44 protein-coding genes and 1 pseudogene (1 of these 45 running past the window's edge) are annotated in these 57,671 nt (G+C 72.6%); 15 read left to right on the plus strand and 30 right to left on the minus strand.

The window, feature by feature from the left end; genetic code table 11:
• Positions 1–280: 280 nt before the first annotated feature.
• The 3 genes from ACFYM2_RS31415 to thyX form a co-directional block, all read right to left on the minus strand.
• A complete protein-coding gene (locus tag ACFYM2_RS31415; RefSeq protein WP_359000582.1) occupies positions 281–1,966 on the minus strand; it encodes a ribonuclease J in 1,686 nt (561 codons plus the stop codon).
• A gap of 125 nt (positions 1,967–2,091) precedes the next feature.
• Positions 2,092–2,991: a 4-hydroxy-tetrahydrodipicolinate synthase gene (dapA, locus tag ACFYM2_RS31420; RefSeq protein WP_359000585.1), complete on the minus strand. Its 900-nt coding sequence runs from the start codon at positions 2,989–2,991 to the stop codon at positions 2,092–2,094.
• Between the two features lie 210 nt (positions 2,992–3,201).
• Entirely contained in the window at positions 3,202–3,942 is a 741-nt protein-coding gene (gene thyX, locus ACFYM2_RS31425; RefSeq protein ID WP_359000587.1) for an FAD-dependent thymidylate synthase, read from the minus strand.
• A gap of 198 nt (positions 3,943–4,140) precedes the next feature.
• Here thyX and ACFYM2_RS31430 point away from each other — a divergent pair, with 198 nt between their 5' ends.
• Positions 4,141–4,380 (plus strand): hypothetical protein, encoded by a 240-nt coding sequence (locus ACFYM2_RS31430; RefSeq protein WP_350233010.1) that lies wholly within the window; start codon positions 4,141–4,143, stop codon positions 4,378–4,380.
• Positions 4,381–4,506: 126 nt separating this feature from the next.
• Positions 4,507–5,067, plus strand: coding sequence for a hypothetical protein (locus ACFYM2_RS31435; protein WP_350233009.1), 561 nt, complete (start codon positions 4,507–4,509; stop codon positions 5,065–5,067).
• 123 nt (positions 5,068–5,190) lie between these two features.
• On the opposite strand, the gene ACFYM2_RS31440 is transcribed toward ACFYM2_RS31435, so the two are convergent.
• The 6 genes from ACFYM2_RS31440 to eccD all read right to left on the minus strand — a co-directional run bounded on the left by ACFYM2_RS31440 (position 5,191) and on the right by eccD (position 12,330).
• Positions 5,191–5,643, minus strand: coding sequence for a hypothetical protein (locus tag ACFYM2_RS31440; protein WP_359000590.1), 453 nt, complete (start codon positions 5,641–5,643; stop codon positions 5,191–5,193).
• A 17-nt stretch (positions 5,644–5,660) separates the two neighbouring features.
• A complete protein-coding gene (gene dapB, locus ACFYM2_RS31445; protein WP_388840932.1) occupies positions 5,661–6,413 on the minus strand; it encodes a 4-hydroxy-tetrahydrodipicolinate reductase in 753 nt (250 codons plus the stop codon).
• Between the two features lie 19 nt (positions 6,414–6,432).
• Positions 6,433–7,812 (minus strand): M16 family metallopeptidase, encoded by a 1,380-nt coding sequence (locus ACFYM2_RS31450; protein ID WP_388840934.1) that lies wholly within the window; start codon positions 7,810–7,812, stop codon positions 6,433–6,435.
• Positions 7,809–10,028 (minus strand): polyribonucleotide nucleotidyltransferase, encoded by a 2,220-nt coding sequence (locus tag ACFYM2_RS31455; RefSeq protein ID WP_359000794.1) that lies wholly within the window; start codon positions 10,026–10,028, stop codon positions 7,809–7,811. Before ACFYM2_RS31455 ends, ACFYM2_RS31450 begins: the two co-directional genes overlap by 4 nt.
• Before the next feature lie 322 nt (positions 10,029–10,350).
• Positions 10,351–10,641, minus strand: coding sequence for a 30S ribosomal protein S15 (gene rpsO, locus ACFYM2_RS31460; RefSeq protein ID WP_267056737.1), 291 nt, complete (start codon positions 10,639–10,641; stop codon positions 10,351–10,353).
• A 192-nt stretch (positions 10,642–10,833) separates the two neighbouring features.
• On the minus strand, positions 10,834–12,330 hold the full coding sequence (gene eccD, locus ACFYM2_RS31465; protein ID WP_359000600.1) for a type VII secretion integral membrane protein EccD: 1,497 nt from the start codon (positions 12,328–12,330) through the stop codon (positions 10,834–10,836).
• A 249-nt stretch (positions 12,331–12,579) separates the two neighbouring features.
• Here eccD and eccCa point away from each other — a divergent pair, with 249 nt between their 5' ends.
• Together eccCa and ACFYM2_RS31475 are read left to right on the plus strand one after the other, a co-directional pair.
• Positions 12,580–16,554: a type VII secretion protein EccCa gene (gene eccCa / locus ACFYM2_RS31470; protein WP_388840937.1), complete on the plus strand. Its 3,975-nt coding sequence runs from the start codon at positions 12,580–12,582 to the stop codon at positions 16,552–16,554.
• Between the two features lie 171 nt (positions 16,555–16,725).
• On the plus strand, positions 16,726–17,028 hold the full coding sequence (locus ACFYM2_RS31475; protein WP_359000606.1) for a DUF397 domain-containing protein: 303 nt from the start codon (positions 16,726–16,728) through the stop codon (positions 17,026–17,028).
• Between the two features lie 159 nt (positions 17,029–17,187).
• Here the strand turns inward: ACFYM2_RS31475 and ACFYM2_RS31480 are convergent, their stop codons facing one another.
• The 4 genes from ACFYM2_RS31480 to eccB all read right to left on the minus strand — a co-directional run bounded on the left by ACFYM2_RS31480 (position 17,188) and on the right by eccB (position 21,038).
• Positions 17,188–17,490, minus strand: coding sequence for a WXG100 family type VII secretion target (locus tag ACFYM2_RS31480; RefSeq protein WP_359000609.1), 303 nt, complete (start codon positions 17,488–17,490; stop codon positions 17,188–17,190).
• 92 nt (positions 17,491–17,582) lie between these two features.
• Positions 17,583–17,948, minus strand: coding sequence for a WXG100 family type VII secretion target (locus ACFYM2_RS31485; protein WP_350233001.1), 366 nt, complete (start codon positions 17,946–17,948; stop codon positions 17,583–17,585).
• Positions 17,949–18,244: 296 nt separating this feature from the next.
• On the minus strand, positions 18,245–19,498 hold the full coding sequence (gene mycP / locus ACFYM2_RS31490) for a type VII secretion-associated serine protease mycosin (protein WP_388840940.1): 1,254 nt from the start codon (positions 19,496–19,498) through the stop codon (positions 18,245–18,247).
• Positions 19,499–19,511: 13 nt separating this feature from the next.
• Positions 19,512–21,038 carry a type VII secretion protein EccB gene (eccB, locus tag ACFYM2_RS31495; protein WP_359000615.1) on the minus strand — a complete coding sequence of 509 codons (1,527 nt, stop codon included), beginning with the start codon at positions 21,036–21,038 and terminating at the stop codon, positions 19,512–19,514.
• 183 nt (positions 21,039–21,221) lie between these two features.
• Here eccB and eccE point away from each other — a divergent pair, with 183 nt between their 5' ends.
• The 8 genes from eccE to ACFYM2_RS31535 all read left to right on the plus strand — a co-directional run bounded on the left by eccE (position 21,222) and on the right by ACFYM2_RS31535 (position 33,406).
• Positions 21,222–22,574, plus strand: coding sequence for a type VII secretion protein EccE (eccE, locus tag ACFYM2_RS31500; protein WP_388459482.1), 1,353 nt, complete (start codon positions 21,222–21,224; stop codon positions 22,572–22,574).
• Complete coding sequence (locus ACFYM2_RS31505) at positions 22,574–23,308, plus strand: hypothetical protein (RefSeq protein WP_388459481.1); 735 nt, start codon at positions 22,574–22,576, stop codon at positions 23,306–23,308. Before eccE ends, ACFYM2_RS31505 begins: the two co-directional genes overlap by 1 nt.
• A 366-nt stretch (positions 23,309–23,674) precedes the next feature.
• Positions 23,675–27,370, plus strand: a complete 3,696-nt coding sequence (locus ACFYM2_RS31510; protein WP_388840943.1) for an SCO5717 family growth-regulating ATPase — start codon at positions 23,675–23,677, stop codon at positions 27,368–27,370.
• A 363-nt stretch (positions 27,371–27,733) separates the two neighbouring features.
• Positions 27,734–29,494, plus strand: a complete 1,761-nt coding sequence (locus ACFYM2_RS31515) for an ABC transporter substrate-binding protein (protein WP_359000627.1) — start codon at positions 27,734–27,736, stop codon at positions 29,492–29,494.
• A 3-nt stretch (positions 29,495–29,497) separates the two neighbouring features.
• Positions 29,498–30,553, plus strand: a complete 1,056-nt coding sequence (locus ACFYM2_RS31520; RefSeq protein ID WP_388840947.1) for an ABC transporter permease — start codon at positions 29,498–29,500, stop codon at positions 30,551–30,553.
• Positions 30,550–31,452, plus strand: a complete 903-nt coding sequence (locus tag ACFYM2_RS31525; RefSeq protein ID WP_388840950.1) for an ABC transporter permease — start codon at positions 30,550–30,552, stop codon at positions 31,450–31,452. The genes ACFYM2_RS31520 and ACFYM2_RS31525 overlap by 4 nt, the downstream gene beginning before the upstream one ends.
• Positions 31,449–32,417, plus strand: coding sequence for an ABC transporter ATP-binding protein (locus ACFYM2_RS31530; protein ID WP_359000632.1), 969 nt, complete (start codon positions 31,449–31,451; stop codon positions 32,415–32,417). Before ACFYM2_RS31525 ends, ACFYM2_RS31530 begins: the two co-directional genes overlap by 4 nt.
• Positions 32,414–33,406: an ABC transporter ATP-binding protein gene (locus ACFYM2_RS31535; RefSeq protein ID WP_388840953.1), complete on the plus strand. Its 993-nt coding sequence runs from the start codon at positions 32,414–32,416 to the stop codon at positions 33,404–33,406. Before ACFYM2_RS31530 ends, ACFYM2_RS31535 begins: the two co-directional genes overlap by 4 nt.
• A gap of 19 nt (positions 33,407–33,425) precedes the next feature.
• Here the strand turns inward: ACFYM2_RS31535 and ACFYM2_RS31540 are convergent, their stop codons facing one another.
• The 9 genes and pseudogenes from ACFYM2_RS31540 to rimP all read right to left on the minus strand — a co-directional run bounded on the left by ACFYM2_RS31540 (position 33,426) and on the right by rimP (position 44,757).
• Positions 33,426–34,385 carry a bifunctional riboflavin kinase/FAD synthetase gene (locus tag ACFYM2_RS31540; protein WP_359000638.1) on the minus strand — a complete coding sequence of 320 codons (960 nt, stop codon included), beginning with the start codon at positions 34,383–34,385 and terminating at the stop codon, positions 33,426–33,428.
• Positions 34,386–34,599: 214 nt separating this feature from the next.
• Positions 34,600–37,398, minus strand: a pseudogene (locus ACFYM2_RS31545) (trypsin-like peptidase domain-containing protein); the annotation flags it as partial.
• A gap of 174 nt (positions 37,399–37,572) precedes the next feature.
• Positions 37,573–38,532, minus strand: a complete 960-nt coding sequence (gene truB / locus ACFYM2_RS31550) for a tRNA pseudouridine(55) synthase TruB (RefSeq protein ID WP_350232985.1) — start codon at positions 38,530–38,532, stop codon at positions 37,573–37,575.
• A complete protein-coding gene (rbfA, locus tag ACFYM2_RS31555) occupies positions 38,529–38,972 on the minus strand; it encodes a 30S ribosome-binding factor RbfA (protein WP_359000644.1) in 444 nt (147 codons plus the stop codon). The genes truB and rbfA overlap by 4 nt, the downstream gene beginning before the upstream one ends.
• A gap of 33 nt (positions 38,973–39,005) precedes the next feature.
• Entirely contained in the window at positions 39,006–39,299 is a 294-nt protein-coding gene (locus ACFYM2_RS31560; RefSeq protein ID WP_350232983.1) for a DUF503 domain-containing protein, read from the minus strand.
• 154 nt (positions 39,300–39,453) lie between these two features.
• On the minus strand, positions 39,454–42,618 hold the full coding sequence (infB, locus tag ACFYM2_RS31565; RefSeq protein WP_388840956.1) for a translation initiation factor IF-2: 3,165 nt from the start codon (positions 42,616–42,618) through the stop codon (positions 39,454–39,456).
• 148 nt (positions 42,619–42,766) lie between these two features.
• Positions 42,767–43,045 carry a YlxR family protein gene (locus tag ACFYM2_RS31570; RefSeq protein WP_359000650.1) on the minus strand — a complete coding sequence of 93 codons (279 nt, stop codon included), beginning with the start codon at positions 43,043–43,045 and terminating at the stop codon, positions 42,767–42,769.
• Between the two features lie 165 nt (positions 43,046–43,210).
• Positions 43,211–44,200 carry a transcription termination factor NusA gene (gene nusA / locus ACFYM2_RS31575; RefSeq protein ID WP_359000653.1) on the minus strand — a complete coding sequence of 330 codons (990 nt, stop codon included), beginning with the start codon at positions 44,198–44,200 and terminating at the stop codon, positions 43,211–43,213.
• A 2-nt stretch (positions 44,201–44,202) separates the two neighbouring features.
• Positions 44,203–44,757 carry a ribosome maturation factor RimP gene (gene rimP / locus ACFYM2_RS31580; protein ID WP_359000656.1) on the minus strand — a complete coding sequence of 185 codons (555 nt, stop codon included), beginning with the start codon at positions 44,755–44,757 and terminating at the stop codon, positions 44,203–44,205.
• 224 nt (positions 44,758–44,981) lie between these two features.
• On the opposite strand from rimP, the gene ACFYM2_RS31585 reads away from it, so the two are divergent.
• The 3 genes from ACFYM2_RS31585 to ACFYM2_RS31595 are packed head-to-tail and all read left to right on the plus strand — an operon-like array spanning position 44,982 to position 46,846.
• Positions 44,982–45,461: a hypothetical protein gene (locus ACFYM2_RS31585; protein WP_359000658.1), complete on the plus strand. Its 480-nt coding sequence runs from the start codon at positions 44,982–44,984 to the stop codon at positions 45,459–45,461.
• A complete protein-coding gene (locus ACFYM2_RS31590) occupies positions 45,461–45,907 on the plus strand; it encodes a ferritin-like domain-containing protein (protein ID WP_388840960.1) in 447 nt (148 codons plus the stop codon). The genes ACFYM2_RS31585 and ACFYM2_RS31590 overlap by 1 nt, the downstream gene beginning before the upstream one ends.
• 39 nt (positions 45,908–45,946) lie before the next feature.
• Positions 45,947–46,846, plus strand: coding sequence for an aminoglycoside phosphotransferase family protein (locus ACFYM2_RS31595; RefSeq protein ID WP_359000663.1), 900 nt, complete (start codon positions 45,947–45,949; stop codon positions 46,844–46,846).
• A gap of 280 nt (positions 46,847–47,126) precedes the next feature.
• Here the strand turns inward: ACFYM2_RS31595 and ACFYM2_RS31600 are convergent, their stop codons facing one another.
• The 8 genes from ACFYM2_RS31600 to ACFYM2_RS31635 form a co-directional block, all read right to left on the minus strand.
• Complete coding sequence (locus ACFYM2_RS31600) at positions 47,127–48,827, minus strand: proline--tRNA ligase (RefSeq protein ID WP_388840963.1); 1,701 nt, start codon at positions 48,825–48,827, stop codon at positions 47,127–47,129.
• Between the two features lie 73 nt (positions 48,828–48,900).
• Positions 48,901–49,458, minus strand: coding sequence for a GNAT family N-acetyltransferase (locus ACFYM2_RS31605; RefSeq protein WP_359000669.1), 558 nt, complete (start codon positions 49,456–49,458; stop codon positions 48,901–48,903).
• Between the two features lie 28 nt (positions 49,459–49,486).
• Entirely contained in the window at positions 49,487–50,332 is an 846-nt protein-coding gene (locus ACFYM2_RS31610; RefSeq protein ID WP_359000672.1) for a GNAT family N-acetyltransferase, read from the minus strand.
• 117 nt (positions 50,333–50,449) lie between these two features.
• Positions 50,450–51,607, minus strand: a complete 1,158-nt coding sequence (gene ispG / locus ACFYM2_RS31615; protein WP_359000675.1) for a flavodoxin-dependent (E)-4-hydroxy-3-methylbut-2-enyl-diphosphate synthase — start codon at positions 51,605–51,607, stop codon at positions 50,450–50,452.
• A 162-nt stretch (positions 51,608–51,769) separates the two neighbouring features.
• On the minus strand, positions 51,770–53,071 hold the full coding sequence (locus ACFYM2_RS31620) for a M50 family metallopeptidase (RefSeq protein ID WP_388459468.1): 1,302 nt from the start codon (positions 53,069–53,071) through the stop codon (positions 51,770–51,772).
• The gene (dxr, locus tag ACFYM2_RS31625; protein ID WP_388840966.1) at positions 53,068–54,318 is read right to left on the minus strand and encodes a 1-deoxy-D-xylulose-5-phosphate reductoisomerase; all 1,251 of its coding nucleotides are present in this window, start codon (positions 54,316–54,318) and stop codon (positions 53,068–53,070) included. The genes ACFYM2_RS31620 and dxr overlap by 4 nt, the downstream gene beginning before the upstream one ends.
• A 174-nt stretch (positions 54,319–54,492) precedes the next feature.
• A complete protein-coding gene (locus tag ACFYM2_RS31630) occupies positions 54,493–56,418 on the minus strand; it encodes an acyl-CoA dehydrogenase family protein (RefSeq protein WP_359000683.1) in 1,926 nt (641 codons plus the stop codon).
• A gap of 177 nt (positions 56,419–56,595) precedes the next feature.
• A protein-coding gene (locus ACFYM2_RS31635; RefSeq protein WP_388840969.1) for an aldehyde dehydrogenase family protein crosses the window boundary here: on the minus strand, positions 56,596–57,671 show its 3' portion. The gene runs 373 nt beyond the window's last position; the window shows 1,076 of its 1,449 coding nt (coding positions 374–1,449); the start codon falls outside the window, past its right edge; the stop codon is at positions 56,596–56,598.

The raw sequence follows: 57,671 nt of genomic DNA on the forward strand, positions 1-57,671 counted from the left end.
GGGCGCTTCCCTTCGGTATTTCGTGTTTCCGACTCTATCAGACTCTTTCGTGTCCGATTCCCCGTCGAATTGGGGTTCGCTTCGAGTTCTTCGCTTTCGCGTTTCCCTTTCGGCGGGCCCGACTTTATCAGAGATTCTGAGGCCGGATTTCCGTCCCGTCCGGGTGCCCTGTGCGGCGCGTAGCCGTACCGGGTTCCCCTCGAGCGGAGACATAAACCTACTGGAGCGGGGCTCCTCGATGCAAATCGAGGAGCCCCGCTCCGGAGTGCTGCCGCTGCCGTCAGACCTCGACCACGACGGGAAGGATCATCGGACGCCTGCGGTAGGTGTCCGAGACCCACTTGCCGACCGAGCGCCGGATCAGCTGCTGGAGCTGGTGGGGCTCGACGACGCCGTCCTGGGCGGACCGGTTCAGGGCTTCCTCGATCTTCGAGACCGCGGGTCCGAAGGCCGAGTCCTCGATGCCGGAGCCGCGGGCCTGGATGTGCGGACCGCTGGTGATCTTGCCGCTGGTGGAGTCCACCACCACGTACACCGAGATGATGCCCTCGTCACCGAGGATGCGGCGGTCCTTCAGGGAGGACTCCGTCACGTCGCCGACCGAGAGGCCGTCGACGTAGACGTATCCCGCCTGCACCTTGCCGACGATCCTGGCGCTGCCGTCGACGAGGTCGACGACGACGCCGTCCTCGGCGATGACGATGTGGTTCTTCGGGACGCCGGTGAGGGCTCCGAGCTCCGCGTTCGCCCGCAGGTGGCGCCATTCGCCGTGGACCGGCATCAGGTTCTTCGGCTTGCAGATGTTGTAGAAGTACAACAGCTCGCCCGCCGATGCGTGGCCCGAGACGTGCACCTTGGCGTTGCCCTTGTGGACGACGTTGGCGCCCCAGCGGGTCAGGCCGTTGATGACGCGGTAGACCGCGTTCTCGTTGCCCGGGATCAGCGACGACGCCAGGATCACGGTGTCGCCCTGGACGATGCGGATCTGGTGGTCGCGGTTGGCCATCCGGGACAGCGCGGCCATGGGCTCGCCCTGCGAGCCGGTGCAGACCAGCACGATCTCGTCGTCCGGCAGGTCGTCGAGCGTCTTCACGTCCACGACGAGGCCGGCCGGGACCTTCAGGTAGCCGAGGTCGCGCGCGATGCCCATGTTGCGGACCATCGAGCGGCCGACGAAGGCGACCCTGCGGCCGTACTCGTGCGCGGCGTCCAGGATCTGCTGGATGCGGTGCACGTGGCTGGCGAAGCTGGCCACGATGATGCGCTTGTCGGCGTTGGCGAAGACGTTGCGCAGGACGTTGGAGATGTCCCGCTCCGGCGGCACGAAGCCGGGGACCTCGGCGTTCGTCGAGTCCGACAGGAGGAGGTCGATGCCCTCCTCGCTGAGACGCGCGAAGGCGTGCAGGTCGGTGAGGCGGCCGTCGAGGGGCAACTGGTCCATCTTGAAGTCGCCGGTGGCGACGGCCAGGCCCGCGGGGGTGCGGATGGCCACCGCGAGGGCGTCCGGGATGGAGTGGTTGACCGCGATGAACTCGCAGTCGAAGGGGCCAAGGCGCTCGCGGTCGCCCTCGGCGACCTCCAGCGTGTAGGGGCGGATGCGGTGCTCCTGGAGCTTGGCCTCGATCAGCGCGAGGGTCAGCTTGGAGCCGATCAGCGGGATGTCCGGCTTCTCGCGGAGCAGGTAGGGGACGCCGCCGATGTGGTCTTCGTGGCCGTGCGTCAGGACGATGCCCTCGATGTCGTCGAGGCGGTCCCTGATCGAGCTGAAGTCCGGCAGGATCAGGTCGACGCCGGGCTGCTCCTCCTCGGGGAAGAGGACGCCGCAGTCGACGATGAGCAGGCGGCCGTTGAACTCGAAGACGGTCATGTTCCGGCCGATTTCGCCGAGACCGCCGAGCGGTGTGACGCGCAGGCCGTTCTTGGGAAGCTTCGGCGGGGTGCCGAGTTCGGGATGCGGATGACTCAAAAGACTCTCCTCACCACACGCGCCACGTACCTGTAGGGCACGTGGCGCGTATGTCATTCGTGCACTTGCTGTTGTGTAGGGGTTCGCGCGTTTGTCCGGCGCGTATTCAGTTGTGAAGTCTGTGGTTAGAGCTGTACCCCACCGGCTGCCAGATCGAGCGCCAGCTGGCTGGTTTCTTCCGGTGTGAGTTCGACCATGGGCAGCCGGAGCGGCCCGGCGGGCAGGCCCTTGAGGGCCAGGGCCGCCTTGGTGGTCATGACTCCCTGGGTACGGAACATGCCCGTGTAGACGGGGAGCAGTCGCTGGTGGATCTCGGTGGCCTTGGTGACCTCGCCGGCCAGGTATGCCTCGAGGAGCGCGCGCAGCTCGGGGGTGACCAGGTGGCCGACGACGGAGACGAAGCCGCAGGCGCCGACGGAGAGGAGCGGCAGGTTGAGCATGTCGTCGCCGGAGTACCAGGCGAGGCCGGAGCGGGCGATGGCCCAGCCGGCGCGGCCGAGGTCGCCCTTGGCGTCCTTGTTGGCGACGATCCTGGGGTGCTCGGCGAGCCGGACCAGGGTCTCGGTGTCGATGGGGACGCCGCTGCGGCCGGGGATGTCGTACAGCATCACCGGGAGCTCGGTGGCGTCGGCGATGGCCGAGAAGTGCCGGAGCAGGCCTTCTTGCGAGGGCTTGTTGTAGTACGGCGTCACCGCGAGCAGGCCGTGGGCGCCGGAGCGCTCGGCCGTTCGGGCGAGTTCGAGGGTGTGGCGGGTGTCGTTGGTGCCGATTCCGGCCACGACGTGGGCCCGGTCTCCGACGGCCTCCAGTACGGCCCGTACGAGCTGGTCTTTCTCCGCGTCGCTGGTGGTCGGGGACTCGCCGGTGGTGCCGTTGACGATGAGTCCGTCGTTGCCTGCGTCGACCAGGTGGGCCGCCAGTCGCTGGGCGCCGTCGAGGTCGAGTGCGCCGTCCGCCGTGAAGGGCGTGATCATGGCGGTGAGGACCCGCCCGAAGGGGGTCTGCGGAGTGGAGATCGGAGCCATGGGTAACACGCTACTCGCTGCTCAGCGCCGGGTCCCCCCTCGGGGGCGGGTGGCTAAGGGAGCCCGGCACTGCCTGCTCGGGGGTTCAAGCAGTGCCGGGTCCGTTTGATCAGCCTAGATGAACTTCACGAAACGCCGCAATACGGACACTTTGCGCGGCGTATCCGCACATCTGTGCCGGTATGGGTTCCCTCGTTGCCGCAAGGGCCGCTACGGGGCCACCCGTCCGTTGGTGTTGAAGGCCGCGTGGGTCAGCGGCATCAGCCGGGCCCACTCGCGCTCCATCTGCTCGCCGACCATCTCGATCTCCCGCTGCGGGAAGGACGGCACCTTCGCCAGCTCGTGCTGGGTGCGCAGGCCGAGGAAGTGCATCAGCGAACGGGCGTTGCACGTCGCGTACATGGACGAGAAGAGGCCGACCGGGAGCGTGGCGCGGGCGACTTCGCGGGCCACTCCCGCCGCCAGCATCTCCTGGTACGCCTCGTAGGAGCGGCGGTAGGAGTCCTCCATGACGCGGGCCGTCAGCTCCTGCTGCTCGGCCGAGCCCTCGACGAACTCGTACTTGCCGGGGCGGCCCCGCTGGACCAGCTTGCGGTCGTCGCCCGGGACGTAGAAGACGGGCTGGAGCTCCCTGTAGCGGCCCGATTCCTCGTTGTAGGACCAGCCCACGCGGTGCCGCATGAACTCGCGGAAGACGAAGATCGGGGCGCTGATGAAGAACGTCATCGAGTTGTGCTCGAAGGGGCTGCCGTGCCGGTCCCGCATCAGGAAGTTGATCAGGCCCTTGGAGCGCTCGGGGTCCTTCTGGAGCTCTTCGAGGGACTGCTCGCCGGCCGTCGAGACCCGGGCCGCCCACAGCACGTCCGAGTCGGACGCCGCGTGCTTCACCAGGTCCACGGTGACGTCACTGCGGAAGCTGGGCTTGAGGTCAGGGGCGGGGGTGTCGGTCACCGGCGGGTCCTTCCAATTGCGTCGCTCGGGCGGCGCCCACTCTACGGGGCCGCACCGACAACTCCGCCTCTGACGGATCGTCAGTACATTCTTCGGCCAATTCGGGGAATTCGGGCACCAATCGACGCTGTCGTGCGTCAGTACCAGTGAGCAGCAACACGTTCGACCGCCCCACGAGTCATCGAGGAGATGTGCCCCATGTTCCGCCGGCGTGAGCCCGTTCCATTCGCCTTCGTCGCCGAGGCCGACCGCTACCGCAGCAATGTCGAGCCCCCGCCGCGCCAGCGCGCCAGCGCAGGTCAGGTCATCGGCAGGACGCTGGTCGGGCTCACCGTCATAGCCGGGCTCACCGGCGCGCTGCTGTTCGGGCTGCCCGCGATGGAGAGCCCGCAGTCGCCCGCGCACAGTCAGCAGTCCGAGGCCTCCAACGGGCGCTGACCGCCGCTGACCGGCCCCGGACGCGCCGACGCGCGCCCGGACCCCCGGAGGTGGCCGCACGGTGGCCTCCTGGGTAGCCTCACCCCGCACAGCCCAATCGAGCGTGCTTGTGAGTGAGGATCAGTCGTGCCCCTGCCCTTCCTGACGGCCGACCGCGCAGTTGACGCACCCGGTGAGTACTACGACGAGGCGGCGCTGCCCTTCGACGACCACGATCGCTGGCGCCGGCCCTACCGGCCGGGCCCGTGGCGGGTCGCGGCCGGGGCCATGCTGCTGCTGCTCGCGTCGTTCGTGCTGCTCGCCGCCGTGATCATCGCGGCCGCCGGCGAGCCGACGGGTGCGCTGGCCGTCCTGGGCGTCGCCGTGCTCGTGATCGCCTCGGCGCTGCGGCTGCTGCGCGTCGGTGTCTGGGTCAGCCGGGCCGGGCTGCGCCGGGTGGCGTTCTTCTCCACCACCACGGTGGCCTGGCCCCGGATCCGTGGCGTGCACACCGTGCAGCAGCCCGTGCGCTGGCTCGGGCTGCCGCGGACCGTGCAGGGTCAGGCCCTGATCGCCGAGCGGACGCAGGGCGGGCCGCTCGCGCCCCTGCTCACCGACCGCAACGCGGACTTCCTGGGGCGCGGCGAGGCGTTCGACCGGGCGGCGGACCTGGTGGAGGCGTGGGGCGACGAGTACCGCCTCGGCTGACGGGCGCCGGCCTGGCCCGTCCCGCCCCTGGCCCGTCCCGCTCCTGTCCCGCCCTGGGCCGCTCTGCCCTGCCGCACCCCGCTCCGCCGTCCCGGCCGCCGTCCCGGTTTTCGCCGGGACGTGTCAGACCTGGACCGACTTGTTGTCGTGCAGCGCGATCGCCCGCTGCATGGCCTTGCGGGCCCGGGGGGTGTCGCGGGCGTCCTGGTAGGCGACGGCCAGACGGAACCAGCAGCGCCAGTCGTCGGGCGCGTCCTCGGTCTCGGCCTTGCGCCGGGCGAAGACGGCGTCGGCGGAGTCGCGGTCGACGCGGCCGCCCGGGCCGCGGACCAACTCGTCGACGGGCAGGCCGCCTTCGGCGTCCAGTTCGGCGGCCAGCTTGTTGGCCCTGGTCACGAAGCGGGTGTTGGCCCACAGGAACCAGATGCCGACAAGCGGCAGGATCAGTACGGCCACGCCGAGGGGGACGGTGATCCAGGTGCCCTCTTCGAGGAGCCACACGCCTCGGCTGCCGGCCAGGACGAAGTAGAAGACCAGGACGGCAGCCGTGATGAGATAAGTGATTTTCGCGCGCATGAGGCCGGTGGTGCCGCTCAGTTGAGGTCGAGGAAGTGTTCCAGGCCGAAGGTGAGGCCGGGAGTGGACACCACGCGGCGGGCGCCGAGCAGGATGCCCGGCATGAAGCTGCTGTGGTGCAGGGAGTCGTGGCGCACGGTCAGGGTCTCGCCCTCCGCGCCGAGCAGCACTTCCTGGTGGGCCAGGAGGCCGCGTAGCCGCACCGCGTGCACGGGGATGCCGTCCACGTCGGCGCCGCGCGCCCCGGCGAGCGCCGTGGCCGTGGCGTCCGGCGCGGGGCCGACTCCCGCTTCGGCGCGGGCCGCCGCGATCAGCTGGGCGGTGCGCGTGGCGGTGCCGGATGGGGCGTCCACCTTGTTCGGGTGGTGCAGTTCGACGACCTCGACCGATTCGAAGTACGGGGCCGCGAGCTGGGCGAACTTCATGGTCAAGACCGCGCCGATGGAGAAGTTCGGCGCGATGAGCACACCGGTCGCCGGGGCGGCGGCGAGCCAGGTGTTCAGCTGAGCGAGGCGGTCCGCGGTCCAGCCCGTGGTGCCGACCACCGCGTGGATCTCGTGGCGTACACAGAACTCGAGGTTTTCCATCACCGAGTCGGGCGTGGTCAGCTCGACGGCGACCTGGGCGCCGCTCTCGGCGAGCGTGTCCAGGCTGTCGCCCCGGCCAAGCGCCGCGACCAGTTCCATGTCGTCGGCGGCCTCGACGGCTCGTACGGCCTCGGAACCGATCCGGCCCTTGGCACCGAGGACCGCCACGCGCAGCTTGCTCATTCGCTTGCTTCCTTAAGGGTTACGCGACCGCTTCGTGGAGGCGGTCGGCCTGCTTGTCCTTCAGCGGGCCGATGACGGACAGCGAGGGACGCTGCCCCAGGACATCACGGGCCACCTCGCGGACCTCGTCCGGGGTGACTTCGGCTATCCGGGCCAGCATGTCGTCGACCGACATCTGCGAGCCCCAGCACAGCTCGCTCTTGCCGATGCGGTTCATCAGCGCGCCGGTGTCCTCGAGGCCGAGGACAGTGGAGCCGGAGAGCTGGCCGACCGCGCGGCCGATCTCGTCGTCCGAGAGCCCTTCGTGGGCGACCCGGTCCAGTTCATCGCGGCAGATCTTCAGGACGTCGTGGACCTGGCTCGGGCGGCAGCCCGCGTACACCCCGAACAGACCGCAGTCGGCGAAGCCCGAGGTGTAGGAGTACACGCTGTAGGCAAGGCCGCGCTTCTCGCGGACCTCCTGGAACAGGCGGGACGACATGCCGCCGCCCAGCGCGGTGTTCAGGACGCCGAGCGCCCAGCGGCGCTCGTCGGTGCGGGCGAGGCCCGGCATGCCGAGGACCACATGGGCCTGTTCGGTGCGGCGGTTCAGGAGCTCCACGCGGCCCGTGGCCTTCAGGGTGCGCGAGCCGCTGCGCGGAGCCAGGGGCACCGCGTCGGTACGGGACAGCGCCCCGGCCTTCTCGAAGGCCTTGCGGACCTGGCGTACGACGGTGGCGTGGTCGACGTTTCCGGCGGCCGCCACGACCAGGTGGCGCGGGTCGTAGTGCTTCTTGTAGAAGCGCGAGATCTGCGCCTGGGTGAGCGCGTTGATCGTGTCCACGGTGCCCAGGACCGGGCGGCCGAGGGGGGTGTCGCCGAGCATGGTGTGCGCGAACAGGTCGTGCACGCAGTCGCCCGGGTCGTCCTCGGTCATCGCGATCTCTTCGAGGATCACGCCGCGTTCGGCGTCGATGTCCTCGGCGAGGATCAGCGAGTCGGTGAGCATGTCGCACACCACGTCGATCGCCAGCGGCAGATCGGTGTCGAGCACCCGCGCGTAGTAGCAGGTGTACTCCTTCGCCGTGAAGGCGTTCATCTCGCCGCCGACCGCGTCCAGGGCGGAGGAGATGTCCAGCGCACTGCGCTTGCGGGTGCCCTTGAAGAGCAGGTGCTCCAGGTAGTGCGTGGCGCCGTTCAGCGTCGGTGTCTCGTCGCGCGAACCCACCTGGACCCAGATGCCGAAGGTCGCCGACCGTACGGAGGGAAGGGTTTCGGTGACGACCCGCAGGCCGCCGGGGAGGGTCGTGCGGCGGACGGTGCCGATGCCGTTCTGACCCTTCAGGAGCGTTTGGGTACGGGCGACGGCCCGCCCCTCCGAAGTGGTGCGGGCCGTCGCCCGGGAACTACGGGACGTCACTTGGCCGCATCGTCCTTCTCGGCATCGTCGGCCGTCTCGCCCTCGATCACGGGGACCAGGGAGAGCTTGCCGCGGGAGTCGATCTCGGCGATCTCGACCTGGACCTTGGCGCCCACGCCGAGCACGTCCTCGACGTTCTCGACGCGCTTGCCGCCGGCGAGCTTGCGGATCTGCGAGATGTGCAGCAGACCGTCCTTGCCGGGCATCAGGGACACGAACGCGCCGAAGGTGGTGGTCTTGACGACCGTACCCAGGTAGCGCTCGCCGACCTCGGGCATCGTCGGGTTGGCGATCGAGTTGATCGTGGCGCGGGCGGCCTCGGCCTGCGAGCCGATCTGGGCACCGATGTAGATGGTGCCGTCGTCCTCGATCGTGATCTCGGCGCCGGTGTCCTCCTGGATCTGGTTGATCATCTTGCCCTTGGGGCCGATGACCTCACCGATCTTGTCCACGGGGATCTTGACGGTGATGATCCGCGGGGCGTTGGGGGACATCTCGTCCGGCGTGTCGATCGCTTCCATCATCACGTCGAGGATGTGGAGGCGGGCGTCACGGGCCTGCTTGAGGGCGGCGGCCAGGACGGAGGCCGGGATGCCGTCGAGCTTGGTGTCGAGCTGGAGCGCGGTGACGAACTCCTTCGTACCGGCGACCTTGAAGTCCATGTCGCCGAACGCGTCCTCGGCACCGAGGATGTCGGTGAGGGCGACGTAGTGCGTCTTGCCGTCGATCTCCTGGGAGATGAGGCCCATGGCGATACCGGCGACGGGGGCCTTGAGCGGCACACCGGCGTTCAGGAGCGACATGGTGGAGGCGCAGACCGAGCCCATGGACGTCGAGCCGTTGGAGCCGAGGGCCTCGGACACCTGACGGATCGCGTAGGGGAACTCCTCGCGCGTCGGAAGCACCGGCACGAGGGCGCGCTCGGCGAGCGCGCCGTGGCCGATCTCGCGGCGCTTGGGCGAGCCCACGCGGCCGGTCTCACCGACGGAGTACGGCGGGAAGTTGTAGTTGTGCATGTAGCGCTTGCGGGTCACCGGGGAGAGGGTGTCCAGCTGCTGCTCCATACGGAGCATGTTGAGGGTGGTGACGCCCAGGATCTGGGTCTCGCCACGCTCGAAGAGCGCCGAGCCGTGCACGCGCGGGATGGCCTCGACCTCGGCGGCCAGCGTACGGATGTCCGTGATGCCGCGGCCGTCGATGCGGACCTTGTCCTTGATGACGCGCTCGCGGACCAGCTTCTTGGTCAGCGCGCGGTACGCGGCGGAGATCTCCTTCTCGCGGCCTTCGAACTGCGGGAGCAGCTTGTCGGCGGCGATCTCCTTGACGCGGTCAAGCTCGGCCTCGCGGTCCTGCTTGCCCGCGATGGTCAGCGCCTGGGCGAGCTCGCCCTTGACCGCGGCGGTCAGCGCCTCCAGGACGTCGTCCTGGTAGTCGAGGAAGACGGGGAACTCGCCGGTCGGCTTCGCGGCCTTGGCGGCGAGGTCGGCCTGGGCCTTGCAGAGGACCTTGATGAAGGGCTTCGCGGCGTCCAGACCGGCGGCGACGACCTCCTCGGTCGGCGCCTCGGCGCCGCCCTTGACGAGCTGGATCGTCTTCTCGGTGGCCTCGGCCTCGACCATCATGATCGCGACGTCGCCGTCCTCGAGGGCGCGGCCGGCGACGACCATGTCGAAGACGGCGTCCTCGAGCTCGGTGTGCGTCGGGAAGGCGACCCACTGGCCGTTGATCAGCGCGACGCGGACGCCGCCGATCGGGCCGGAGAAGGGCAGGCCGGCCAGCTGGGTGGACGCGGACGCGGCGTTGATCGCGACGACGTCGTACAGGTGGTCGGGGTTGAGCGCCATGATCGTGGCGACGACCTGGATCTCGTTGCGCAGGCCCTTCTTGAAGGACGGGCGCAGCGGGCGGTCGATCAGGCGGCAGGTGAGGATCGCGTCCTCGGAGGGCCGGCCCTCGCGGCGGAAGAACGAGCCGGGGATCTTGCCGGCCGCGTACTGGCGCTCCTCGACGTCCACCGTCAGGGGGAAGAAGTCGAGCTGGTCCTTGGGCTTCTTGGACGCGGTGGTGGCCGAGAGGACCATCGTGTCGTCGTCCAGGTACGCGACGGCGGAGCCGGCGGCCTGCTTGGCCAGGCGGCCCGTCTCGAAGCGGATGGTGCGGGTGCCGAAAGTGCCGTTGTCGATGACGGCCTCGGCGTAGTGGGTCTCGTTCTCCACTAGTGTCTTCTCCATTTGCTTGGCTGCATTGTCGTCTTTTCGTCCCCTGGCCCGTGTGGCTCGGGGACGGTGGATGACGGCGGAGAAGCGCTCCTGGGGGCGGGCCGGTCTTCGATCGAAGCGCCCGGGGTGCCTTGCGGTCCGGGGGCCACTACCGAGGACCGGCGGCGGAGGAGGCTCCTGCGCGCGCGTCGGGGTGTCGCGTCTTCGGTGCTGCGTGTTCTGTTGTCCGTACCAGACTACTGAGCGTTCGGTACGTCGCGCATGTACAGCAAAGGGAGCGGCCCCCTGATAGGTGGGAACCGCTCCCTCGACCGCATGCTTACTTGGCGCCGCCGGCCGCGCCGCGGCGGATGCCCAGGCGGTCGACGAGGGCGCGGAAGCGCTGGATGTCCTTCTTGGCCAGGTACTGCAGAAGGCGGCGGCGCTGGCCGACGAGGATCAGCAGGCCACGACGGGAGTGGTGGTCGTGCTTGTGCGTCTTGAGGTGCTCCGTCAGGTCGGAGATGCGGCGCGAGAGCATGGCGACCTGGACCTCGGGGGAGCCGGTGTCGCCCTCCTTCTGGCCGAACTCGGACATGATCTGCTTCTTCGTAGCGGCGTCGAGCGGCACGCTTACTCCTCAGTATGGTTCGATGCGCCCACGAGTGCCCCAGGTCTTGATCTCTGGGGATCTTCCGTGACTCGCGAGCGAGGGTCCGATGAGCGCAGCTTCCAGATGCTCCGGAAACGCGTACACAAACGGCCGTCACACAGCGTACCAGTACCCCCGGTGGCAGCCGACCGGCGGTGGAGGGGCGGCGGGTCAGCCGGTGAGGGCGCGGGCCCGGGCGTAGACGTCGAAGACGGCCAGCGTCAGCGGCAGCAGGGTCAGCAGGACCGCCCCCTCGGCGATCTCCAGGAAGCGGCCCCAGAAGGGGGAGACGCCCCGGTCCGGCACGATCAGCGCGATCGCGGTGACCAGCGCGGCGGCGGCCGCGATCGCGGCGACCAGCCACAGAGTGTGCAGGTCGAGGCCGGCGCTCTGCCCCTTGAGCGCGTCCCGCATCAGATCGTGCGGGCCATGGACGCACACGCCGAGGCCGAGCAGGACCAGCGCGCCGAGTCCGGCGGCCAGGGTGGCGGCGACCTGCGCGGTGTAGCGGAAGAGGTGGGCGCGCATCAGCAGGGCGACGCCGGTGGCCAGCGCGAGCAGCCGGCCCCAGGTGTTGTCGGCGAAGCCGAGGACGGCGGCGCTGGTGACGGCGAGGACGGCGCAGCCACCGACCAGGCCGACGAGGAGTTCGTGGCCGCGCCTGGCCTGGGCCGCGACGCGCTCGGCGTCCACGGCTCGCGGGGCGCTCTCGTCGGGGTCGCGGCGCGAGCCGTGGGGCGCGTCGAAGCCGACGGGCAGCCGGGCGAAGCGGACGGAGAGGCCCGGCAGGAAGGCGAGGGCGCCGACGGCGAGCGGGGCGCACACCGCCGCGGTCTCGGTGGGTGTCATGCCGGTGAGGATCGCGGCGAACACGACGAGCGCGCCCACGGCGGAGGCCAGCACGAACGCTACGAAGGGCCCGTCGCCGCGGGGTGAGAGCAGGGTGAGCACGAGGGAGGCGATGAGGACGGCCACGCAGGCGAGCAGCGTCTGGAGCCGGCCGATGCCGTGGTGGCCGTCGAGCGGCAGGAGCCCCGAGCCGGCCACCGCGATGTTGGGCAGCGCGCCCAGGCCGAGGGCGACGGCGGAGAGCTGGTCGTCGTAGATCCGGGCGCGTACGACGGCGAGGGTGAGCCAGAGCACGCCGGCGACGGCCGCGAGGATGCCGGCCAGGCCGTGCATGTCGTGCCGGGGCTCGCCGGTCCAGGCGGCGAACGCGAGCAGCGCGGGCAGGACGCCGCCGCCGATGAGGCCGGCGGCGCGGGTCAGCTCGCCGCTCCACAGCGTGCGGTCCTGGGTGACGGCGTGGGCGACGGCCTCGGCCACGTCGTCGAAGACGGCGGGGGGCAGGGACGCGGAGAACGGGCGCAGGGTGAGCAGTTCGCCGTCGAGGATCGACTGGGCGGCGAAGGAGCGGGCGCTGTCGAGGACGGTGCCGTCGCGGCGCACCAGGAAGTAGCCCACGGGGGCGCCCTCGGCGGGGCTCTGGCGGGCGAGCCGCAGGATCTCGGGGTAGATGTCGGCGACCGGGATGTCGTCGGGCAGGGCCACGTCGACGCGGCCGTCCGGCGCGACGATCGTCACGCGGCAGAAGCCGAGCCCTCCCCCGGTGGCCTGGGCCGGCCGGTCGGACCCGGCGGCCGTGGTCGCGGTGGTCGTCGTGCTCACCCTCGGCTCCCCCTGCTGTGTCGTGCGGCGTGTGCGCGTCCCTGTGCGCCGCGCTCCGCCGGGCGCGCCCGGCTTGGGCGTCAAGTGCCCGGCGGCGCCGATTGCTTGTCGGGCGCGGATGTGTCCCCCGACAGGCACCCTATCGCCGTCCGGTCACCGCGCGTGTCAGTAGGATCGCTGGGCGGTCGGCGTTCGTCGGACACGGGGCGGCGGGCGAACTCCTCCGGCCGCCAGGGGAATTGGTGTTCTGTGAGCCACATCATCGTCAAGCGGCCGCCGCGCGCGCTGCCCGCCGAGGTCTCGACGGAGGACGTCGTTCTCCAGCCTCCGCCGGAGCTGCCGCGGGGACAGCAGGAGGGCGCGCTGATGCAGTTGCTGCCCATGCTGGGCATGGGCGGCTCGGTCGTGTTCTTCTTCATGCCGAACACCCAGCCGTTCATGAAGATCATGGGCGTGGTGATGATCGCCTCGACGCTGGCGATGTCGGTGGCGATGATCATTCGTTACCGCAAGGGTTCCCAGGGGCAGTTGGCGGATCTGCGCCGTGACTATCTGCGCCATCTCGGCCAGACGCGGCGGGCGGCGGCGCGCACCGCGCGCAGGCAGCGCGACGCGCAGTACTACCTGCACCCCTCCCCCGAGCAGCTGTGGGCGCTGGTCGCCGAGGGCAGCCGGGTGTGGGAGCGCCGCGCGGGCGACGACGACTTCGGGCAGGTGCGCGTCGGGCTCGGTCCGCAGACGCTCGCCACCGCGCTCGTGCCGCCGGCGACCGCGCCGGTCGATCAGCTGGAGCCGCTGACGGCGGGCGCCATGCAGCGGTTTCTGGCCACCCACCAGACGGTGGAGGACCTGCCGATGGCGGTCTCGCTGCGCGCCTTCTTCCACGTGACGATCGGCGGGGAGGCGCGGGCGGTGCGTGCCTCGGCCCGGGCACTGACCGCCTCGCTCGCCGCTCTGCACTCCCCCGAGGACCTGGTGATCGCCCTCGCCTCGTCCTCGTCGGGCGCCGCGCACTGGGAGTGGACCAAGTGGCTGCCGCACACCCAGGCGCCGCATCTCACCGACGGCGCCGGCAGCAGGCGCCTGATCAGCCGCAGCGCGGCCGAACTCGAGGAACTGCTCGCGCCGCGCCTCACCGGCCGCCCCCGCTTCCACCCCGAGGGCGCGCCGCTGCCCGACGAGCCGCACATCGTCGTCGTGCTCGACGGGGTCTCGCCGCCCCCGATGTCGGCGCTGGCCTCCGCCGAAGGCCTCCAGGGCGTCACCGTCATCGAGGTCGTCCCCGGTGAACCGGCCGGCGCGCGCGGCGACCTCGCCATCGTCGTGACCCCCCGCACGCTGCGCCTGGAGTCGGGCCACGGCCTGGTCTACGAGGGCACGCCCGATCTGCTGTCGCAGGAGTCCGCCGACGCGCTGGCCCGCCAGCTGGCACCGCTGCGCATGGCCACCGGGGGCGACGACGACGAACCGCTGCTGGCCAACTTGGAGTTCACCGAGCTGCTGGGCCTGGGCGACGCGGCGTCGGTGGACACCGCCCGCACGTGGCGGCCGCGTTCGGCGTCCGAGCGGCTGCGGGTCCCCATCGGTGTGGGCGAGGACGGGCGTCCCGTCATGCTCGACCTGAAGGAGGCCGCGCAGGACGGCATGGGCCCGCACGGTCTGTGCGTGGGCGCGACTGGTTCCGGCAAGTCGGAGCTGCTGCGCACGCTGGTGCTCGGTCTGGCGGTGACCCACTCGTCGGAGACCTTGAACTTCGTCCTGGCCGACTTCAAGGGCGGCGCCACCTTCGCCGGTATGGCGCAGATGCCGCACGTCGCGGCCGTCATCACCAACCTCGCCGACGATCTCACCCTCGTCGACCGCATGGGCGACTCCATCCGCGGCGAGCTCAACCGCCGCCAGGAGATGCTGCGCGACGCCGGCAACTACGCCAACATCCATGACTACGAGCGGGCCCGGCTCGCGGGCGCGGCCCTCCAGCCCGTGCCCTCGCTCGTCCTTGTCATCGACGAGTTCAGCGAACTGCTCACCGCCAAACCGGACTTCATCGAGATGTTCGTGCAGATCGGCCGCATCGGCCGCTCGCTCGGGGTGCATCTGCTGCTCGCCTCACAGCGCCTGGAGGAGGGCCGGCTGCGGGGCCTTGAGACGTATCTGTCCTACCGGATCGGTCTGCGGACGTTCTCGGCCGCCGAGTCACGCGCGGCGCTCGGCGTCCCGGACGCCTACCACCTGCCGAGCGTGCCGGGTTCGGGCTATCTGAAGTTCGGCACCGATGAGATGACCCGTTTCAAGGCGGCGTACGTCTCGGGCGCCTACCGCACGGGCGCCGAGCGGTCCGCGGCGCTCGGCGGTACGGTGCCGGTGGAGCGGCGCCCGGTGCTCTTCACCGCGGCCCCGGTGCCGGTGACGTACGCGAGTCCCGAGGTGCCCGCGCCGCGCGGCGAAAGCGGGCCGAGGACCGACGACGCGCTCGCCGACACCGTGCTCGACGTCGTCGTACGCCGCCTCGAAGCGCGCGGCCCGGCCGCCCACCAGGTGTGGCTGCCGCCGCTGGAGAGCCCGCCGGCGCTCGACTCGCTGCTGCCCGGCCTCGCTCCGGTGCCCGGGCGCGGACTGACCCAGCCCGGCTACGAGGGCGCGGGGCGCCTGGTGGTGCCGCTGGGTCTGGTGGACAAGCCCTACGAGCAGCGCCGCGACCCGCTGTGGTGCGACTTCTCGGGCGCGGGCGGCCATCTTCAGATCGTGGGCGGCCCCCAGTCGGGCAAGTCCACGCTGGTGCGGACCCTCATCGCGTCGTTCGCGCTCACCCACACCGCGTCGGAGGTGCAGTTCTACGGCCTCGACTTCGGCGGCGGCGGCATGGCGGCGGTCGCGGATCTGCCGCACGTCGGCGGGGTCGCCTCGCGTCTTGACCCCGAGCGGGTGCGGCGCACGGTGGCCGAGGTGTACGGCGTGCTGACCCGCCGCGAGGAGTACTTCCGCTCGGCGGGCATCGCCTCGATCGCCGACTTCCGGGCGCGCCGGGCGCGCGGCACCATCACCGTCGCCGACCAGCCCTGGGGCGATGTGTTCCTCGTGGTCGACGGCTGGGGCAACTTCCGTACCGAGTACGAGGGCCTTGAGCAGGTCGTCCTGGACATCGCCGCCCGGGGGCTCGGCTACGGGATCCACCTGGTGGTGACCGCTTCGCGCTCCATGGAGGTCAGGGCCAACCTCAAGGACCACCTGATGAACCGCCTCGAACTGCGGCTCGGCGACACCATGGACTCCGAGTTCGACCGCAAGGTCGCCGCGAACGTACCCGTGGGCGTGCCCGGGCGCGGCCAGTCCCCGCACAAGACGCACTTCATGGCGGCCGTGCCGCGCATCGACGGCCTCCAGTCCGACACCGACCTCGCCGAGGCGACGGCCGCCCTGGCCACCGAGGTCAACCGGCACTGGTCGGCGCCCGGCGCGCCCGCCGTCCGCCTCCTGCCCCGCGAACTGCCCGCCGCCCAGCTCCCGCCCGGCCACGCCTTCCCCGAGCGGGGCATCGCCTTCGCGCTGGACGAGAACAACCTGGAGCCGGTGTTCGTCGACTTCGAGCAGGACCCGTTCTTCCTCATCTTCGGCGAGGGCGAGTCCGGCAAGACGAACCTGCTGCGCCTCCTGATCAACCGGCTCACCCAGCGCTACGAGGGCGACGCGTGCAAGCTGTTCGTGGTGGACAACCGCCGCACCCTGCTCGACGCGGTCCCGGCCTCGCACTTGGCCGAATACATCCCCATGTCCAACGCCATGGACCACCACATGGACGCCCTGGCCGATCTGATGCGGCGCCGGGCGCCCAGCGCGGACGTGACCGCGCGCCAGCTGCGGGAGCGCAGCTGGTGGCGCGGCCCCGCGGTGTATGTGGTGATCGACGACTACGACCTGGTGTCGACGTCGAGCGGCAACCCGCTGGGCAAACTCACCGAACTGCTGCCCTTCGCGCGCGACGTGGGCGTCCGCTTCATCATCGCCCGCTCGTCGGCGGGCGCGGCCCGTGCCGCGTACGAGCCGTTCGTCCAGCGCATGAAGGAGCTGGGCGCCCAGGGCGTGGTCCTGGCCGGCGACCCCGGTGAGGGCGACATCCTCGCGGGGGTGCGCCCCCGCCCGATGCCCGTGGGGCGCGGCACGTTCGTCTCCCGCAGGCGGGGCAAGCCGCTGGTGCAGACGGGACTGGTGGAGGGCGGCAGCTGACGGGCCGGGCAGGGCGGGGCGAGGGCCGGGGGGCGGCTGGGGCGGTGAGGGCGGTGAGATCCGTTCTCGTGATTCTTTCCGCCTCCCCGTCCGGGCCGCGACCTGCCAAGTACGCTGATCAGACGGCCGGTTGGCAGGCCCGTCGCTACGTCTGGAAGGAATCGCTCCGTCATGGCTGAGGAACAGGACAAGGAACTGCGCGAGCGCAAGGAGCGCGAGAAGAACGAGCTGTACGCGCTCGACATCTCCGGGGTGGAGTGGCACAGCGCTCCCGGCACGTCGAAGGACGAGGAGCGGGTCGAGATCGCCTATCTGCCGGCGGGCGCCGTGGCCATGCGGTCCTCGGTGGACCCGGACACGGTGCTGCGGTACACGGAGGCGGAGTGGCAGGCGTTCGTCCTGGGCGCGCGGGACGGGGAGTTCGACCTGGAGCCGTCCGTACGCAACGGAGGCCTTGAGGCGCCGCCGCAGTAGCGGGCGGCGCGGCGGTGCGGGGCGCGGCGGTGCAGGCGGGGCGACCACGCGGCGGCCGCCGGGCCGCGTTTCCAGCGCGGACGGGGTGGGCGCCTCCCGCGCGCGCCCACCCCGTCCGTAGTGCCTGTTTCTTGCCGGTCTTTCGCCGCCGGCGCTCCCCTACTGGAAGTGCGCGGCCGCCCTGCGGTCGCCGGCCTGGTAGGTCGGGCCGGCGTCGGAGACCGCCTGGGCGATCTGTGTCAGCGAGATGTGGACGCTGTCGGCCGTCCGGTTCCACTCCTGCTGCTTCTGCGCGTACGCCTGCTGGGCCTCGCCGTGCCAGTTGTGGGCGGCTGTGTCGACCAGCTTCTTGATGTCCGCGAGGTCCTGGTTGAGCTTGTCGGCCTGGCTCTTGATGGCGCGGGCCGCGTCGTCGAGGCTGGCGTACGTCACTCCGAGGACGTCGTCGTTGTTCTTGGGCATGGCTTCCCCGATCTTTCTGGTGAAAAGGCTGGTGGGCGGGTGTGCCCGTGGTGGAGCGGCGCGCCGTGTCCGGGGCCGGCGCGGCGGGCCCGTCAGTAGGTGCTGAGGTTCGAGGTGATCGCGGCGGTGGCCGCCGCGTCGCCGCTGTAGCCGTCCACGACGTCGATGCCCATGAGGGCCTTGTGGACCTCCGCGTCGGTGTCGCCCTTGAGCGTGCGGGTCGCCTTCATCGCCTCGAGGAAGTCGAGCAGCATGTTGCCCAGGTGGACCATCTGGCGATTGATGGCCGTCTGCTTCCCGTCGAACGCGCCGGCTCCGATGCCCTCCCAGGCGCCTTCGAGCCCGTCGATCACCCCTTGCAGGCTGTTGAGCTGGCCCTTGACCGACTCGAATTTCTGGAGAACCTGCGTCTCCAGGTGGGCCATATCGCTGTCGGATACCCGCTGGTCCTTCGACATGGGGCGGTTTCCCTTCGTGGTGGTGGTGCGGAAGTGGCGTGGTGGTCAGTTGTGGCTGAGGATCAAGCCGCCCCGGGCGCCGCGCCATGGGGCCGGCCGGTGTCGGCCCCCGGCGCGGTCCGCCCGTACCGGAATGCGATCGTCACGCACGAGCGACGTCGTTTGACGCACCGCAGTCACTGTAGCCATGGCCCCTCACTCGCCCACCAGCGCTTTCCCGGCCAGGAGTTGGGCTCGGTCCGCTCAGCACTGGTGAAAGTACGGCGAGTTGACGCGAGGCACATGAGTACGTCTACTCAGTTCGCTGCGCCGGCCGGCCGCCGGCTCCTGCGGCGCGCGTCCCTGAGCGCCACGGCCGCTCCGCTCAGGACCGCCACCAGGACCGCCGCGCCGACCGCCACATAGGTGGCCAGACGCCGGGTGCGCTGTTCGTCGCTCTCGCCGATGTGGAGGGCGGCGGGCGTGGGGGCGCGGGCGGGGGTGACGCCCTCGTGGGCGACCGGGGCCTCGATGGGGTGGTCGTCCTCGGTGAGGGCGCGGACCGGGTCGACCACACCCCAGCCGACCAGGCGGTCGTGCCCGGCCACCGAGCGTTCGGCGGTCTGCTGGATCTGGGCGACGATCTCGCGCTGGGTCCAGCGGGGGTGCTTGGCCTTGATGAGGGCCGCCACGCCCGCGACGTACGGGGCGGAGAAGCTGGTGCCGTTGTCGGCGCAGTGGCCGCCGCCGGGCACGGTGGAGATCATGTCGACGCCGGGCGCGGCCACGCCCACGAAGGCGCCGGACTGCGAGAACGCCGCCCGTTCGTTGTTGCGGTCGGAGGCGGCGACCGCGAGGACGCCCGGGTAGGAGGCGGGGTAGGTCGGTTTGACGTTGCCGCCGAGGCCGTCGTTGCCCGCCGACGCGACCACCACGATCTCCTTGGCGAGCGCCGCGTCCACGGCCTGCTTCAGGGCGGCCGCCGGTTCCACGGCGTTCGCGGTGTCCTGGGAGATGTTGATGACGCCCGCGCCCGCGCCGATCGCGTAGCGGATGGCGTTGGCCAGCGTCTGCGCGGTGCCGTGGCCTTCGGCGTCGTTCTGCTGGACGGGGATGATCGTGGCGTCGGGGGCGAGACCGACGAAGCCCGTGCCGGCGGCGGGGCGGGCCGCGATGATCCCGGCGACCTTGGTGCCGTGGCCGACGGTGTCCGTGGTGCCGTTCTCCGCGCCGCGCGGCAGTGGCTTGTTGTCGGCGTCCTTGAGGTCCTTGGGCAGGAGGTTCGTGCCCAAGGACACCTCGACCGCGCCCTTGAGCTGGGCGTTGGCGGTGTCGATGCCGGTGTCGATGACGGCGACCTTCACGCCCTTGCCGGTGGACTGGTGCCAGAGCTCGTCGAGCAGGACGCGCTGAAGCGCCCAGGGGCGGCCCGCGTACGGCTTGGCGGGAAAGGTGCACTGGTCGCCGCCGTCCGCCGGGGAGGCGGCGGTCGCGGTGGCGGTCGCGGGGCACGTCAGCACCGTCAGGGCCGCCGCGGCCGACAGGGCAAGGGACTTGAGCGGGTACGTCATCGGCGGGCGCCCTTCAGGAGCCCTGGGGCTGGCGGGCCGCCCCGGTGGAGAGGCGGGGCCCGGTGGGCAGGAACGTGGACCAGCTGATCGGGATCGGCGCCGGCTCGGACCTGGCGTAGCCGAGCCGGGTCTGGGCCTGCTGGGCCTCCTGGTCGAGCTGCTTGCGCTGCTCGGCGCTCAGCCCCGCGCCCGCGTCGCCGTCGGCGCTGTCGCTGTTGGACTGCATCGCGTAGCGCAAGCCCGTGTCGGTCACCAGGAAGAGGCCGCCCGTCTGGGTCTGGGAGCCCTGGATCTGGCGGAAGAGCTGGCCGGAACCGGGCGTCACATAGGCGCTGCTGGAACCGGTGGGCAGGGACGCGGGGAAGTCGGTGGCGGCCCAGGTGCTCAAGGTCGTGGCGCCGTTGTTCTTGTCGACGTCGCGCAGCACGTTGCAGACGGTGTTGCGGCTGCCGCCGCCGGTGCCCGCGTCGTTGACGGCCACCGGCATCCGGCGCGGCCAGTCGCGCTGGGCGGTGAACTCGGTGGTCTCGGGTGTGAACTGGGCGGCGTTGACGTCCACGGCCTGGCCCGTCCTCATGAGCTCGCCCAGCGCCCTGCTGTTGAGCAGGAGCTTGGCGGTGAAGTCGGAGACCGGCGAGACCCTGCCCCGCCGCACCAGGTAGTACTGGCTGCCCGCGCCGTTCGGGGCGCGCAGGACCATGCCGATCCGGTTGGCGTCGGGCGCGAGGGTGCCGGGCACCTGGGCCGGGTCGCCGATCTTCCCCTCGACCTCGGGGAAGGTGATGGGGTCACCCGGGCGAAGGGTCTCCAGCCACTCCTTGGACACCCGCTCGGGTTCGCGGCCCGCGCCGACCAGGGCGCGCAGCAGGAGTTCGTCGCTGCCCACCTCGTACTTGGTGCCCCGCGCGTCCACGACGTAGCGCTTCTTGTCCTCGGCCCCCACGACATACAGGAGCTCGCCGCCGGTCAGGCGGCTCGCGCCGTCCGTCCGGTCCCGGTCCTGGCCGGACAGGACGAACGCGGCCTTCTGGATCGCGCGTCCGCCGTCGCCCGGACGCTCGCACACCGCCCAGCGCTTGGGGGACCCGGCCTCCTTCGGGGTGGGCAGCCGGTCGGGGGCGTAGGGGATGCCGAGGGTGGCGCCGTGGGTCAGCGTGCCCTTGTCGAGGACGGACTCGTCGACCTTGACCACCTCGCCCTTCGCCGGGTCGAGCAGGAGTTTGGCGGAGGCCATGTTGAGGACGGGGTGCAACTCCTTCTTGCCGTCGGTGCTCAGCACGACGTACCGGGTGGTGGACTCGCTGGCGATGATCACCTTCTCGCCCGGGGTGTCCCAGCCGGGCGGCGCGGCGGGCCGGAACATGCCCCACGCGCCGAACGCGGCGAGCAGCACCACCGCCGCCACCGTGGTCGGCAGTACGGCGCGCAGGGGGCGCGGCGCCCCCTCGTCCGTACCCGTCGGCGAGGGCTGGATGAAGGCCGCGAGCGTACGCCGCTTCGCGAAGGTGTACGCGTTGAGTTCGTCCCGCCGTGATGCCATGAGTGTCCGCGTTCTCCGTTGTCCCCGTGCGGAGCGGGAGGAGCCGCCCGGCCTCCCGCCCCCGTTGTCAGACCGGCGCCCTACTATGCCTGTTACGTGATCGTACGCCCGGGGCGGGTAGGGTGGACGGGCCCTCAAGGGCCTTATCGGCCAGGGGCTTTCGGGGAGTTCGGGGGGTGCGGGATGGTTTCGCCGACAGGGACGCGGGAGCGCTCCGGTGCGCCCGGCAGCGGTGCGGGGGTCCGCTTGCCCACTGGTGCGCGGCCGGTCGCGGGGGCTTCGGGGGAGCCGGGGCCGCCGGCCCCCGGCGCGGTCGCGCCCCGTCTCAAGTCCCGTTCCGGCCGCTTCGGTTCGTTTCGCCTGCAACAACTTGTCCTGATCGAGTCGGCGGCCGCCCTGCTGCTCGCCGCGTGGGTCGTGGGGCCCATGACCCTGGTGGCCTCGGGGCCGGTGGCCGGGGTGCTCGTGCTGCTCGCGCTGGTGCGCCGTCGCGGGCGCTCACTGCCCGCATGGCTGGGCACCGCCCGGTCCTTGCGCGCGCGCCGGCGGTACGCGGACGGCGCCGAGGTGCCGCCGGGCACCCTGCCGGGCTTCGCGCCCGCCGTGGAGTGCGACCCGGAGCTGCGCACGTACAGCCACGGCGACCGGGACCAGCGGCCCATCGGGATGGTCGGGGACGGGAGTTTCCTCACCGTGGTCCTCCAGGTCGAATCGGACGCGACGGCGCTGCGGGCCGGCCGGGACCAACGCCCCCTCCCCCTGGGCCTGGTGCGTGACGCGCTGCGGGTGGACGACATCCGCCTGGAGTCGGCGCAGATCGTGCTGCACACCCAGCCGGCGCCCGCGCTGCGGCTGCCCCAGCAGTCGGTGGCGGTCACCAACTACGCGCCGCTGCACGCCGAGACCGCCTCGCCCGCCGTCCGCATCACCTGGATCGCCCTCAAACTCGACCCGCTGCTGTGCCCCCGGGCGGTGGCCGCGCGCGGCGGCGGCATGGCGGGCGCCCAGAAGTGCGTGGCGCGGACCGCGCTGCACCTGGCGAGCCGGCTGACCGGCGCCGGCCTGCGCGCCACGGTGCTGACCGAGGAGGAACTGGCGGACGCGGTGGCCACGTCGGCCTGCGCCAATCCGCTGGTCACGGCGCAGGCGGGCCGGGCGGACGCGCCGCAGCGGCGTACCGAGGAGTCCGCGCGGTCCTGGCGCTGCGACAACCGCAGGCACACCACGTACTGGGTGCGCCGCTGGCCGAGGATCCAGGCGGGCCCGGGAGCGGGCGGGCTGCCGCAGCTGGTGGCCCTCCTGACGGCGGTCCCCGCGCTCGCGACCACGTTCAGCCTCACCATCGCGCCCGCCGGAGGCCAGGAGGCCGCCCTCAGCGGCCACGTCAGGGTCACCGGCCGGGGCGAGGCCGAACTGGCCGCCTCCCGCGAGGCGTTGGCGCGGGCCGCGCGCGAGGCGGGCGCCCAGCTCGTGCCGCTGGACCACGAGCAGCTGCCCGGCATGCTCGCCACTCTGCCGTTCGGAGGCGCCCGCTGATGGCCGCGACGACATCGGCGCGCTCCTCGCGCCCCGGCCCGCGCGCCGGCTTCGGTCTCATCGGGCCGCGCCACCGCAGGCACACCCTGCCCGTCGATGAGCTGGACGCGCTGGCGCTGCCGATCGGGGACGACGGGGTGGTCGTCGGGGTGGACACCGAGGGTCGGCCCGCCGTGCTCGGGCTGAGCAGACCCACCGCGTACGACATCGTGCTCATCGGCGGTCTGTGGACGGCCCAGGTGCTCGCGCTGCGGGCGGCGGCGACGGGCGTACGGGTCGCGGTCGAGACCGGCCGCGCGCAGGCCTGGGGGCGGCTCACCCACGCGATCGCCAGCCAGAGCGGCATGACCGTGCACGACGTGGGCCGGGTGCCCCCGCTCGGGCCGTCGGCGGGGGAGCCGGTGCTCGTGGTGCGGGACTGCGGCATGCGTCCGCCGCGCGGCCGGGTCGTGTCGGCGCCCTGGCAGGCGGTGCTCACGCTGCTTCCCTATGTCAGCCCGGTCGCCCCTCGGCTGATCCGCCAGGCGCGGCTCGTCGGAGTGCAGCGGGTCTCGCCGGACGAGGCCGAGCTGGTCGGCCGCATCATGAGCCTGCCGCCGACCGAGCGGGACGCCCTCTCGACGCTGGCCGACGGCGTGACGCTCTGGTGCAACGACCGCGACCGCTCCTTCACCATGACGCGGGCGACCGACACCGAGACCGGATTGTTGGGGAACGCCCGACGGGTCGACTGAGAGGGGACGCGGGGCGGGAGTTGACCTGATCTGACCCTTTCGCCCCCCACGTTCCGCCCCCGCCCGGTCACTTCGGTGGCGCCCGTGGGGCGCGGGTGACCAGAGGGAAAGCGGCTGGAGGTGGCCGGGCCTGCCGTGGCTTATTGACGACGATTAGGGTGGGACGGACCGGGGGCAGGGACTCCACGGCGAGGGCGGGGCATCCGAACGTCTCCTCACGTTCAGGGGTGTCGCGGCGTTCGCGGTGGGCGGGGCGGGTGACCGCGCACGGCTCCGCGCCCATCGCGCGGAGGCGCCCACCCCCACCCGTACATGCCAATGAACCTCACGGCCTACACCCGGTCACAGGCGAACGAAAGGAAACCGGTGAACAGCGACCAGGACCAGTTCCGCACCGGCGGGAACGCGCGCGACGAGAATCGGTCCGACGCCGATCCCGAGACCACGGGTGAGTTCACGATCGACTACACCCCGCCCGCCTGGTACACCCAGGGCGCGCAGGACACCGCGCCCCCGGCCCCCGCGCGGTCGGCCGACGGCGCGGGGGCCCCACCGCTCCCGCCCCCGCCGCCGGCCGGTGCGCCCCTCGACGTGCCGGGGCTGCCCGAGACCGGCGGTTTCCAGCCGACTTGGAGCCCGTCGCCGCCGCCCGCTCCGGCGTCCGCGCCCGCCTTTCCTCCGCCGGTGCTTCCCACCGCCGCGCCCCGGGCGGGCCGCCCCACGGACGACGGCCAGGCCTTCGGCGGCGGCGACATCGAGAGCGGCGCCACGATGCGCTTCTCGCCCACCGCGCTGAAGCGGGAGTTCGCGCAGCTGGAGGCGCAGGCCGCGGCGGCACGCGGCGAGGCCGTCCCGGCGCCGACCCCTGACACCCCGTCAGTTCCGGCATCCCGCGCGGACGCGCCGGCAGGACCGGGCGAGGTGGCTCCGGACGAGGTGGCCCACGGTGCGGCCACGCCCGCCACGCCTGCCGCGACGGATCCGGTGGACGTGACAGACGCGACGGACGCGACGGACCGCGCGGACTTCGCCGGGTCTGCGGCTGCCGATGACGTAACGGGCCCGGCCGGTGCGAACGGCGTCGATGGCGGCCCCGCCCGGCCCTTCGACGGTACGTCCGTGAAGTCGGCCGACGCGGACGAGGCAACCGAGCCGCCCATCGACCGGCCGGAAACCGCCCCTGAGGAGGCCGACACCTCCACCGGCGGCTCGGCGGCGCCCGCCGACACCACGCCGGACGCCGACGCTGACGCCGACACCGACGACGCCCTGGCTCCGGATGCCGGGGTCGCCGATGCCGCGCCGCAGGACGCCGCTGGCCCGGCCGCGTTCGCGGACACTCCGTCCGTGCCGGAGGAAGCCGCGCCCGCCCCGACCGCGACGCCGGTCACGGACGCCGCCCCCTACGACGCGACACCCGCCGCCGAGGATCGCCCGATCACGGACGCGGTACCGGAGGACGCGGCGCCGGAAGACGCCGTGCCGCAGGACGCCGTCCCGTCGGACGCCGTGCCCACGAACGCCGCACCCACGGACGCCGCGCCGACTAACGTCGCACCCACGGACGCGTCGCCCTCGGACGTCGTCCCGCCGTCGAACGCCCCGGCTTCGGAGCCCCAGGACGCGCCCCCCGCCCCGACCGACCAGCCGTGGGCCCCGGGCGCGCGGGGAGCGCAGCCCGGACTGCCCCCGCTGCCGCCCGCGTTCCAGGCCGCCGCGCCCGCCCCCGCGCCCCAGTGGCCGGGGCAGGGTCAGGCGCAGCCCATGCCCGGCCCCTTCCCGGCCCCGGCGGCCGGCCAGGCCCCGGCGTGGCCGCAGCAGCCGAACGGGTACGGGTCGCCCCAGCAGGGCGGGAACCAGCCGGGCGACCCCAACTCCCCCGCCCCACAGGGCGGTTACGGCTTCCCGCAACCAGCCGCGACCCCGCCGAACACCCCGGCCCCCCAAGCACCCCAGGGCGGTTACGGCTTCCCCAACCCGGCCACCACCCCGCCCAGCACCCCCAACCCTCAAGCCGCACCCAGTGGCTACGACTCCCCCCAGCAGGGGGCGAACCCGCCGAGCGACCCCAACCCCCAAGCGCCACAGGGCGGTTACGGCTTCCCCAACCCGGCCGCGACCCCGCCGAACGCCCCGAGCCCCCAAGCACCCCAGGGCGGCTACGGCTTCCCCAACCCGGCCACCACCCCGCCCAGCACCCCCAACCCCCAAGCCGCACCCGGCGGTTACGGCTTCCCCCAGCACCAGCAAGGCACCACCCCGCCGAACACCCCCACCCCCAACCCCCCAGCGCCACAAGGCGGTTACGGCTTCCCGCACCCCGGCGCGCAGCCTCCGGGGCCCCCCGCGCAGCCCGTGCCGGGGCCGGCGCAGGGCCAGGCCGGCCCGGGTCAGGTGCCGCAGCAGGGCCAAGCCGGGCAGAGCGGAGCCGTGCCGCAGCAGGGGCAGGGCGGCGCGCTGCCGCCGCAGGTGCAGGCCGCGCCGCCTGTCGACCCCCGAGCCGGGTCCGCGTGGCCCTCGCCCATGACGCACGACCAGCGTGAGCGGTCGATGCCCGGCGCACCGCTCGGGTACACCGCCGCCGTCGAGCTGTCCTCCGACCGGCTGCTGCGCAACAACAAGCCCAAGCCCAAGAGCAGCCGGGGCCCGGCCGCCGGCGCCGCGCGCTTCAAGTTCGGCGCGAAGAAGGAGGAGGCCGAGCGGCAGCAGAAGCTCAACCTGATCCGTACGCCGGTCCTGTCCTGCTACCGGATCGCGGTCATCTCCCTCAAGGGCGGCGTCGGCAAGACGACCACGACGACCGCGCTCGGCGCGACGCTGGCCACCGAGCGGCAGGACAAGATCCTGGCGATCGACGCCAACCCGGACGCGGGCACGCTCGGCCGCCGGGTGCGCCGCGAGACCGGGGCCACCATTCGCGACCTGGTCCAGGCGATCCCGTACCTGAACTCGTACATGGACATCCGCCGCTTCACCTCGCAGGCGCCGTCCGGTCTCGAGATCATCGCGAACGATGTCGATCCCGCCGTGTCCACGACGTTCAACGACGAGGACTACCGGCGCGCGATAGATGTCCTGGGCAAGCAGTACCCGATCATCCTCACCGACTCGGGTACGGGCCTGCTCTACTCCGCGATGCGGGGCGTGCTCGACCTCGCGGACCAGTTGATCATCATCTCGACCCCGTCCGTGGACGGCGCCTCCAGCGCGTCGACCACCCTCGACTGGCTCTCCGCGCACGGGTACGCCGATCTCGTGCAGCGTTCGCTCACCGTCATCTCCGGGGTCCGTGAGACCGGCAAGATGATCAAGGTGGACGACATCGTGCAGCACTTCCAGACGCGCTGCCGGGGTGTGGTCGTGGTCCCGTTCGACGAGCACCTGGCGGCGGGCGCCGAGGTGGACCTCGACATGATGCGGCCCAAGACCCGGGAGGCGTACTTCAACCTTTCGGCGCTGGTGGCCGAGGACTTCGTACGGGCGCAGCAGCAACAAGGGCTGTGGACGGGCGACGGCCACAACCCGCCCCCGCGGCTGGCCCCGCCGATGCCGGGTCAGCAGGGCGCGCCGGGCGCGCCCCACCTGGAGCAGGCCCAGCCCTACCCGGCCCAGGGCCAGCCGGCGCCCGGCCAGCCCTTCCCCGGTCAGCCCTTCACCAGCCCGGAGCAGGGACAGCCGTTCCCGGCCCAGCCCTATCCGGCACAAGGCCAGCCCTACCCGGCACAAGGCCAGCCCTTCCCCGGCCAGGGTCAGCCGCAGCCGGGCCAGCCGTTCCCGAATCCGGGGCAGTTCCACCCCGGTCAGCCACAGCCTCAGCCGCACCCCGGTCACCCCGGCGGGCCCCAGCCGACGCCGGACGCCGCAAATGCGCCCGCGCCCGGTCAGCCCTACCCGGGTCAGCCGTACGCGCCCGGCCCGCCCGCGCAGGGCCGGCCCTTCCCCAACCCCGCGCAGCCGCAGGGGAACGTACCGCCGCCCGGGTGGCCCGGGCAGGACGGGGACGGCGGCCACGCTCCGCAGTCGCCCCCCGCGCCCCAGCCCCCCGCAGCGCCCCAGCAGTAGGGCGCCGCAGGACCGAGTCATCCAGCAATACCCGGGGTTCCCAGCACCACCAGGGACACCCAGGGGCACCCAGGGCCCGCACCGCGCGATCGGTGCGGGCCTGCCGTGTTTTCGCAGCCCAAATGGCCTGCGAGGCATCGTTGACACGTCTAGACCACCCTGGTAAATCTTCGCCCACGCCCGCCGCCGCGACGCGCGGCCCGACCGACGATCCCGCCAGCTTGCGGCCCGCGATCAACCCTGCTTCTCCGTGCGAGTGATGACGCGAGGTCACCGTCCATGGCAAGAACAGTTCCATCGCACCGGACGAGGTGGCCGTCGAGGACCCGCCTTCCCGCCTCCGTCACGGCCGCCCTCGCGCTCATGGCGGCGGCCCCGCTCGCCGCCCAGGGCGCCCCGGCCGACGACACCGAGGGTGGGCAAAAGGTCCTGACCGTCGCCGTCTCGCAGAGCGTCGACTCCCTGAGCCCCTTCCTCGCCCAGCGGGTGATCAGCACCAGCGTGCACCGGCTGATGTATCCGTATCTGACGGAGTACGACCCGAGGGACGGCCACGCCATCCCGGGCCTCGCGGCCTCCTGGAAGGTCTCGCCGGACAAACTGACGTGGACGTACACCATCCGGGCCGGCTCCCGGTGGTCCGACGGGCAGCCGGTCACCGCCCGGGACGCGGCGTGGACGTTCGAGAAGATGATGACGGACCGGGGCGCGGCAACCGCCACCGGCAGCTTCGTGGCGAACTTCAAGAAGGTCACCGCGCCCGACCCGGCCACCCTCGTCGTCGAACTCGCGCGTCCCCAGGCGACGATGACCGCGCTCGACGTGCCGATCGTGCCCGAGCACGTGTGGAACAAGGTCGCCGACTTCACCAAGTTCAACAACGACCGGAGCTTCCCCGTCGTGGGCGCCGGGCCGTTCGTCCTGACCGGCTACAAGGTCGACCAGTACATCAGGCTCAGGCCGAACAAGGGCTTCTGGCGCGGGGCTCCCCGCTTCGACGAGCTGGTCTTCAAGTACTACAAGGACAACGACGCGGCGGTCGTGGCCCTGCGCAAGGGCGAGGTGTCCTTCGTCTCCGGCCTGACGCCCGCGCAGACCACCGCGCTCGCCTCCGCCCCGGGCATCAAGGTCAACGACGCGCCCGGCCGGCGCTTCCTCGCGCTCGCCACCAACCCGGGCGCGCGCTCCAGGGACGGCACACGGTTCGGCGACGGCGACCCGGCCCTGCTCGACGCAAGGGTGCGCCGGGCGCTGTTCGCGGCCGTCGACCGCACGATGATCGTCGACAAGGTCTTCCAGGGCCACGCCGTCGAGGGCCAGGGCTACATCCCGCCCCGGTTCGGGGCGTACTTCTGGCGGCCCGCCGACGGCCAGCGGATCGCGTACGACCCGGCGCGCGCGGCCGCGCTGCTGGACGCGGCGGGCTATCCGCGCGGGCCCGACGGCGCGCGGCACGGCAAGGACGGCGGAGCGCTCGGCCTGCGGCTGCTCTGCCACGCCGTCGACCCCAACGACAAGGCCATCAGCAAGTACCTCCAGGAGTGGTGGGCGGCGCTCGGTGTCACCCTGACGGTGAACTGCGTCGACAACGTCAGCGACCCGTGGGCGGCCGGTGAGTACGATCTGGCGCTCGACGGCTACTCGGTCAGCCCCGACCCGGACTACGTCCTGTCCATCCACACCTGCGCCGCGCTGCCCGCGACGGCGGCGGTGAGCGGCCGGACCGACGACTTCGTCTGCGACCGGCGCTTCGACGAGCTCTACGCGCAGCAGTTGGCCGAGTACGACACCGCCAAGCGGGCGGACCTGGTCAGGCGGATGGAGTCGCGCCTGTACGACACCGGGTACATCAACGTCATGGCGTACCCCAACGCGGTGGAGGCGTACCGCACCGACCAGATCCGGTCGATCATGACGATGCCCGAGGCCGGGGGCAACATCTACGGGCAGGACGGCTACTGGAGCTGGTGGTCGGCGGTCCCCGGGCCCGGCGCGGTCGCGCGGCGCGGCGCCGGGCCCTCGGCGGGCGCCGTCCTGGCCGTCGTGGCGGGGGCCGTCGCCCTGGCGGGGCTCGGAGCGTGGGTGGCTCTGCGCCGCCGCGCCGGCGCCGACGACCGTGAGTAGCCGGTGACGGCGGCGAGTTCGGCCGAGGCGCCCCCGGTGGCGGCCACGGCCCGTGGCGGGCCGGGCCGGGCGGCGGGGCTCGCGCTCGGCCGTCTGCGGTACGCGGGCGGCAGGCTGACGGGAGCGGTGGTCTCGCTCCTCGCCGTCCTGGTCACCAGCTTCTTCCTGTTCCGGATCGTCCCCGGCGACCCGGTCCGCACCATGACCCACGGCCGTCAGGTCTCCGATGCCCAACTCGCCGCGCTCAGGGCCGAGTTCGGGCTCGATCTGCCGCTGTGGCGACAGTTCACGCGCTACTGCGGCCGGGCGCTCACGGGCGACCTGGGCACCTCCTACCAGTTCCACGCGCCCGTCGGTTCGCTCATCGCCGAGAAGCTGCCGGCCACGCTGCTGCTGACCGGAACGGCCGTGGTCCTCTACACGGCGCTCGGCGTCCTGCTCGGCACCCGGTCGGCCTGGCGGCACGGCGGGCTCGGCGACCGGTTCAACACCGGGCTCGCCCTGACGCTGTGGTCGGTGCCCTCGTTCTGGCTCGGGCTGCTGCTCATCATCACGTTCTCGGTGGGCGCGGGCCCCGTCCCGGGTCTCTTCCCGACCGGGGGCATGGCGTCGGGCGACACGAGCGGCTTCGGGTACGTCCTGGACGTGGCGCACCATCTGGTGCTGCCGGTGGTCACACTGGTCGCGGTGCAGTACGCCCAGACCCTGCTCGTCATGCGGTCCTCGCTGCTGGACGAGATGGGCGGCGACTATCTGACGACGGCCCGCGCGAAGGGGCTGCGCGATGTCGCGGTGCGCCGCCGCCACGCGGTGCCCAACGCGCTGCTGCCCACGGTCACCATGCTGTTCATCAATTCGGGTCATGTGGCGGCCGGTTCGGTCCTGGTGGAGACGGTGTTCTCCTGGCCGGGGCTCGGCGGGCTGTTCTACCAGGCGCTGAGCGTGCCCGATCTCCCGCTGGTCCAGGGCCTGTTCATGGTGTTCGCCGGCGCGATGATCGTGCTGAACCTGCTGGCCGATCTGGTGTATCCGCTGCTCGATCCCCGGGTGGGCCGATGACGACGGCCCCTGATGCCGTCGGCTCGCTGGTGTGGGCGCGCCGCCGTGACTCCTTCGCCCGGTTCTGGCGCGCCTACCGGGTGCGCCGCGCCGGGCTCTGCGGGCTGCTCGCTCTCGCGGCGATCGCGCTGGTCGCGCTGACGGCGCCGCTCACCGTCGGCGGGGACATCCAGAGCGTGACCCGGGCGCCCGGCGGGGCCCTTGAGCCCCCCAGTGCGCGCTTCCCGCTCGGCACCGACCAGTTCGGGCGTCCGCTGCTCGGCCTGCTGGTCTGGGGCGCCCGGGTCTCGCTCGCGGTCGGGCTGCTCGCTGCGGCCCTGAGCGTGGCGATCGGCGCCCTGGCCGGGATCCTCGCGGGGCACTACGGGGGCGTGCTCGCCACGGTGCTGATGCGGATCACCGACTGGTTCCTCGTGATGCCGGCGCTGGTGCTCGCCATCGTGCTGGCCACCGTCATGGCGCACAGTGTGTGGACGGTGGTCCTGGCGATCGGCGTGACGTCCTGGCCGACGACGGCTCGCCTGGTGCGGGCGCAGACCATCGCGGTGGAGTCACGCCCGTACGTCGAACGGGCCCGCGCGCTCGGCGGTGGCCACCGCCACGTCATGAGCCGTCATGTGCTGCCGAACGTGCTGCCGCTGGTCCTGGCGCAGACCACGCTCGGCATCTCCAACGCCATCCTCACCGAGGCCACCCTCGCCTTCCTCGGCCTCGGGGATCCGACGGTGGTCTCCTGGGGCGGCATGCTCCAGGACGCCCGTGAGGCGGGCGCGGTCTCCTCGGGGCACTGGTGGTACCTGGCGCCGCCCGGCATCGCGATCGCCCTGGTGGCGCTGTCCTTCACGCTGTGCGGCCGGGCCGTCGAAGCGGTCCTCGACCCGAGGCTGGGGGTCCGGTGAGTCTGCTGGAGATCAAGGATCTGCGTGTCACCTACGCGGGCGGCGTCGCGGCCGTGCGCGGGGTCGACCTCACGATCGAGCCCGGCCGCAAGCTGGGCATCGCGGGCGAGTCCGGCTGCGGCAAGTCGACGCTGGCGATGGCGTTGCTGCGCCTGCTCCCCTCATCGGCGACGCTGTCGGGGTCGGTGCTCCTTGACGGCGAGGACGTCCTGACGATGCGCTGGGGGCGGCTGCGGGCGGTGCGCTGGGCGGGCGCGTCCATCGTCTTCCAGGGGGCGATGCACGCGCTGAACGCGGTGCACCGCGTCGGCGACCAGATCGCGGAGCCGATCGTGCTGCACGGCCTCGCGGGCCCGGCCGGGGCCCGGGCCCGCGTCGTTGACCTGCTCGAACAGGTGGGCCTGCCCGCCGCGTGCGCCGGCGCCCATCCGCACGAACTGTCCGGCGGCCAGCGCCAGCGCGTGATGATCGCCATGGCGCTCGCCTGCTCGCCCGGCCTGATCGTGGCGGACGAGCCGACCACGGCGCTCGATGTGATGATCCAGGCCCAGATCCTGCGCCTGATCGAGGCCCTGGTGGCCGACCAGGGCATCAGCCTGCTGATGATCAGCCACGATCTGGCGGTCCTGGCCGGCACGTGCGACCGGCTCGCGGTGATGTACGCGGGGCGCGTCGTCGAGGAGGGCCCGGCGCGCGCGGTGCACACGGCGGCCCGCCACCCCTACGGCCGGGCCCTGTCCGCCGCCTTCCCCCGCGTCGGCGACCCCGCCACGCGCCGCGCGCCACGTGGTCTGCCGGGCGATCCGCCCGATCCGGGCGCGCTGCCGCCGGGCTGCGCCTTCCATCCGCGCTGCCCGGTCGCGGCCGGCGTCTGCGCCACGCACGACCAGCCGCTGCGCCCCGCGGGCCCCGGCCACCGGGCGGCCTGCGTACATGTGGAGCCGCCGGCGGGGAGTACGCGATGACCACCCCGGCGTCCGCGCTGCTCAGCGCCAGCGGCCTGCACGTCACCTTCCCCGGCCGGCGCGGCGGCCCGCCGGCCCGCGCGGTCGACGGCGTCGAACTCACCGTGGGCCGGGGCGAGATCGTGGCTCTGGTCGGCGAGTCGGGCTGCGGCAAGACGACGCTGGCGCGCGCCCTGCTCGGCCTGGTCGTCCCGAGCGCGGGCGGGGTGAGCTTCGACGGCAGCCCGCTGAGCAACCACCCCCGGGCGCTCAAGGCGTACCGCAGGCGGGCCCAGCTGGTGCTCCAGGATCCCAGCGGCTCGCTCAACCCCCGGCACACGGTGTACGAGGCGGTCGCCGAGGGACTGCGCATCCACCAAGTGCCGGGCGTCGAGCGGGAGTTGGTGGCCGGGGCGCTGTCCCGGGCGGGGCTGCGGCCGCCGGAGCGGTTCTTCCCGCGCTTTCCGCACGAGCTGTCGGGGGGCCAGCGTCAGCGCGTGGTGATCGCGGGCGCGCTCGTCCTGTCCCCCGAACTGATCGTCGCCGACGAGCCGGTGGCCTCCCTCGACGCCTCGGTACGCGGCGAGATCCTGGCCCTGCTGCTGCGCCTGCGGGACGAACTGGGCCTGTCCGCCCTGGTGGTGACCCACGATCTCGGGCTCGCCTGGAACATCGCGGACCGGGTGGCGGTGATGTACCTGGGCCGCGTCGTGGAGACGGGCCCGGTCGAGGACGTCCTGCTCCGCCCCCGGCACCCTTATACGCGGGCCCTGTTGTCGGTCCTGCCGGAGACACCGGGCGTCCCCGCGGTCCTCACGGGCGAGCCGCCGGACCCGGCCAGGATCCCGGCCGGCTGCCGCTTCCACGCGCGCTGCCCGGTCCTGGCATCGGGCGAGGCCGGCCGCGCGGGCGTGGCGGACCTGTGCCGCACCGAGGACCTGCCGGCCCTGACGGGTGATCCGTCGGCGCAGGTCGCCTGCCACTGGGCGAGGGCCGTCAGGCCGGGCTGAGACTGTGCGTGCGCCCGCGTCAGGCGCGCGCGGCCTCGTACGCCTCGATCAGTTCCGTGGACCGCTTCACGTCGTTGCCGATCGCCACCAGCAGGTCCTCGATGGAGTCGAACGTGGCCATGCCGCGCACATAGGCGAGGAAGTCGACGGCGACGTGCAGGCCGTACAGGTCGAGGCCGACGCGGTCGATGGCGTACGCCTCCACCGTGCGCTCGGTGCCCTCGAACTGCGGGTTGGTGCCGACCGAGATCGCCGCCGGCATCCGCTCGCCGTCGGCCGTGAGCCAGCCCGCGTACACGCCGTCGGCGGGGATCGCGGTGTGCGGCAGCGTCTCGACGTTGGCCGTGGGGTAGCCGAGTTCGCGCCCGCGCTGGGCGCCGCGCACGACGACGCCCTCCACGCGGTGCGGGCGGCCGAGGATTTCGGCGGCCCCCTCGATGTCGCCGGCCGCCACGAGGCGGCGGGTCAGCGTGGAGGAGAACGGCTCGCCGCCGCCCGCCTCGCCGCGCACCCGCAGGTCGATGACCTCGACCTCGTAGTCGTAGGTACGGCCGAGCTCGGCCAGCACCTCGACGTTGCCGGCCGCCTTGTGCCCGAAGCGGAAGTTGGGGCCCTCCACCACGAGCTTGGCGTGCAACTGCTCGACCAGCACCTTCACGACGAACTCGGCGGCCGAAAGCTGCGAGAACTCGCTGGTGAAGGGGAGGATGAGCAGCGCGTCGACGCCGAGCTCGGCCATCAGCTCGGCGCGCCGGTGGTGCGGGGCGAGCAGCGGCGGGTGGCTGCCGGGGCGCACGACCTCGCTGGGGTGCGGATCGAAGGTGACCACGACCGAGGGCACCCCGAGGGCGCGGGCGCGCTCCACGGCCCGGCCGATGATCAGCTGGTGTCCGCGGTGCACCCCGTCGTAGGAGCCGATGGTGACGACGCTGCGTCCCCAGTCCTGGGGGATGTCCTCCAAGCCACGCCAGCGCTGCACTGTGACCGCTCCTCGAACCCGTGTACGTCGTTGACCCTTACGCGTTATGCAGGTCTAAGACTGCCATGCCCGGCCGCCCGCGCCCGCATCGGCATGGGAGTGGCCGGCGTCCACACCGCGCGGCGGGTGCCGGGACCGGCAAGCGCGGCCCATTCCCGGGGCGCCTCACGCAGCCAGTCGGCCAGTTCGGCCCTCAGCGCGGCCCCAGCAAGGCGAGCGCGGCGCCGCGCCCTGCAGGGTCCTCGGCGCGGTCGAACAGGGCGAGCGCGGCGCCGCGTCCGGCGGGGTCCTCGGCGCGGTCCCGCAGGGCGAGGGCGGCGCGGCGCAGCAGGGCGTGGTCGGCCTCGGTGCGCGTGCGCGGGGTCAGGCGCGGGCCGAGGGCGGCGGCCGCGGCGCGGCGGTCGGGCCGCTCGTCGTGGGCCCAGCGCTCCACGGCCCGGCACAGCGCGGACGGCTCGTCCTCGGCGAGCTGGGCAAGCAGCTCCTCGGCGCGGGCGTGACCGGTGGCCACCAGCGCTTCGGTGAGGTCGTCGATCGCCAGCGCCCGGCGGGCGTACAGCAGGGCCTGCGCGGCCCGCGCCACGGTGGGCCGCAGCTCGCTCCCCGGCGGCACGGCAAGGGGCCGCTCGTCGCCGAACCAGCGGCACAGCAGCGGCTGTACGGCGCCGGGCCGGGCGGCGAGCCTGCGGTCGACGGCGTCCAGATAGCGCTCCCGGCCGGGCGCGGCGCCAGGCACCCCGTCGGCGGGAAGGAGGCGGCGCAAAAGGTCGAGCCTGCCGTCCTCGCCGAGCCGCAGCCGGGTCCAGAACCACGGCCCGAACTCCCCCAGCGCCCCGAGGTCCGCCGAGGAGCCCTCGCGCGATGAGCGGTCGGCGACGCGGTCCGCGAGCAGCCGCAGCACCTCCTGGTAGGGCCGGGCGTCGGGCACCCGCAGCAGCGTCGCGGTGAGCAGGCGTACGGCCCACCACTGGGCGTCGGCGAACCGGCCGGGGTCGGTGCCGGGCGCCGGCGCGCGGTCGAGGACGTCCACCAACTCCTTGAGCTTCAGGGCGAGTTGAGTGGATCCGTGCCGGCTCGCGAGCAGCAGCAGGGCCTCGATGACGGGTCCGGCGCGGTGCCGGGGCACCGGCAGGGGCGCGGCGGCGGGGTCCGGCCCCGGCGCGGGCGGGGACGGCGCGGGGTCCGCCGGGGCGGCGCTGCCGGCGGGCGGCCGGGGCACGACGCGCGGCGCCCCGCTCCTCTCGTACCAGCGGTGCACCAGGGCTTCGAGCGCCGCGTCGAGGTCGAGGTGGGCCGCCTGCACCCAGTCGGCCAGTTCCTCGTGGGCGAAGCGGTAGCCGGCGCCGGCCGGTACGAGCAGCCCTTCGGTGAGCACCGCCGCCGCCGATCCCGTACGCCAGGGGAAGATCTCCTCGAACGCCTTCCGGTCCAGCGCGCCCTGGCCCGGGCCGAGACAGTGCCGGGCGGCCTCGTGGACCTGTCCGGCCACGCGGGCCGCGAGGCGCCGCACCCCGGCGCCGACCACCGGCGGGCCGGCGCAGGCGGCGACGCGTTCCGCGACGCGCAGGCACATCAGGTCAAGGTGGGCGCGGAAGACCTCCTCGCGGTCGGGCCTGCCCTCGACGGCGCCGGGCAGCGCGGCCTGGACCTCGGCGAAGAGGCGCAGCGTCAGCGGGTGGCGGGCGTCGCGCCCGGCGAGCGCGCCGTCCGGGACGCCGAGGCGTTCACGGGCCCGCCGCGCCTCATCGCGCCCGAGGTCGCCGACGCGTACGGCGTCCGGGAGCCGGGGCAGCGGCGCGGGGTGCAGGGTGCCCGCCGGGTAGTGGGCGCCGGCCTGCTCCCAGTGCTCGGGGCGGCAGGCGAGGACCATGCGCGCCCCGGCGCCGGTGAGCCAGGCCGTGGTGGCGGCCGTCCAGGGGCCGAGGCGGTGGGCGAGGAGTGGCGGCATCTCCTCGGGGCCGTCGAGCAGGACGAGCAGCGGCCGCCCGGCGTCCCGCGCCAGGCGCGCCACCCGCTCGGGGGTGGCCGCGCCCTCGCCCGGCGCGGTGGGGGCGGCGACGACGCGCGCCGCGTGGTGGAGGGCGCGGGCGACGGCGTCGGACAGGCAGATGTCGTCGGCTCGCAGGTCCGCGCCGCGCAGCCAGAGCGTGGGCGCGGGTTCGGGGCCCAGGGCCCGGCGGGCGGCGAGCGCGGCGAGTTCGGTGGTGCGTCCGGTCCCGGGGTCGCCCACGAGGGCGAGCACCGGGGCCCGGCCCGCGTGGAAGGCGGCGAGCTGCCCGAGGACGGCGCCCCGTTCGACCGGGTCCCGCCGGGCGCCGGGGCCGTTCGCCGAGCCGACGGATGTGGCGGTGAGCTGGAGCGCTCCGGCGAGGTTCAGGTCGCGGCCGTGGGCGGGCACGGTGGCGGCGTTGCGCCGCAGCAGCTCGGCCAACGGGCCCGCCGTCGCACTGAGCGGCACCGCGAAGCCGCAGGCGGGGTGCGCGGCGCGCAGCCCGGTGGCGACCACCCCGAGGACCGCGCCGGTCGCCGGATCCACGACGGGGCCCCCACTGGCCGCGCCGCCGGGCCGCAGGGCCTCGGCGCCGGCCGTGCCGATCGCCAACTCCAGTACGCCGTCCAGGAGATGGCGGCGTCCGGTGGCGGGGTAGGTGATGGCGGACGCGCCAAGGACGCGGGCCTCGCGCCAGCCGTAAGCCGCCACCCGCACATAGGTGCCCGCCTCGATGTCCTGGTGGGCGCGGGCGCGGACCGGCAGCGGTTGCACGCCGAGCCCGTCGGTGCGGACGAGGGCGAGGCCGGCCTCGGGCAGCGCGGTGACATCGCCGGCCCCGGCGCGCCAGGTCTGCCCGCCGGGGCCGCGCAGCACCATCGCGCCCAGTCCGTCGACCGCTTCGTGGCTGGTGACGACGGTCCCTCGGTGGTCGGCGACGAACCCCGCTCCCCGGACGCGCCCGGCCGGATCACAGATGTCGACCAACGTCTCCCGGCCCTCGGCGCACGCCCCACGTCCCATGTCCGAAACGGTAGGTCTGCGGTGATCCGCCCGAGAAGGACGCCTGGGAAAAGCGCCCCCTGTGCCCCCGCCGTTCACTCCGAGCGCCCGCCCGAAGGGGTGAATCACCGGGGCCGGGCGGATGGACGCGCGCGGGCGGGATCGCGGAGCGGGCCGGGGCCCGCGCCGCGTGGCTCAGCCGAAGACGGCCAGGCTCTTGGCCTTGCCCTTCTGGTTCTCGACCAGCGCGAGGAAGGCGCCGTCGGGTCCGAAGACACCGACCGCCTTGCCGGGCGCGTACTCGTCGGGCATGTCCAGGCGGACGCCGTTCAGGAGCAGCCCGCCACGGCGCGCGTCCACGTCCCAGCGCGCGAAGGCGGCGGCCGCGGCCTCGGCGACCGGCATCACGGTGAGCTCTTCCTGGTGCTGGTCGAGGGTGCGGGCCGCGTCGATGCCGTAGGGGCCGACGCGGGTGCGGCGCAGCGCGGTGAGGTGGCCGCCGACGCCGAGCCCGGCGCCGAGGTCGCGGGCGAGCGCGCGGATGTAGGTGCCCGAGGAGCAGACGACCGAGACGACCAGGTCGACGACGGGGGTGCCGTCCTCGGCGACGGCCTCGCGGACGTCGTAGACGCGGAAGGAGGAGACGGTCACCGGGCGGGCCGGGATCTCGAACTCCTCGCCGCCGCGCACCCGCGCGTAGGACCGCTTGCCGTCGATCTTGATCGCGGAGACCTTGGACGGCACCTGCATGATGGCGCCGGTCAGGGCGGCCACGCCCGCGTCGATGCCCTCGCGGGTCACCTTGGAGGCGTCGGTGGACGAGATGATCTCGCCCTCGGCGTCGTCGGTGATGGTGTCCTGGCCGAGCCGGATCGTACCGAGGTATTCCTTCTCGGTCAGGGCGAGGTGCCCCAGGAGCTTGGTGGCGCGCTCCACGCCGAGGACGAGCACACCCGTCGCCATCGGGTCGAGGGTGCCGGCGTGGCCGACGCGGCGGGTCTTGGCGATGCCGCGCATCTTGGCCACGACGTCGTGCGAAGTGAAGCCCGACGGCTTGTCGACAATCACAAGCCCGTCCCGTCGCCCACCACCGCCCTTGCCTGAGAGCGCTTCGCGCTCGCCCCCCTCATTGGGCGTCTTTGCTGCGGTGCTCATGCGGTGGCGTCGTCCTCGTCGCCGGGCTTCTTGTACGGGTCGGCGTCACCGGCGAACTGGGCGCCCGAGGACACCTCGCGCACCGCCGCGTCGGAGGCCCGCGCCTTGTTGAGGAGGTCCTCGATGGTCTTGGCGTTCTCGGGGAGCGCGTCCGCGATGAACGTCAGGGTGGGCGTGAACTTGGTGCCGGCGGCGGCGCCGACCGCGGAGCGCAGGACGCCCTTGGCGCTCTCCAGGCCGGCCGCGGCGGCGGCCCGCTCCTCGTCGTCCCCGTACACCGTGTAGAAGACCGTGGCCTCCCGCAGGTCGCCGGTGACCCGGGTGTCCGTGATGGTGACGTGTGTCCCCAGGCGCGGGTCCTTGACGCCACGCAGCAGCTTCTCGGCCACCACCTCCCGGATGAGGTCCGCCAGCTTCTTCGCCCGCGCGTTGTCGGCCACTGGTCCTTCTCCTTCTCAAGCCTTGCTCAGTGTTCAGTCTTCGTCGCCGTGGAGCCTGCGCCGTACCGACAGAAGCTCCACCTCCGGCCTGGCGGCCACAAGCCGCTCGCACCGGTCGAGTACGTCCCTCAGGTGCCCCGTGTCGCCCGAGACCACCGCGAGGCCGATACGGGCTCTGCGGTGCAGGTCCTGGTCGCCCACCTCCGCCACGCTCACCGCGTACTTGCGCTGGAGCTCGGCCACGATCGGCCGGACGACGGAGCGTTTCTCCTTCAACGACCGTACGTCGCCGAGGAGCAGATCGAAGGACAGCGTCCCCACATACATGGATGTCCGGATGTCCCGCCGGTACGGGTTAGAGGGCCCCGCCAACGACTTGGCGGGGACACCAGAACCGTACCGGAACGGCCGGGGCCGATCGACGGAAATAATCTTCCCGCCGATCGGCCCCGACTGCTGAGGTACGGGTCAGCCTCGCGGACTAGCCGCGCGGCTTCTCGCGCATCTCGTACGTCGCGATGACGTCGTCGATCTTGATGTCGTTGAAGTTTCCGAGGTTGATACCGCCCTCGAAGCCTTCGCGGATCTCGGTGACGTCGTCCTTGAAGCGGCGCAGACCCGAGATGTTGAGGTTCTCCGCGATGACCTTGCCATCGCGCAGCAGGCGCGCCTTGGTGTTGCGCTTGACCTCGCCCGAGCGGACCAGGACACCGGCGATGTTGCCCAGCTTGGACGAGCGGAAGATCTCGCGGATCTCCGCCGTGCCGAGCTCGACCTCTTCGTACTCCGGCTTGAGCATGCCCTTGAGGGCCGCTTCGATCTCTTCGATCGCCTGGTAGATGACCGAGTAGTACCGGACGTCGACGCCTTCGCGGTCCGCCATCTGGGCCGCGCGGCCCGCTGCGCGGACGTTGAAGCCGATGACGATCGCGTCGGAGCCGGTCGCCAGGTTGATGTCGGACTCGGTGACCGCACCCACACCGCGGTGCAGGACACGGATGTCGACCTCGTCGCCGACGTCGAGCTGGAGCAGCGAGGACTCGAGGGCCTCCACCGAACCGGACGCGTCGCCCTTGATGATGAGGTTGAGTTCCTGCACCAGACCGGCCTTGAGGGCCTCGTCCAGGTTCTCCAGGGAGAACCGCACACCCTTGCGGGCGAAGCGGACGTTGCGCTCACGGGCGGCGCGCTTCTCGGCGATCTGACGGGCCGTACGGTCCTCGTCGACGACCAGGAAGTTGTCGCCGGCGCCCGGGACGTTGGTGAGACCGAGGACGAGGACCGGGGTCGAGGGACCCGCCTCCTCCACGTTCTCGCCCTTGTCGTCGAGCATGGCGCGCACACGGCCGTAGGCGTCGCCCACGACCATCGTGTCGCCGACCCGCAGGGTGCCGCGCTGGACCAGGACGGTCGCGACGGCGCCGCGGCCCTTGTCCAGGTGGGACTCGATCGCGATGCCCTGCGCGTCCTGCTCCGGGTTGGCCCGCAGGTCGAGCGAGGCGTCGGCGGTGAGGACGACGGCCTCAAGAAGGGACTCGATGTTGAGGCCCTGCTTGGCGGAGATGTCGACGAACATCGTGTCGCCGCCGTACTCCTCGGCCACCAGACCGAACTCGGTGAGCTGACCGCGCACCTTGGTCGGGTCCGCGCCCTCGACGTCGATCTTGTTGACCGCGACCACGATCGGCACGTCGGCCGCCTTGGCGTGGTTCAGCGCCTCGATCGTCTGGGGCATCACACCGTCGTTCGCCGCCACCACGAGGATCGCGATGTCGGTGGACTTGGCACCACGGGCACGCATGGCGGTGAACGCCTCGTGACCCGGGGTGTCGATGAAGGTGATCCGACGGTCCTCGCCGTTGACCTCGGTGGCGACCTGGTACGCACCGATGTGCTGCGTGATGCCGCCGGCCTCGCCCGCGATGACGTTCGTCTTGCGGATCGCGTCCAGAAGGCGGGTCTTACCGTGGTCGACGTGACCCATGACGGTCACGACCGGCGGACGCGCGACCAGGAACTCCTCGCCGCCCTCGTCCTCGCCGAACTCGATGTCGAAGGACTCGAGCAGCTCGCGGTCCTCCTCCTCGGGGCTGACGATCTCGAGGACGAAGTTCATCTCGTCCGCGAGCAGCTTCAGCGTCTCGTCGGAGACGGACTGCGTGGCGGTGACCATCTCGCCGAGGTTCATCATCACGCCGACGAGCGACGCCGGGTTGGCGCCGATCTTCTCGGCGAAGTCGGTCAGCGAGGCACCGCGCGACAGGCGGACGGACTGTCCGTTGCCGCGGGGCAGCATGACGCCGCCCACCGACGGGGCCTGCATGGCCTCGTACTCCTGGCGCCTCTGCCGCTTCGACTTGCGGCCACGACGGGCGGGCCCGCCGGGACGGCCGAAGGCGCCCTGCGTGCCACCACGGGCACCGGGGCCACCGGGACGGCCCTGGAAACCGGGACGACCGCCGAAGCCGCCGCCACCACCGGGAGCGCCGCCACCCGGACGGGGGCCGCCGAAGCCGCCGCCGCCACCGGGACGACCGCCGCCACCGGGACCGGCCGGACGGCCGGCGAAGCCGCCGCCGCCACCGGGACGACCGGCACCGCCGCCCGGACGGCCACCGGGGCCACCGGGACCGCGGCCGCCGGGGCCGCCACCGGGACGCGGGGCCGCGGCCGGACGCTGCGGCATCATGCCGGGGTTGGGACGGTTACCGCCGGGGGCACCGCCACCGGGACGCGGGGCGCCGCCCTGCGGGCGGGGCATGCCGCCCGGGCTCGGACGGGCGCCGCCCTGACCCTGGGGACGCGGAGCGCCGCCGGGGCCGCCCTGCGGACGCGGGGCGCCACCGGGGGCACCGGGGCCGCCGGCCGGACGGGGCGCGCCACCGCCGGGACGGGGCGCCTGGGGGCGCGCCATTCCGGTGGAGCCACCCGAGGTGAAGGGGTTGTTGCCGGGACGCGGACCGGCCGGACGGGCACCGCCAGGCCTCCCAGAGGGACTGGGATGCGCGCCCTGACCCGCGGGGCGGGCCGGACGGTCGCCGCCACGGCCACCGTCGCGCTGGCCACCGTCACGCTGGCCGCCGTCGCGCTGACCGCCGGCCGGAGCCGGACGGGAGGCGGCGGGACGCGGGCCGGGGGTGGCGCCGGCGGGACGCGGGGCCTGGGAGGGCGCCGCGGGCTGGGCCGGAGCCGGGGCCGAGAACTCGGCGGCGGGCACCGGAGTGACCGGGGCCGGCTTGGCCGGGGCGGGCTTCGGACCCGGGCGGGGGCCCGAGGCGGCCGGAGCCGGAGAAGCCGGAGTGGAGGGGGTGCTGCTCGCCGGGGCGGCCGGCGCGGCGGGAGCCGCAGGCGCGGCGGGGGCCGGCTTGGGGGCCGGGGCGCCGGGCTTGGGGGCAGCGGGACGTGCCGCGGCGGGCGCCGCGGGCTTGGCGGGCGCGGCCTTGCGGGGCGCGCCAGGCTTGGCAGCGGACTTGCCGGCGTTGCCGCCGGGCCCCTGCAGTGCGTCAGTCAACTTGCGTACAACCGGCGCCTCGATCGTCGAGGACGCCGAACGGACGAATTCACCGAGTTCTTGGAGCTTGGCCATGACGACCTTGCTCTCCACCCCGAACTCCTTGGCGAGTTCGTATACCCGGACCTTAGCCACTTCGCTCCTTTTAGGTCCGGGTTACCGCCGGACCGTCGCTACTTCATGGGCGTACTCATCGCGTACTCATCGAGTGCTCATCGCAATCTCGACCTACTTCCAACTCGCGAGGTACCTGACCGCACGGGATTCCGTGCCGTACTTCTTCTTACGTTGCGGCCTGCTCGACGTACTTCCGCAAGCCCGCGGTGTCGAGCGCTTCCCTGGCCTTGAAGGCCCGGGAGAACGCCCGGCGGCGGACCGCCTGGTCGAGACAGACCGAGGCGGGGTGGACGTACGCACCCCGGCCGGGCAGCGTACCGCGCGGATCGGGGGCGCAAACACCCTCGATCGCCACGATGCGCAGCAGATCGCTCTTGGCCGCTCGCTCCCGGCAACCCACGCAGGTTCGCTCAGGGCAGGCGCGGGCATGCGTCCGGCCAGACACGTTTAAGTCTACCTCCCCGTAGCGACCTCACCCGTTGGGGGCAAAAATCGAACGGTTGTTGTCCAGAAAGCTTCACCCTGCCCCATCGAACGGGGGCAGGGCCACTTCTTATTCCCGCCGGGCCGGTCGGAGCGGCCCGCTCGCCGGGTCGCCCGGCCGGGTCGCTCAGCCCTCGTCGGGCTGCTCGGTGTCCGGGCGGATGTCGATGCGCCAGCCGGTCAGACGCGCGGCCAGGCGGGCGTTCTGCCCCTCCTTGCCGATGGCCAGCGAGAGCTGGTAGTCCGGCACGGTCACCCGGGCGGAGCGGGCCGCGAGGTCCACGACCTCGACCTTGGAGACCCGGGCCGGGGACAGCGCGTTGGCCACCATCTCGGCCGGGTCGTCCGACCAGTCGACGATGTCGATCTTCTCACCGTGCAGCTCGGCCATGACGTTGCGCACGCGCCCGCCCATCGGGCCGATGCAGGCGCCCTTGGCGTTGAGGCCGCTGCGCGTGGAGCGCACCGCGATCTTGGTGCGGTGACCGGCCTCGCGGGCGATCGCGGAGATCTCCACCGAGCCGTCCGCGATCTCCGGGACCTCGAGCGCGAAGAGCTTCTTGACCAGGTTCGGGTGGGTGCGCGACAGGGTGACGGACGGACCGCGCACGCCCTTGGCCACCCGGACGACGTACGTGCGCAGGCGCAGCCCGTGCGTGTACTCCTCGCCCGGCACCTGCTCCTGCACCGGCAGCATGGCCTCCATCTTGCCGATGTCGACCAGCACGTTCTTGGGGTCCTTGCCCTGCTGGACCACGCCCGTGATGACGTCGCCCTCACGCCCGGCGAACTCACCGAAGGTGATGTCGTCCTCGGCGTCGCGCAGGCGCTGGAGGATGACCTGCTTGGCGGTGCTCGCCGCGATCCGGCCGAAGTCGGAGGGGGTGTCGTCGAACTCCTTGGCCTCCTGGCCCTCTTCCAGGTCGGCCGGGTCTTCCTTCGCCCACACCGTGACATGACCGTTCTCACGGTCGAGCTTCACGCGCGCACGCCGGAAGCTGCCCTCGGTGCGGTGGTAGGCGATGAGGAGCGCCGACTCGATCGCCTCGACCAGCAGGTCGAAGGAGATCTCCTTCTCCCGGACCAGGCCCCGCAGGGCACTCATGTCGATGTCCACGGCTACGCCTCCTCTTCGTTGTCGTTGTCGCTGTCGTCTGCGATGTCGTTCTCGCTGTCTGCCGTGATCTCGCTCTTCGCTTCCTTGCGGTTGAACTCGATCTCGACCCGCGCCTTGGCGATCTCGGCGAAGCCGATCCTGCGGGCGGTGGGCTTGCGCCCCTTCACACCCGGGATCTCGGCGTCGATGCCGTCGTCGTCGGCCTTGAGGATCCGGGCGACCAGCTCGTCGCCGCTGTGCAGCTGGAGCCGGGCCAGGCGCCCGGTGGCGCGGAGGTAGTGGCGTGGTTCGGTCAGGGGGCGCTCGGCGCCGGGAGACGTCACTTCGAGGACGTACTCCTCCTCGCCCATCACGTCGCTCTCGTCGAGCGCTTCGGAGGCGGCCCTGCTCAGTTCGGCGCAGGTGTCGAGCTCCACGCCCTCGTCGGAATCGACCACGATCCGCAGCACGCGCCGACGGCCCGCCCGGGACACCTCGATCTCCTCGAGGTCCAGATCCTTCGCGCTGACGAGCGGTTCAAGAAGACCGCGCAGCCTGTCGCTCTGGGTCGTGCTCATCCGGGTGACTCCTCGGCCGCGTCTGCTGTTGTGGGGATCGTCGTCGCGCACGGCGGCCGTCATGGGACCGGCGCCGTCAGATCAAAGGGTATCCGGTCCGGAAGGGTGTTGCCGTCCACGTCCCCGGGCCCGCGGGTACGCTCGCCTGCGGTGATCACTCGGTCACCGGTGGACCGGCGCGCGAGGAGAGACACGTGGGGCACCCGGGGACCACACGAAGGCGTGTGCTGGCCGTGACGGGCGGGGCGACCGCAGGTCTTTTGGCCGGCTGCGCGCGGGGCACCTCCGCGAGCGGCGACGCAGGGGCGCGCGAGGCGGCCCGCGCTGAGTCGGCGCTGCGCGTGGAGACCTCGGCCGCGAGCCGCGCGCTCGTCGACCGGTACGACGCCGTCCTCGCGATGCATCCGACGCTGCGGCCCCGGCTCGCGCCGCTGCGCGAACAGGCCGCCCAGCACGCGGCAGCGCTCGCCCCGGCCCCTTCCGCTTCCCCCACCCCGCCCCCGGCCACCCCGCCCGCCCGCGCCCTCTCGACGGTCGCGGCCGACGCCGACGAGGCCGTCAAGGAGCTCGCGGACGCCGAACGGCACACGTCCGACGCCCAGTTGACGGCGCTCGCCACCGCTCCCCCGGAGCTCGCCCGGCTGCTCGCCTCGGTGGCGGCCGCGGGCGCGGGGCACGCCTTCCTCCTCACCGGGGGTGCCTGATGGCCGAGCCCCTGGACGCGGCGCAGGCCGCGCTGGCCGCCGAACACGCGGCGGTGTACGGGTACGGGGTGCTCGGCGGCCGCCTCACCGGCGCCCGCGCCGACGCCGCCCGCGAGGCCTGCACGGCCCACCGCTCGCGCCGCGACGCGCTGGTCCGTACGGTGCGTGACCTGGGCGGATCGCCGGTGGCCTCGGCCGCCGCCTACGCCCTGCCGTACGCCGTGCCGGACGCGGCCGCGGCGCTGCGGCTCGCCACCGATCTGGAGGACCGCGTCGCCGGCGTCTACTGCGATCTGGTCCGCGCGGCCGAGGGGCCGCTGCGCCGGGAGGCGGCATCGGCCCTGCGGGAGGCCGCGGTGCGGGCCGTGCGCTGGCGGGGCGGGAGCGTAGCCTTTCCTGGGCTCGCGGAACGCCCGACCACGCCGGTGTCACCGGCCAGTACCTGAGTTCCACCGGCTAGTACCTGAGCAAGGGGCACAACACGTATGGCTTTCGAACCGCCTGAGCGGCTGGTACGCGCGCTCGGCGAGACGTACGGGGACGAGCTGGCCACACCGTGGCTCGGCCGCCTGCCAGGGCTTGCGGCGGACGCGGCCGCGCGGCGCGGGCTCGCCGTCGACCGGGTGCAGGCCCCCGGCGGCCGCTCCAGCCTGGTGGCCCTCGTACGCCGTCCGGACGGCACCCCCGCCGCCCTCAAGGTCGCCCCGCCCTTCGCCCGGCCCGACCTGGAACGCGCGGCGCTCGCGCACTGGAACGGCTGGGGCGCGGCGCAGGTGCTCGACGACGAGGCCGGTGACGAGGCGTTCCTGGTGGAGCGGCTGCACCCCGAGGTGTCGCTGCGCTCGCTGCCCGAGGCGAAGGCCCTTTTGGAGGCGGCCGGAACGGTACGCCGTCTGTGGGTCGAGCCTCCCCCAGGCCACGCCTTCGAGTCGGTGGCCGAGCGCACCGAGCGCCAGAGCGTGCCGATGCGCGGCCCTCAGGACGCCGAACTCGCCCCGCTGGTCTCGGCGGCGCTGACCGCACGCGACGAACTGACCGCCTCCACGGACGAGTTGCTGCTGCTGCACGGCAACTTCCGTCAGAGCAAGGTGCTTTCGGGCGAGCGGGCGCCGTGGCTGACGGTGGGTCCCGAGCCGCTGGTGGGGGAACGTGCTTACGACCTTGCGCGGTTGGTGCGGGACCGGGTGGAGGACCTGATCGCGGCGCCGAGCGGGGCGACGGCGGCCCGGCGGCGGGTGAACCGGCTGGCGGATTCGCTGGATGTCGACCCGGCGCGCCTGCACGGGTGGACGCTGTTCCGTGCGGTGGAGTCCGGATTGCGCGCGCGAAGGGCGGGCCGCCACCAGGACGCGGAACTCCTACTCGAATTCGCGACCTGGCTCTGACCGCCCGGCGGCCCCTCGCCGGACGAGTTGACGACGCCGGTGCGGTCCGGAACCGACCCCGTCAGGACCGCAACTCCCGCGCCGGCATGGCTGGTTCGCGATCGGCTCCTCGCGAGCCGGACTTGTCGCACGGGCTGTCGACGTCGTGCCGCTGTAGCCCCGGCACCACGACCCGGACGGCGCCCGGCGCGTTCGTGCCGGGCCAGGAGCCTCTGCCCGGGCAGGGTCCAGGGGCAGCGCCCCTGGAGCCCGCCCCACGCGGGTGGAAGGGGCCGGGGTGTCAGGCGGTCACGCGGGCGATCGCCTCGGCCAGGGGCAGCTCCTCGCGCTCACCAGTGCGCCGGTCCTTCAGCTCGAAGACGCCCTCGGCGACCCGCCGCCCCGCGACCAAAATCTGCGGCACGCCGATCAGCTCCGCGTCGGTGAACTTCACGCCGGGCGAGACCCCGGCCCGGTCGTCCACCAGGACCCGCAGCCCCGCCGCCCGCAGCTGTTCCGCCGCGTCCAGGGCCGCCTCGATCTGCGCCGCCTTGCCGGCGGCGACGACGTGCACGTCGGCCGGGGCGATCTCGGCCGGCCAGCACAGGCCCTTGTCGTCCGCCGTCTGCTCGGCGAGCGCCGCCACCGCGCGCGAGACGCCGATGCCGTAGGAGCCCATCGTGACCCGTACCGGCTTGCCCTCCTTGCCGAGCACGTCGAGCTGGAAGGTGTCGGCGTACTTGCGGCCGAGCTGGAAGATGTGGCCGATCTCGATCGCGCGGTCGAGCTTGAGCCCGGCGCCGCAGGCCGGGCAGGGGTCGCCCTCTTCGACCACGACGACGTCGAGGTATTCGTCGACCTCGAAGTCGCGCCCGCAGACCACGTTGCGCACGTGCGTGTCCGCCTTGTTGGCCCCGGTGACCCATGCCGTGCCGGGCGCGACGCGCGGGTCGGCGATGTAGCGGACCTTCTCCAGGCCCTGCGGGCCGACGTAGCCGCGTACCAGGTCGGGACGGTCGGCGAAGTCCTCGGCCGTGACGAGCTCGACGACGGCCGGCGCCACGTGCTCGCCGAGCTTGCCGAGGTCCACCTCGCGATCGCCCGGCACGCCGACGGCGACGATCTCGCCGTCCACCTTGACCAGCAGGTTCTTCAGGGTGGCCGAGGCCGGGACGCCCAGGTGCGCGGCAAGGGACTCGATGGTGGGGGTGTCGGGGGTGTCCAGCTCCTCCATCGGGGCGTGCGCGGAGCCGTCGACGGGGGCGGCCACGAAGGTCACGGCCTCGGTGTTCGCGGCGTAGTCGCACGCGGGGCAGTCCACGAAGGTGTCCTCACCGGCGGCGGCCGGGGCAAGGAACTCCTCGGACGCGGAGCCGCCCATGGCGCCGGAGACGGCGGAGACGATCCGGTAGTCGAGGCCGAGGCGCGCGAAGATCTTCTGGTAGGCGGCGCGGTGCAGCGCGTAGGACTCGGCGAGGCCTTCGTCGGTGGTGTCGAAGGAGTACGAGTCCTTCATCTGGAACTCGCGGCCGCGCAGCACACCGGAGCGGGGGCGGGCCTCGTCGCGGTACTTGGTCTGGATCTGGTAGAGCATCACCGGCAGGTCCTTGTAGGACGTGCACTGGTCCTTGACCGTCTGCGTGAAGATCTCTTCGTGGGTCGGGCCGAGCAGGTACTCGCCGCCCTTGCGGTCCTTGAGGCGGAACAGCAGGTCGCCGTACTCCTCCCAGCGGCCGCTCGCCTCATACGCGTCCTTGGGCAGCAGCGCAGGCAGCAGGACCTCCTGCGCGCCGATCGCGTCCATCTCCTCGCGGACGACGGCGGTGATGTTGTCCAGGACCTTCTTGCCCAGCGGCAGCCAGGTCCAGATGCCGGCGGCGTTGCGGCGTACGTACCCGGCGCGCACGAGGAGCTTGTGGCTCAGCGTCTCGGCGTCCGCCGGGTCGTCGCGCAATGTCTTGGCCATCAGACGGGACATGCGCTGAACCTGGGCGGCTGCCATGGATTTCTCTCCTGTACGTGCACGGGGTGATGCCTGGAGGTTAGCCGGGCGCCCCGAGTGCGCGGAAATCCGTTTACGTCGTGGACCGCCCGCGCGGCAGCGGCAGGGGCGCGCCCATCACGGCGTAGGGCCGCGCCGCGCTCGGGAACTGGACCTGGACCGCCAGGTCGCGGTAGCCGAGCGAGCGGTACAGGGCGCGGGCGGGGCTCTCGGTGTCGATGGCGGAGAGGATCGAGCGGGGTTCGGTGGCGCTGTCGGTGATGGTGGTGATGAGCGCCCGGCCCAGGCCCCGGCCCTGGAAGCCGGGGTGCACATGCAGCTCGGTGATCACGAACGCGTCGTCGAGCCAGCTCTCGGCGCCCTTGTTGCGCAGGTACGGCTCCACGACGGTGGACCACCAGTGCGCGCGGTCGTTGGGCATCCCGTACACGAAGCCCACGAGGCGCCCGTCCGGCGCGGTGGCTCCGAGCGCCCTGGCCCCGGGGTGGGTCAGGTGGCGCAGCACGATGTGGCGGCGCACCGCGACCTCGTCGGCGCCCAGTCCGAAGGCGACCGCCTGCACGGCCAGCGCCTCGTCCACGCGGGCGGCGAGGTCGAGGGGGCCGACGGTCACGTCAGGGTCAGGAGCCATGGCCGCACCCTAACCTCGAAACGGCGGCTCAGAACAGCACGCTCATGAACGCCCCGGTCTCACGGAAGCCGACCCGGCGGTAGCAGGCGCGGGCGGGGGCGTTGAAGTCGTTGACGTACAGGCTGACGAGGGGGGCGACGTCGGCGAGGGCGTAGCGCAGGACGGCCGCCATGCCGGTGGCCGACAGGCCCTTGCCGCGGTGTTCGGGGGCGACCCAGACGCCCTGGATCTGGCAGGCCTGGTTGGTGGCGGCGCCGATCTCCGCCTTGAAGACGACCTTGCCGTCCTCGATGCGGGCGAACGAGCGTCCCGAGCCGACGAGTTCGGCGACGCGGGCCTGGTAGAGCAGGCCGCCGTCGCCGGCGAGCGGGGAGACGCCGACCTCCTCGGTGAACATGGCGACGCAGGCCGGCATGATCACGTCCATCTCGTCCTTGCGGATGCGCCGGACGTACGGGTCGGGCTCGATGTCGTCCGGCATGCCCTCGGCGACCATGAGCGGCTGGTGCGGGCGTACCTCGCGGGCGGGGCCCCAGTGCGGTTCGAGCAGCCGCCACAGCTCGGCGGTGGGCTCGGCGGGGCCGACGATGGAGGAGCAGCGGCGGCCGGTGCGGCGGGCGCGGTCGGCGAAGGAACGTACCGCCTCGGGGGTGGCGCAGATCGGTACGAGGTTGGCGCCCGAGTAGCACAGCGAGCGGAGCCGGCCGCCCGCGTACCAGCCCCACATCTCGCCGCCGAGCCGCCAGGGGTCGAGGCCGGCGACCTGCACGCGGGAGGTCACGAAGGCGTTGGCGACCGGCTCGCTCTCCAGGATGGCGAGCGCCGCGCCGAGGTCGCCGGGTTCGAGGACCCGGGTGGTGGTCTGCGTCAACACGAGGGGGCCTCACGGGTACGGGCTGCTGATCTCCGCACTGTACCCGCCACCCCGCCCCCCACGCCCTGGGACTCCACCCCGGCCGCCCCGGGGCACCGGGTGCCCTGACGCCGGGGGTCAGCCCGCTACTGATACCTGGGGCTCGCCGGAGGGGATTCCGGCCTTTTCCATCTGCTCCGCGATCTTCATCGCCTCGTCGATCAACGTCTCCACGATCTTCGACTCCGGCACCGTCTTGATGACCTCGCCCTTCACGAAGATCTGCCCCTTGCCGTTGCCGGAGGCGACACCGAGGTCCGCCTCGCGCGCCTCGCCGGGGCCGTTGACGACACAGCCCATGACGGCGACCCGCAGCGGCACCTCCATGCCTTCCAGGCCCGCCGTGACCTCCTCGGCCAGCTTGTAGACGTCCACCTGGGCGCGCCCGCAGGACGGGCAGGAGACGATCTCCAGGCGGCGCTGGCGCAGGTTGAGCGATTCCAGGATCTGGATGCCGACCTTGATCTCCTCGGCCGGCGGGGCCGAGAGCGAGACGCGGATGGTGTCACCGATGCCCTCGGCGAGCAGCGCGCCGAACGCCACCGCCGACTTGATCGTGCCCTGGAACGCGGGGCCCGCCTCGGTGACCCCGAGGTGCAGCGGGTAGTCGCACTGCGCGGCGAGCTGGCGGTAGGCGTTGACCATGACGACCGGGTCGTTGTGCTTCACCGAGATCTTGATGTCGCGGAAGCCGTGCTCCTCGAAGAGGGAGGCCTCCCACAGCGCCGACTCCACCAGCGCCTCGGGCGTCGCCTTGCCGTACTTCTTCAGCAGCCGCGCGTCGAGCGACCCGGCGTTGACGCCGATGCGGATCGGGGTCCCCGCGTCCTTCGCGGCCAGCGCGATCTCGCGCACCTTGTCGTCGAACTGCTTGATGTTGCCCGGGTTGACCCGCACCGCGGCGCATCCCGCGTCGATCGCCGCGAAGACGTACTTGGGCTGGAAGTGGATGTCGGCGATGACCGGGATCTGCGACTTGCGCGCGATCGTCGCCAGCGCGTCCGCGTCGTCCTGCGTGGGGCAGGCGACCCGCACGATCTGGCAGCCGGACGCCGTCAGTTCGGCGATCTGCTGAAGCGTCGCGCCGATGTCCGACGTACGCGTCGTGGTCATGGACTGGACGGAGACGGGCGCGTCCCCGCCGACCGCCACGGAGCCGACCTGGATCTGACGGCTCTTGCGGCGCTCGGCGAGGCGGGTCGGTACGGCCGGCATTCCCAGTGAAATCGCAGTCATCTGCTGTGCAACCCCAAGGTGTGGATCAAGGTCCCGAGATCGGCGGGCTCCAGCCTTCGAGGTTACGTCACCCCGGGAGCACCGTGTGCACGGTGGCCCCGCGGTTCACGCGAAGGGGCGCCCGGGGAGCGCGGGAGGCAGGCTCCCCGCGCCCCCGCGCCGTCAGGTGAGCTTCACCGGGTTCACGACGTCCGCCACCAGGACGAGCAGCGTGAAGCAGATGAAGATCCCGGCCACCACGTACGCCACCGGCATCAGCTTGGCCACGTCGAACGCGCCCGGGTCGGGCCGCTTGAGGACCCGCGCCACCGTGCGGCGCAGCGACTCCCACAGGGCGCCCGCGATGTGGCCGCCGTCCAGCGGGAGCAGCGGCAGCATGTTGAACAGGAACAGCGAGAGGTTGAAGCCGGCGAGCAGGAACAGGAACGTGGCGATGATGTTCGGCGTCGGGGCGTCCAGGTTCAGCACCTCGCCGCTCAGGCGCGCCGCGCCGACCACGCCGACCGGCGAGTCCGCCTTGCGTTCGCCGCCGTCGAAGGCCGCGTTCCAGAGGTCCGGGATCTTGCCGGGCAGCGCGACGATGGAGTGCACGCCGTTCTCCACCATGTCGCCCATGCGGTTCACGGACTCGCCGAAGGTGAGCGGCTGGATCTCGGACTTGGGCGAGAAGCCGAGATAGCCGGCCGGTACGTACTGGTCGGGGACGGCCTGGCCGTCCGCGTCCTTCTTCAGGACCATGTTCTTGGCCAGCGTGGCGTGCAGGGTGACCTGCTGGCCGGCCCGCTCCACGGTGACGGTGGCCGGGCCGATGGTCGCGCGGATGCGGTCGGACAGGTCGGACCAGTTCTTCACGGGCTTGCCGTCGAAGGCGACGATCTTGTCGCCGACCTTGAGGCCCGCGGCCTCGGCGGGCGAGACCTTGTCGCCGGCCTTGCAGGAGTCACGGTGCTCGCTCTGCGCGATCACGCACTTCTGGACGCCGGCGACCTGGGTGGTCTCGGCGGCCATGCCGAAGCCCATGAGCACGCTGAGGAAGATCGCGACCGCGAGGATCAGGTTCATGAACGGGCCGGCGAACATGACGATGACGCGTTTCCAGGGCTTGCGCGTGTAGAAGAGCCGGTCCTCGTCGCCGGGCTGGAGCTCTTCGAACGCGGCCGCCCGCGCGTCCTCGATCATGCCGCGGAACGGCGAGGTCGACCGCGCCTCGATGCGGCCGTCCGCGCCGGGCGGGAACATGCCGATCATGCGGATGTAGCCGCCGGCCGGAACCGCCTTGATGCCGTACTCCGTGTCGCCCCTCTTGCGCGACCAGATGGTGGGCCCGAAGCCGACCATGTACTGGGGCACGCGGATGCCGAAGAGCTTGGCCGTGGAGAGGTGGCCGAGCTCGTGCCAGGCGATGGAGACGAGCAGCCCGACGGCGAAAAGCGCTATGCCGAGGACCGTCAACAGGATCGTCATGCGCGTGCCTCCGCTGTCGCCTTCACCGCGAGTTCGCGAGCCCGGGCACGTGCCCAGGTCTCCGCTTCCAGGACGTCCGAGACCGTGAGGGAGGTTCCCGCCCGGGGCGTTCCGTGCTCGGTGACGACCTCCGTCACCGTCTCCATGATCCCGTTGAACGGGAGCCGCCCGGCCAGGAACGCGTCCACGCACTCCTCGTTCGCGGCATTGAACACCGCCGGAGCCGTCCCGCCCAGTTCCCCGACGTGCCGGGCGAGTCCCACCGAGGGGAAGGCGTCGTGGTCCAGGGGGTAGAACTCCCAGGTCGAGGCCTTGGTCCAGTCGAACGCGGGCGCGGCGTCAGGGACCCGCTCGGGCCAGCCGAGCCCGATCGCGATCGGCCCGCGCATGTCGGGCGGGGTCGCCTGCGCCAGCGTGGAGCCGTCGGTGTACTCGACCATGGAGTGCACGTAGGACTGCGGGTGGACGACGACCTCGATGCGCGAGAAGGGGATGTCGTAGAGCAGATGCGCCTCGATCACCTCAAGGCCCTTGTTGACGAGCGTCGCCGAGTTGACGGTGATGACCGGGCCCATCGCCCATGTGGGGTGGGCCAGCGCGTCCTCGGGCCTGACGTCGGCGAGTTGGCTCTTGGTACGCCCCCTGAAGGGCCCCCCGGACGCGGTCACCACGAGTTTGCGGACATCGGCGCGCTTGCCGGCGGCCAGCGCCTGGAAGAGGGCCGCGTGCTCGGAGTCGACGGGGATGATCTGTCCGGGTCTCGCCACCGCCTTCACGAGGGGGCCGCCGACGATCAGGGACTCCTTGTTGGCGAGCGCGAGCGTGCGGCCGGCCGTGAGCGCGGCCAGCGTGGGCGCGAGCCCGATGGAGCCGGTGATGCCGTTGAGGACGGTGTGGCAGGGGGAGGCCGCGAGTTCGGTGGCCGCGTCGGGGCCGGCCAGGATCTCGGGAAGCGGCTCGCCGCCGTACCGCGCCGCCAGCGCCTCGCGCAGCGCCGGCACGGCGTCCTTACGCGCCACCGCCACGGCGGCGACCCGGAGCTGTCGCGCCTGCTCGGCAAGGAGCTCGACCCGGCCGCCCGCCGCGGAGAGCGCGGTCACACGGAAGCGGTCGGGGTTGCGCAGGACCAGGTCGATGGCCTGGGTACCGATGGATCCGGTGGATCCGAGTACGACCACATCGCGTCGGCCAACGGCTGGATCGAAGGCGATGTGCGGGTCGGCGAGGGGAACTGGGCAGTCGCTCATGCCCCCATTGTTGCCGCATCGGCCGCGCGCCCGGACAGCGCTCCTGTCAATAAGGCCGGGATGAGGGCGCGCCGGACGCGGAGTCGGTGCCCGGCGGAGCCGGGGCCGTCGGAACGGAACGGATCGTTCCGGCGCCCCGGTGCCCCGGTTCCGCACGTGCGCCGGGTGCCCGGGTCAGCGCACGGGCCGGTGGACGTTGTCCCGCCGCGCCGGTCCCGGCGTCGCGTCCGCGATCCAGGGACCCTCGCCCGAGGGGTCGAGCACGCCCTCCTCCAGCCAGGTGTACGCACCGGCAAGGACCTCGTCCACGACCTTGTGGTCGAGCTCGTCGGTGTTGCTCCACAGCCGGGTGAACAGCTCCTCGACGCGGACCCGGGACTGGTGGCAGAACGCGTCGGCCAGCTGGACGGCCTCACGGCCGTTGTCCTGGGTGACCCGCAGGTGCTCGGCCCGTACGCAGGCCGCGCTCATCGCGAACAGCTCCGCCCCGATGTCGACGATCCGGCCGAGGAAGCCCTGCTTGGTCTCCATCCGGCCCTGCCAGCGCGACATGGCGTAGAAGGTGGAGCGGGCGAGCTTGCGGGCGGAGCGCTCGGCGTAGCGCAGGTGCTGGGCCAGTGGCCCGAACTCGCTGTAGGAGCGCGGGAGTTGGCCCGGGCCCGCGACCAGCTTGGGGAGCCACTTGGCGTAGAACCCGGCCGCGTTCGCGCCCGCCTTCGCCTTGTCCTGGAGGGTCTTGTCGGGGTCGATCAGGTCGCCGGCCACGGACAGGTGGGCGTCCACCGCCTCGCGGGCGATCAGCAGGTGCATGATCTCGGTCGAGCCCTCGAAGATCCGGTTGATCCGCATGTCCCGCAGCATCTGCTCGGCGGGCACCGCCCGCTCGCCGCGCGCCTCCAGCGAGTCGGCGGTCTCAAAGCCCCGCCCGCCGCGGATCTGGACCAGCTCGTCCGTCATCAGCCAGCCCATCTCGGACCCGTACAGCTTGGCGAGGGCGGCCTCGATGCGGATGTCGTTGCGGTCCTCGTCGGCCATCTGCGCGGAGAGGTCGGTCATCGCCTCCAGGGCGAACGTGGTCGCGGCGATGAAGGAGATCTTCGCCCCGACCGCCTCGTGCCGGGCGACCGGGCGGCCCCACTGCTCGCGTACACCCGCCCACTCGCGGGCGATCTTCAGACACCACTTGCCGCTGCCGACACACATCGCGGGCAGCGAGAGGCGGCCCGTGTTGAGCGTGGTCAGGGCGATCTTGAGGCCGGAGCCCTCGGGGCCGATCCGGTTCGCGGCCGGCACGCGTACCCGGTGGAAGCGGGTGACGCCGTTCTCGATGCCGCGCAGGCCCATGAAGGCGTTGCGGTTCTCCACCGTGATGCCCGGCGAGTCCGCCTCGACGACGAAGGCGGTGATGCCGCCCCGGTGCCCCTCGGACTTCGGCACCCGGGCCATCACCACGAGCAGGTCGGCGACGACCCCGTTGGTGGTCCACAGCTTCACGCCGTCCAGGACGTACGTGTCCTCACCGTCCGGCACCGCGGCGGTGGCGAGCCGGGCGGGGTCGGAGCCCACGTCGGGCTCGGTGAGCAGGAACGCGGAGATGTCGCTGCGGGCGCAGCGCGGCAGGAAGGCGTCCTTCTGCTCCTGGGTGCCGAACAGCTTCAGCGGCTGGGGCACGCCGATGGACTGGTGCGCGGAGAGCAGCGCGCCGATGGCGGGGCTTGCCGAACCGGCCAGGGTGAGCGCCTTGTTGTAGTAGACCTGGGTCAGCCCCTGGCCCCCGTACTTCGTGTCGATCTTCATCCCGAGGGCGCCGAGCTCCTTGAGCCCGCGCACGACGTCGTCGGGGATCTTCGACTCGCGGTCGATGAGGCGGCCGTCCACGTGGGCCCGGAGGAAGTCGCGCAGCTTGGCGAGGAAGGCCTCGCCGCGTGCCACGTCCTCGGGGGCGGGCTGCGGATGAGGGTGGATCAGGTCCAGGCGCAGCCGGCCGAGAAAGAGTTCCTTGGCGAAGCTGGGCTTGCGCCAGTCCTGCTCGCGTGCGGCCTCGGCGACCTGGCGCGCCTCGCGCTCGGAGACCTTGGGCGTGTGCTGTGGTGCGGTCATAGAGGGGTTCTCCTCGCCGCGGGCTGACGGGTGCGGGCGGCTGCCCGTTACCGGGTGGTGCTACCCGTCCGTATGTACCCGATTCCCGGGGGTTGGACCACCCCGCTCGCCGCCCGGGTGCACGACGGCGGCCGGAACCCCCGCACAGTGGGTTCCGGCCGCCGGGCTCGTGCGGTCCTACAGGGCGAGGCCCGTCAGGACGAGGACGCGCTCGTAGGTGTAGTCGTCCATCGCGTAGCGCACGCCCTCGCGGCCGACGCCGGAAGCCTTGGCGCCGCCGTAGGGCATCTGGTCGGCGCGGTAGGACGGGACGTCGCCGATGATCACGCCGCCGACCTCCAGGGCCCGGTGGGCGCGGAAGGCGGTCCGCGTGTTGTGCGTGAACACCCCTGCCTGGAGGCCGTACTTGGAGGAGTTGACGGCGGCGAACGCCTCGGCCTCGCCGTCCACCTTCTGCACGGTCAGGACGGGTCCGAAGACCTCCTCGCAGGCCAGGGTGGTGTCGGCGGGCAGCTCGGTGAGCACGGTGGGCGCGTAGGAGGCGCCGTCGCGCTTGCCGCCGGTGAGCAGCTTGGCTCCGGCCGTCACGGCCTCGTCGACCCAGGACTCCACGCGCCGGGCGGCGTCCTCGCTGACCAGCGGGCCGACGTCGGTGGCGGAGTCGGACGGGTCGCCGGTGATCTGCGCCTCGACGGCGGCGACGATCTTGGGGAGCAGCCGGTCGTACACGGCGGCGTCCGCGATGACGCGCTGCACGGAGATGCAGGACTGGCCGCCCTGGTAGTTGGAGAAGGTGGCGATACGCGTCGCCGCCCAGTCCAGGTCCTCCTCCGAGGCCCAGTCGGCCAGGACGACGGCCGCGCCGTTGCCGCCGAGCTCCAGGGTGCAGTGCTTGCGCGGCACCGAGTCCATGATCGCGTAGCCGACCTTGTCGGAACCGGTGAAGGAGATGACCGGGAGGCGGTCGTCCTTGACCAGGGCCGGCATCTTGTCGTTGGCGACCGGCAGGATGCTCCACGAGCCGGCGGGCAGCTCGGTCTCGGCGAGCAGTTCACCCAGGATGAGGCCCGACAGCGGGGTGGCGGGGGCGGGCTTGAGGATGATCGGGGCGCCCACCGCGATGGCCGGGGCGACCTTGTGGGCGCACAGGTTGAGCGGGAAGTTGAAGGGTGCGATGCCAAGGACGACGCCCTTGGGGAAGCGGCGGGTCAGGGCGAGGCGGCCCACGCCGCCGCCGTCGGTGTCCAGGCGCT

The organism is Streptomyces sp. NPDC006711 (assembly GCF_042869775.1).
Taxonomy (GTDB): domain Bacteria; phylum Actinomycetota; class Actinomycetes; order Streptomycetales; family Streptomycetaceae; genus Streptomyces.

What these genes read in the sequence shown, in the direction of transcription:
- ACFYM2_RS31480 (WP_359000609.1), bottom strand. Translation starts at nt 17,490, where the DNA reads ATGCCCAAGAACAACGACGACGTCCTCGGAGTGACGTACGCCAGCCTC.
- truB (WP_350232985.1), bottom strand. Translation starts at nt 38,532, where the DNA reads ATGAGCACCGCAGCAAAGACGCCCAATGAGGGGGGCGAGCGCGAAGCG.
- ACFYM2_RS31595 (WP_359000663.1), top strand. Translation starts at nt 45,947, where the DNA reads ATGGCTTTCGAACCGCCTGAGCGGCTGGTACGCGCGCTCGGCGAGACG.
- dxr (WP_388840966.1), bottom strand. Translation starts at nt 54,318, where the DNA reads ATGAGCGACTGCCCAGTTCCCCTCGCCGACCCGCACATCGCCTTCGAT.
- ACFYM2_RS31485 (WP_350233001.1), bottom strand. Translation starts at nt 17,948, where the DNA reads ATGTCGAAGGACCAGCGGGTATCCGACAGCGATATGGCCCACCTGGAG.
- ACFYM2_RS31560 (WP_350232983.1), bottom strand. Translation starts at nt 39,299, where the DNA reads ATGTATGTGGGGACGCTGTCCTTCGATCTGCTCCTCGGCGACGTACGG.
- ACFYM2_RS31475 (WP_359000606.1), top strand. Translation starts at nt 16,726, where the DNA reads ATGGCTGAGGAACAGGACAAGGAACTGCGCGAGCGCAAGGAGCGCGAG.
- dapA (WP_359000585.1), bottom strand. Translation starts at nt 2,991, where the DNA reads ATGGCTCCGATCTCCACTCCGCAGACCCCCTTCGGGCGGGTCCTCACC.
- rimP (WP_359000656.1), bottom strand. Translation starts at nt 44,757, where the DNA reads ATGAGCACGACCCAGAGCGACAGGCTGCGCGGTCTTCTTGAACCGCTC.
- ACFYM2_RS31590 (WP_388840960.1), top strand. Translation starts at nt 45,461, where the DNA reads ATGGCCGAGCCCCTGGACGCGGCGCAGGCCGCGCTGGCCGCCGAACAC.
- dapB (WP_388840932.1), bottom strand. Translation starts at nt 6,413, where the DNA reads ATGAGCAAGCTGCGCGTGGCGGTCCTCGGTGCCAAGGGCCGGATCGGT.
- mycP (WP_388840940.1), bottom strand. Translation starts at nt 19,498, where the DNA reads ATGACGTACCCGCTCAAGTCCCTTGCCCTGTCGGCCGCGGCGGCCCTG.
- ACFYM2_RS31515 (WP_359000627.1), top strand. Translation starts at nt 27,734, where the DNA reads ATGGCGGCGGCCCCGCTCGCCGCCCAGGGCGCCCCGGCCGACGACACC.
- ACFYM2_RS31525 (WP_388840950.1), top strand. Translation starts at nt 30,550, where the DNA reads ATGACGACGGCCCCTGATGCCGTCGGCTCGCTGGTGTGGGCGCGCCGC.
- ACFYM2_RS31600 (WP_388840963.1), bottom strand. Translation starts at nt 48,827, where the DNA reads ATGGCAGCCGCCCAGGTTCAGCGCATGTCCCGTCTGATGGCCAAGACA.
- ACFYM2_RS31430 (WP_350233010.1), top strand. Translation starts at nt 4,141, where the DNA reads ATGTTCCGCCGGCGTGAGCCCGTTCCATTCGCCTTCGTCGCCGAGGCC.
- ACFYM2_RS31620 (WP_388459468.1), bottom strand. Translation starts at nt 53,071, where the DNA reads ATGACGATCCTGTTGACGGTCCTCGGCATAGCGCTTTTCGCCGTCGGG.
- ACFYM2_RS31535 (WP_388840953.1), top strand. Translation starts at nt 32,414, where the DNA reads ATGACCACCCCGGCGTCCGCGCTGCTCAGCGCCAGCGGCCTGCACGTC.
- ACFYM2_RS31505 (WP_388459481.1), top strand. Translation starts at nt 22,574, where the DNA reads ATGGCCGCGACGACATCGGCGCGCTCCTCGCGCCCCGGCCCGCGCGCC.
- ACFYM2_RS31605 (WP_359000669.1), bottom strand. Translation starts at nt 49,458, where the DNA reads ATGGCTCCTGACCCTGACGTGACCGTCGGCCCCCTCGACCTCGCCGCC.
- eccE (WP_388459482.1), top strand. Translation starts at nt 21,222, where the DNA reads ATGGTTTCGCCGACAGGGACGCGGGAGCGCTCCGGTGCGCCCGGCAGC.
- ACFYM2_RS31630 (WP_359000683.1), bottom strand. Translation starts at nt 56,418, where the DNA reads ATGACCGCACCACAGCACACGCCCAAGGTCTCCGAGCGCGAGGCGCGC.
- ACFYM2_RS31440 (WP_359000590.1), bottom strand. Translation starts at nt 5,643, where the DNA reads ATGCGCGCGAAAATCACTTATCTCATCACGGCTGCCGTCCTGGTCTTC.
- eccB (WP_359000615.1), bottom strand. Translation starts at nt 21,038, where the DNA reads ATGGCATCACGGCGGGACGAACTCAACGCGTACACCTTCGCGAAGCGG.
- ispG (WP_359000675.1), bottom strand. Translation starts at nt 51,607, where the DNA reads ATGACTGCGATTTCACTGGGAATGCCGGCCGTACCGACCCGCCTCGCC.